The organism is Granulicella paludicola, from assembly GCF_025685545.1.
Lineage (GTDB): Bacteria > Acidobacteriota > Terriglobia > Terriglobales > Acidobacteriaceae > Granulicella > Granulicella paludicola.
On record NZ_JAGSYC010000023.1, the window covers coordinates 288358 to 346028 of the forward strand.

At 59.3% G+C, this 57671-nt stretch carries 39 protein-coding genes (2 of these 39 only partly in view); 18 read left to right on the forward strand and 21 right to left on the reverse strand.

Translation table 11 applies throughout. The annotated features are described in order from the left end of the window. On the reverse strand, positions 1-883 hold the 5' portion of the coding sequence (locus OHL14_RS08550; protein WP_263378922.1) for a TolC family protein. 602 nt of this gene lie to the left of the window's left edge; the window shows 883 of its 1485 coding nt (coding positions 1-883); the start codon lies at positions 881-883; the stop codon falls past the left edge of the window. After that, positions 880-2481: an MFS transporter gene (locus OHL14_RS08555; protein ID WP_263378923.1), complete on the reverse strand. Its 1602-nt coding sequence runs from the start codon at positions 2479-2481 to the stop codon at positions 880-882. The genes OHL14_RS08550 and OHL14_RS08555 overlap by 4 nt, the downstream gene beginning before the upstream one ends. Before the next feature lie 154 nt (positions 2482-2635). Here OHL14_RS08555 and OHL14_RS08560 point away from each other — a divergent pair, with 154 nt between their 5' ends. After that, complete coding sequence (locus tag OHL14_RS08560) at positions 2636-3505, forward strand: LysR substrate-binding domain-containing protein (RefSeq protein ID WP_263378924.1); 870 nt, start codon at positions 2636-2638, stop codon at positions 3503-3505. Between the two features lie 124 nt (positions 3506-3629). Here OHL14_RS08560 and OHL14_RS08565 read toward each other — a convergent pair whose 3' ends face one another. Both OHL14_RS08565 and OHL14_RS08570 read right to left on the reverse strand, forming a co-directional pair. Continuing rightward, the gene (locus OHL14_RS08565; protein WP_263378925.1) at positions 3630-5378 is read right to left on the reverse strand and encodes a type II secretion system protein GspD; all 1749 of its coding nucleotides are present in this window, start codon (positions 5376-5378) and stop codon (positions 3630-3632) included. Between the two features lie 52 nt (positions 5379-5430). Then, positions 5431-7755, reverse strand: coding sequence for a cohesin domain-containing protein (locus OHL14_RS08570; protein WP_263378926.1), 2325 nt, complete (start codon positions 7753-7755; stop codon positions 5431-5433). A gap of 252 nt (positions 7756-8007) precedes the next feature. Between OHL14_RS08570 and OHL14_RS08575 the strand changes: the two genes are divergently transcribed. Then, entirely contained in the window at positions 8008-9060 is a 1053-nt protein-coding gene (locus tag OHL14_RS08575; protein WP_263378927.1) for a HoxN/HupN/NixA family nickel/cobalt transporter, read from the forward strand. A gap of 159 nt (positions 9061-9219) precedes the next feature. Here OHL14_RS08575 and OHL14_RS08580 read toward each other — a convergent pair whose 3' ends face one another. Then, the gene (locus OHL14_RS08580) at positions 9220-10581 is read right to left on the reverse strand and encodes a DUF3863 domain-containing protein (RefSeq protein WP_263378928.1); all 1362 of its coding nucleotides are present in this window, start codon (positions 10579-10581) and stop codon (positions 9220-9222) included. A gap of 191 nt (positions 10582-10772) precedes the next feature. On the opposite strand from OHL14_RS08580, the gene OHL14_RS08585 reads away from it, so the two are divergent. The 3 genes from OHL14_RS08585 (at position 10773) to OHL14_RS08595 (ending at position 16012) form a co-directional block, all read left to right on the forward strand. After that, on the forward strand, positions 10773-13865 hold the full coding sequence (locus OHL14_RS08585; RefSeq protein WP_263378929.1) for a CHAT domain-containing protein: 3093 nt from the start codon (positions 10773-10775) through the stop codon (positions 13863-13865). Positions 13866-14325: 460 nt separating this feature from the next. Further along, positions 14326-15645 carry a CHASE2 domain-containing protein gene (locus OHL14_RS08590; protein WP_263378930.1) on the forward strand — a complete coding sequence of 440 codons (1320 nt, stop codon included), beginning with the start codon at positions 14326-14328 and terminating at the stop codon, positions 15643-15645. Then, positions 15620-16012, forward strand: a complete 393-nt coding sequence (locus OHL14_RS08595; protein ID WP_263378931.1) for a hypothetical protein — start codon at positions 15620-15622, stop codon at positions 16010-16012. Before OHL14_RS08590 ends, OHL14_RS08595 begins: the two co-directional genes overlap by 26 nt. A 283-nt stretch (positions 16013-16295) precedes the next feature. On the opposite strand, the gene OHL14_RS08600 is transcribed toward OHL14_RS08595, so the two are convergent. The 12 genes from OHL14_RS08600 to nadA all read right to left on the reverse strand — a co-directional run bounded on the left by OHL14_RS08600 (position 16296) and on the right by nadA (position 35614). Further along, positions 16296-17234: an aldo/keto reductase gene (locus tag OHL14_RS08600; protein ID WP_263378932.1), complete on the reverse strand. Its 939-nt coding sequence runs from the start codon at positions 17232-17234 to the stop codon at positions 16296-16298. A gap of 26 nt (positions 17235-17260) precedes the next feature. Further along, on the reverse strand, positions 17261-18622 hold the full coding sequence (gene fucP / locus OHL14_RS08605) for an L-fucose:H+ symporter permease (RefSeq protein ID WP_263378933.1): 1362 nt from the start codon (positions 18620-18622) through the stop codon (positions 17261-17263). Between the two features lie 41 nt (positions 18623-18663). Further along, the gene (locus OHL14_RS08610; RefSeq protein ID WP_263378934.1) at positions 18664-19665 is read right to left on the reverse strand and encodes a zinc-binding alcohol dehydrogenase family protein; all 1002 of its coding nucleotides are present in this window, start codon (positions 19663-19665) and stop codon (positions 18664-18666) included. 124 nt (positions 19666-19789) lie between these two features. Continuing rightward, on the reverse strand, positions 19790-20491 hold the full coding sequence (locus OHL14_RS08615; RefSeq protein ID WP_317890402.1) for an L-ribulose-5-phosphate 4-epimerase: 702 nt from the start codon (positions 20489-20491) through the stop codon (positions 19790-19792). 22 nt (positions 20492-20513) lie between these two features. Continuing rightward, on the reverse strand, positions 20514-22097 hold the full coding sequence (locus OHL14_RS08620) for a ribulokinase (protein WP_263378935.1): 1584 nt from the start codon (positions 22095-22097) through the stop codon (positions 20514-20516). 145 nt (positions 22098-22242) lie between these two features. Further along, on the reverse strand, positions 22243-23811 hold the full coding sequence (locus OHL14_RS08625; protein ID WP_263378936.1) for an efflux transporter outer membrane subunit: 1569 nt from the start codon (positions 23809-23811) through the stop codon (positions 22243-22245). A gap of 25 nt (positions 23812-23836) precedes the next feature. Then, positions 23837-26971 carry an efflux RND transporter permease subunit gene (locus OHL14_RS08630; RefSeq protein ID WP_263378937.1) on the reverse strand — a complete coding sequence of 1045 codons (3135 nt, stop codon included), beginning with the start codon at positions 26969-26971 and terminating at the stop codon, positions 23837-23839. Continuing rightward, a complete protein-coding gene (locus OHL14_RS08635; protein ID WP_263378938.1) occupies positions 26968-30309 on the reverse strand; it encodes an efflux RND transporter permease subunit in 3342 nt (1113 codons plus the stop codon). The genes OHL14_RS08630 and OHL14_RS08635 overlap by 4 nt, the downstream gene beginning before the upstream one ends. After that, complete coding sequence (locus OHL14_RS08640) at positions 30306-31580, reverse strand: efflux RND transporter periplasmic adaptor subunit (RefSeq protein ID WP_263378939.1); 1275 nt, start codon at positions 31578-31580, stop codon at positions 30306-30308. Before OHL14_RS08640 ends, OHL14_RS08635 begins: the two co-directional genes overlap by 4 nt. Positions 31581-31881: 301 nt before the next feature. Beyond that, on the reverse strand, positions 31882-32748 hold the full coding sequence (gene nadC / locus OHL14_RS08645; protein WP_263378940.1) for a carboxylating nicotinate-nucleotide diphosphorylase: 867 nt from the start codon (positions 32746-32748) through the stop codon (positions 31882-31884). Beyond that, entirely contained in the window at positions 32745-34289 is a 1545-nt protein-coding gene (nadB, locus tag OHL14_RS08650) for an L-aspartate oxidase (RefSeq protein ID WP_263378941.1), read from the reverse strand. Before nadB ends, nadC begins: the two co-directional genes overlap by 4 nt. Then, positions 34286-35614, reverse strand: coding sequence for a quinolinate synthase NadA (gene nadA, locus OHL14_RS08655; protein ID WP_263378942.1), 1329 nt, complete (start codon positions 35612-35614; stop codon positions 34286-34288). The genes nadB and nadA overlap by 4 nt, the downstream gene beginning before the upstream one ends. 244 nt (positions 35615-35858) lie before the next feature. Here nadA and OHL14_RS08660 point away from each other — a divergent pair, with 244 nt between their 5' ends. From OHL14_RS08660 to OHL14_RS08670, 3 genes are all read left to right on the forward strand, one after another. After that, complete coding sequence (locus OHL14_RS08660) at positions 35859-36176, forward strand: hypothetical protein (protein WP_263378943.1); 318 nt, start codon at positions 35859-35861, stop codon at positions 36174-36176. A 58-nt stretch (positions 36177-36234) separates the two neighbouring features. After that, entirely contained in the window at positions 36235-38994 is a 2760-nt protein-coding gene (locus OHL14_RS08665) for a TonB-dependent receptor (RefSeq protein WP_263378944.1), read from the forward strand. Positions 38995-39074: 80 nt separating this feature from the next. Further along, a complete protein-coding gene (locus OHL14_RS08670) occupies positions 39075-39614 on the forward strand; it encodes a hypothetical protein (protein ID WP_263378945.1) in 540 nt (179 codons plus the stop codon). A gap of 55 nt (positions 39615-39669) precedes the next feature. On the opposite strand, the gene OHL14_RS08675 is transcribed toward OHL14_RS08670, so the two are convergent. After that, the gene (locus OHL14_RS08675) at positions 39670-40041 is read right to left on the reverse strand and encodes a Fur family transcriptional regulator (protein ID WP_263378946.1); all 372 of its coding nucleotides are present in this window, start codon (positions 40039-40041) and stop codon (positions 39670-39672) included. A gap of 166 nt (positions 40042-40207) precedes the next feature. Here OHL14_RS08675 and larE point away from each other — a divergent pair, with 166 nt between their 5' ends. The 4 genes from larE to OHL14_RS08695 all read left to right on the forward strand — a co-directional run bounded on the left by larE (position 40208) and on the right by OHL14_RS08695 (position 44951). Continuing rightward, entirely contained in the window at positions 40208-41059 is an 852-nt protein-coding gene (larE, locus tag OHL14_RS08680) for an ATP-dependent sacrificial sulfur transferase LarE (protein WP_263378947.1), read from the forward strand. 24 nt (positions 41060-41083) lie between these two features. Continuing rightward, positions 41084-42298 (forward strand): nickel pincer cofactor biosynthesis protein LarC, encoded by a 1215-nt coding sequence (larC, locus tag OHL14_RS08685; RefSeq protein WP_263378948.1) that lies wholly within the window; start codon positions 41084-41086, stop codon positions 42296-42298. Beyond that, entirely contained in the window at positions 42295-43050 is a 756-nt protein-coding gene (gene larB, locus OHL14_RS08690) for a nickel pincer cofactor biosynthesis protein LarB (RefSeq protein ID WP_263378949.1), read from the forward strand. The genes larC and larB overlap by 4 nt, the downstream gene beginning before the upstream one ends. Positions 43051-43238: 188 nt before the next feature. Next, positions 43239-44951 carry a uroporphyrinogen-III synthase gene (locus OHL14_RS08695; RefSeq protein WP_263378950.1) on the forward strand — a complete coding sequence of 571 codons (1713 nt, stop codon included), beginning with the start codon at positions 43239-43241 and terminating at the stop codon, positions 44949-44951. Between the two features lie 94 nt (positions 44952-45045). On the opposite strand, the gene OHL14_RS08700 is transcribed toward OHL14_RS08695, so the two are convergent. Continuing rightward, the gene (locus OHL14_RS08700) at positions 45046-48273 is read right to left on the reverse strand and encodes a TonB-dependent receptor (protein ID WP_263378951.1); all 3228 of its coding nucleotides are present in this window, start codon (positions 48271-48273) and stop codon (positions 45046-45048) included. 301 nt (positions 48274-48574) lie between these two features. On the opposite strand from OHL14_RS08700, the gene OHL14_RS08705 reads away from it, so the two are divergent. Both OHL14_RS08705 and OHL14_RS08710 read left to right on the forward strand, forming a co-directional pair. Next, entirely contained in the window at positions 48575-49393 is an 819-nt protein-coding gene (locus tag OHL14_RS08705) for an ABC transporter ATP-binding protein (protein ID WP_263378952.1), read from the forward strand. A gap of 59 nt (positions 49394-49452) precedes the next feature. Then, positions 49453-51171, forward strand: coding sequence for a hypothetical protein (locus OHL14_RS08710; protein ID WP_263378953.1), 1719 nt, complete (start codon positions 49453-49455; stop codon positions 51169-51171). Here OHL14_RS08710 and pgeF read toward each other — a convergent pair. Beyond that, positions 51168-51980, reverse strand: coding sequence for a peptidoglycan editing factor PgeF (gene pgeF, locus OHL14_RS08715; protein ID WP_263378954.1), 813 nt, complete (start codon positions 51978-51980; stop codon positions 51168-51170). The genes OHL14_RS08710 and pgeF overlap by 4 nt on opposite strands. A gap of 479 nt (positions 51981-52459) precedes the next feature. Here pgeF and aroE point away from each other — a divergent pair, with 479 nt between their 5' ends. Then, positions 52460-54430, forward strand: a complete 1971-nt coding sequence (aroE, locus tag OHL14_RS08720) for a shikimate dehydrogenase (protein WP_263378955.1) — start codon at positions 52460-52462, stop codon at positions 54428-54430. Positions 54431-54488: 58 nt separating this feature from the next. On the opposite strand, the gene OHL14_RS08725 is transcribed toward aroE, so the two are convergent. After that, a complete protein-coding gene (locus tag OHL14_RS08725; RefSeq protein ID WP_263378956.1) occupies positions 54489-56462 on the reverse strand; it encodes a M3 family metallopeptidase in 1974 nt (657 codons plus the stop codon). A 158-nt stretch (positions 56463-56620) separates the two neighbouring features. Between OHL14_RS08725 and OHL14_RS08730 the strand changes: the two genes are divergently transcribed. The 3 genes in view from OHL14_RS08730 to OHL14_RS08740 are tightly spaced (at most 3 nt apart) and all read left to right on the forward strand, a layout consistent with a single transcriptional unit that may run on beyond the window. Continuing rightward, positions 56621-57091, forward strand: a complete 471-nt coding sequence (locus OHL14_RS08730) for a vitamin K epoxide reductase family protein (protein WP_263378957.1) — start codon at positions 56621-56623, stop codon at positions 57089-57091. Between the two features lie 3 nt (positions 57092-57094). Continuing rightward, the gene (locus OHL14_RS08735; protein WP_263378958.1) at positions 57095-57544 is read left to right on the forward strand and encodes a hypothetical protein; all 450 of its coding nucleotides are present in this window, start codon (positions 57095-57097) and stop codon (positions 57542-57544) included. Positions 57545-57547: 3 nt separating this feature from the next. Then, a protein-coding gene (locus tag OHL14_RS08740) for an alpha/beta hydrolase family protein (RefSeq protein WP_263378959.1) crosses the window boundary here: on the forward strand, positions 57548-57671 show its 5' portion. It continues 1112 nt past the right edge of the window; only the first 124 of its 1236 coding nucleotides appear in the window; it begins with the start codon at positions 57548-57550; the stop codon falls past the right edge of the window.

Sequence of the window (57671 nt, forward strand, 5' to 3'; positions counted from 1 at the left end):
GTGCCTCCTCAAATCCGAGGTCCGTCGTCAGCGTGAACTCCTGTTCCACCGGCAAGCCGATGATGCGGGTCAATCCAAGCTTGTCCTTCTCCAGCCGTACCTGCGCCAGAGAGAGACGCTGCTCCGCGTTCTCACGCGCCACCGTCGCTCGAATCGCGTCAATCTCCGGAGATACCTCACGCTTCACCCGATCTTGCAGCAACGCTTCCAGCGCCTGCGCCGAAGCCTGCTCCGCCTCCGCTGCCTTTACGCGTGACTGGCTCGCCAGTACCTGCAAATAAGCGCTCGTCGCTGCCAGCACCACAATGTTCTTCGCATCTGCAAGCGACGCCTCGCTCACCGCCTCCTCTGAACTCGCCGCCTTCACCTGATGCCACGCGGCTACGTCCACCACGTTCTGCCGATACGACACCGAGGCCAGTTGATAGTTGTAATTCGGAATGATGTTCGGCAGGTCCAGCTTCTGCCCGCCGATGGTGTTGACGGGAAAGTTCCGAAAGTCTTCCGTCAGTTGCGCGGACAGCTGCGGCAACAACGTAGACAGCGCTCGCATGCGCGCAGCCCGCGACTGCGCATGGTCCTGCTCACTATCGATCAGGCCGAGGTTGGCACGCAGACCTCGGCTCACCACGTCCGCCAGCGAAAGATCCAGGTTCCCCGGGACCAGCGGGCTCGAAGGTACGCTGCCCAGGTAAGGATTCTGCGCCTGAACGGCCAGCGCACTGGGGTTCGTCGTGTTGGTGCCAGGATCGAACGGACGCGGCGTGGCAATACTGTTCGAAAGCGGACTGAAGCTGCTGGAGCTTTGACCGAATGCTGGTAGCGTCAGCATCAACCCCGCAACGGCGACTGCGACTTCGTAGATGTGTTTAGAAGATTTCATACGTTGGACTCGATGGGAGACAGCGTCATCTGCGGACGTGTCTCAGTTGACGCGCTCTCTGCTGGCACAACGGCCATCGGAGCGCTCGGAAGAAGTGGGAGAAACAGGAGCATCACCGCCGCTACAGCGGCCATGACGTAGAAGACATCGGCGAAAGTAAGCACCAGGCTCTGCTTGCTGACGAGTGCTGCGACGCGTCCAGCATTGCTCGAATCGATCGTGACACCGAGCGTAGAGAGATTGCGGCTGAACAATGACTCGATCAGGCGCGAGGAATGCAGCGTGGCGCGACGGTCAATAAGTGCCACCACAAACGTCACGCCCAGGGAGGCCCCGAGTTGACGAGCGCCATAGTAGATCGCGCGCGCACTGGAGGCTTGCGCATCCTCCATCCGGATGAACGCAGCCAACGCCAGCGTCGGGACCGATATGCCTACGAACATCCCGTTCAGCAGCAGTGGCAGCCATAGCTGCCTGTCCGGCGTATCCCCTGTAATGATGTAGCCGAGCCATCCCATCGAGAGCATCTGCACAAACAGGGCAAACGCCATTACCGTCTTGCCGCCGAGTCGCCCGATCAGCCGCGCCATATGCGGCACGACCGCCAGCATCGCAATTCCGCTGATACCGCTGATCGACATCAATACACCCGTCTGGAGAGCCGAGTGCGACTCCACACGCCGCAGATACTGCGGCAACACATACAGGCTTCCCGCCAGTTGCATTCCGAGCACCGTTCCCAGCACCGTCGCCGCCATCAGTCCTCGGTCGTGCAGAAAACGTAAATTCAGCAGCGGCTTCCGATTCGCCGGCACCAGCTGCCACGCTGGAAAGAGAAGATTGCAGGCGATACCCACCACCGCAAGCACAACAATCCGATTTGAACCGAACCAGTCGTCGATCTCACCACGACTCAGCACAGCCTGAAACGCAGCCACACCCGTGAGCAGCAGACCGATTCCCAAAAGATCCGGCTTATGCTCTTCTACATCCTCGCTCCAGTGTTTCGCTGCATAACGATCGAAGACTGCCCCGGCGATCAACATGCCTGGGACCGCCCCGACAAACAGAAGCCGCCAGCTCACGAAATCAGCAAGCCAGCCCGCCGCAATCGGCGCGGCAAAGCGTCCCAGGATAAAGAAGCCGACCGCATAGATCCTGAGTCCAAGGGCACGCTCGCTTCTTGGATACTGATGGGTGATAAACACCAGCGTACGCGCCAGAAACACGCCGCCCGCAAACCCCTGAATCACACGAAAGACCAGAAACGGCCCCAGTGTCGTGCTGCCCGCACAACCCAGTGAGGCGATGGCATACAGCAGACATGCGAAGCTCAGCAGGCGACGGTTGCCCAGCAGGCTTGCCATACGGTGCGTCAGCGCCACCGATGTCGCAAATCCAGTGCTGTACAACGTCACCGCCCAGCTCGCCTCGTCCGCCGAAGAGCCAAGCGCGCCCGTGATGTCGGTCAAAATTACACTCAGGCCATTGCCAGTCCACTGCTCCATACCCGTCGCGAGTGTGAACGCAAACAACGTCGCAGCTCCAGCTATCTTCGACTGGTGACGCGGTTTCGACAGTGTCGCAAGGATGTTCACATCCCTTTAGACCATTGTTCTACTCATTGGATCCAATACTATTTGGAGTTACTTATCATCAATAAAAATGATGTTATGAGGATTTTTACACTTAATCCGTAATCTTATGTGAAGCTTCAAGCCAAAATACGCTGTTTTTGATTATGCTTGAACCATGATCGAAAACCGCCATCTGCGGTATTTTCTGGAAGTCGCAAAGACCCTCCACATTACCCGCGCCGCTGAAAACCTTCACATCGCCCAACCCGCGCTCACGCAGAACATCCAGCACCTGGAGCAGGAGCTCGGTGTACAGCTCTTGGAGCGTCAGGGGCGCCGCATCGCGCTCACCGAAGCAGGCAACGTCTTCGTGGAAGAAGCCGAGAGGAGCCTGAACGTCTTTGAAGGAGCCCAACTCGCCGCCAAACGCGCCGCGCGTGGCGAGGCAGGCGAGATCGTCATCGGCTTCCAGAGCACCGCGGGCCTTTCCGTCGTGCCAAGGATGCTGCGTCAACTCGGACAGCGTTACCCCGAAATCAAGGTACTTCTAAATGAGATGGGCTGCACCGCACAACGCAACGCCCTGCGGAAAGGCGAGATCGATGTGGCCATTCTGTATACACTGCCAGACCGCGAATTCGTGCATCACGAACTCGTGCCGGAGTCTCTGGTGATGGTCCTTCCGGAAGACCATCCGCTCGCCAGCCGCGAGTCGATCGCCCTGAAGGAGATCTCGGACGAGATCATCATCCTCCCTGCGATTGAAGTCGCCGAAGTCCTCTACCGTTCCGTACTGGCTGAATGTGCCGAGGCAGGCTTTCAGCCACGACGCATTCAGGAGGTATCAAACGCACAAACGGCACTCGGTCTGGTCTCCGCTGGCTTTGGAATCTCGATTCTTCCGGCTGCGGTCCGCTACATCTTGCGCGAAGGCGTTGTCATTCGCCCCATTCGCAACAGCCGTCTTCAGGCGCAGCTCACGCTGATGTGGTCGCCACGCAATCCTTCTCCGATCATCCCGAAGCTGCAGGATTGCCTCGGCTAACGTACAACCACTACGGCTACTTCGAGCTCGTCTGCAAGTTCCGGAAGAAGTTGTAACCGCGAGTCACTCCTCCGCACCAGACAACGATAGCCTTCCTTCAAAGAGGCCATCGCCATTGATGCCGTCACCTCGCGCCGTTGCGAACGATGTGCGGAGTAATCGTGATCAGCAGCTCATTGCGAGTCCCATCGGTATTTCGGTTGGTACTCTGAAATCCCGGGATGTCATTCAGATCAGGCACGCCATCCAATAGCTTGGTCTCATTCGAACTGACCAGCGTCGCCAGCATCGAGGTCTCCCCCGCAGCAACCGTCACCGTAGACGTGAGAGCCCGATTACTTAGGATCGGAATGCCGTCTACACCCGTCCCGGCAAGGCTCTCCAGTTTAAACTCCATGGCCATCCGCACACGGCCTTCGCTCAACACCCGTGGCGTTATCTTCAGCGTGATCCCGATATCTTCAAACTGAATCTGCGGCACCGTCGTCGTGCTGCTCGTGCCGCCTGCCGCTGCGATGGCCGCGCTGCTCACGCCGGCAGCGGCCAGCTCTGCCGCCAGCGCGCTACTGGTGGAAGCCGTCGTCAGCGCCGTAAGAATGGGATAGCGCGAACCCACACGGAACGTCGCCTCCTCCACATCGCTCGTGCGCAGCTGCAACGCCTCCAGCGTGCGAACATCCGTGGAACTCAGCAGCAGGTTCACCGTCGCTGACCCCACCGAGACTCCACCCAGCGGAACCCCACCATACGTTCCAATCGTGCCCAGCATTCCCGTGAACACGCTGCTGCCGGAGACACCCGCAGCCACCAGATACGCCACCTCCTCCAACTCATTCGTATAGGTGCTGCCGGTCAGCTTCAACGTTCCGGCAGAGATGGCCTCATTCAACAGTGTCTGGTTCGCCGTGATCAGACTCTGCGCAGTCGAAGCGACATCGACAGCGCTCGCCGTCGTCGGCGGAGCAAAACCAATGTCCCGTGCCTTCATCGTATCGATCTCATACACCGTAAGGTCCAGCAGCACATCACTGCGATCATTGATCAGATCGGCATAGGTCTGGTCGAAGAGCCGCACCGCTTTCTCTCTCCCGCGTATCACCAGCGAACCTGTATTCGAAGAAACGGACACCTGGTTCAGTTCAAACAGACTGCGCCCCAGCTCTGCGATCTCTCTCAACTCATCCGGCGTGGCACCAGGCACCGTGACGGTCTCCTCCACTAACGGCATCAGGCTCTCACGAAGCTCCTTCGTATCTTTCGCAATCAGCACACTCCTCTCTTGCACCGGCACCGCGAAGGTACCCATCAGCTTATCCAGCACACGCGTCGCCCGAACAAAGTCGACGTTGTCCACATCAAAGCTCTGCTCCGCGCCCGAACCCACGGACGGATCGAAGTCCACCTTGATACCAAAGCCGCCATAGACCGCACTCGCTAGAGACCGCGCATCGCCACGCAGACGGAAGCTCTGCAACCCCGCTATCGGCTGCAGCGACAGTGGCCCTTCCAGGCTCGGCGCCACATGCAGTGGCCTCTGCTGATCGAAGTGCTGCGCCACCATCGGATTCGCCGGGTCCAGCGCCCGTGCCTGCTCCAGCAACGCTGCCGCCCCCGCACCATCACCACTCCCCTTCGCCACTGCAGCACCAGCTATCAACCTGCGAATCCGCGTCTCACGCGCCAGCAGCAACGCTTCCTTGTACTCAACGTGCCCCGGATCAAGCCGATACGCTCGCTCGAAACGCCTTTGCGACGCCTCAAACTTCTTCTCCGAAAACAACCTCGTCCCATCGAGGTAGATGTCCTCTGCCTTCCGACTCGTTCGCGAAGAGACCGGCACAGCAACACTACTCTGAACCTGCGCACGAAGCATAAGGCACCCACACCCAGCCCACATGCAACCCGCAACGAGCATCCCGCCAAACCTACGGCTGAACACGCACCACCGCCGCGCCTTCCACAGCCTCCACGCTCGTCTGTTTGCTATCGACAGGTAGTGCTTTCACCAGCGTCACCGGCGACGATCCCGCCGCAACAGCCTTGAACGTCAACACGCAGATCGCTCCATCGCCGCTTACACCATTGGCATGGGGCGGCCGCGTCACCGAAACCGTCACCAACCCCTGTCCCTCATCGCGCTGCACCAGCGCAGCCGCCTGCCCATCCCGACTCAGCAGATCACCAGCCCCAACATCCACAAGCGACAGCACCTTCGGATCGAACTGAATCTGCAACGGCACACCATACAGATCGCGAGCATTCGCCGCATTCACCGCCACCGCAAAAGTCGACCCCACGCGCTGCTCCGCAGCCGAAGCCACAACCCCCAGCCGCAGCGGCCCCGCTGCTTCCTTCCTCATCGGCGTCTCCGCCCGCGCCTGCGATGCTAGCTGCGCCAACATCGCCGACGCCGCATTCGCTGCCGAAGTCGTCTGCACTGCAGGAACGCTCCGCACCTTCTCCTCGACCGCATCGTCATCCACACTCTTGCGGTTCGGATCGCCGCGCCTCAACTCGATCTGCTGACTCGTTCCTGTATCGACGATCCGCGTATTCGCATCTTCAATAATCGACTCGCGCACAATATGCGGAATCAACAGAAACACAATCTCATCCGTCTGCTGCACCTTGTCCTGGCTGCTGAAGAAGTATTTCAAAAACGGCAGCTCGCCCAAGCCAGGCGTGCCGCTGACACTCTTCGTATCCTGCTGCGTCAACAGTCCCGCCAGAATCGACGGCTCGCCATCCTTCAACTGAATCACTTGCTGCACCACCCGCTGCGAGATGATCGGCTCGGCTACATCGTCAATCGTGCTCGTGCCCGTCTGCGATGAAATCTCGATCTTCATCTTCAGCGACACCTGCCCATCGGCATGAACCGTCGGCGTCATATCGATATTCACGCCCACATCCACATACGTGAACTGCGTCGTCGAGGTCGCCGTCGAGGTCAACGTCGAAGTCGTCGATCCCGTCGCAACCGGAATCTTCGATCCGATCTTCAGCGTCGCCTGCTGCCCATCCGTCGCTCGCACCCGCGGATTCTGCAGCACCCGCGTATCCGAATCCGACAGCAGCGCATTCACCGTCCCGCCGCCAACCGTCACCGCGAAGTTCGTCGCATTCATATTCGCAAGTGTGTTCAGCGTAATCCCGGACGTCGTCGTAGATGTAGTTGTCGTCGTAGAACTGCTCGACACGTTCGCGTTACTCGCCTGCGGTGTCAACCCAAAGCTCGTCGGCAACGTGATGCCAAGGTTGCGCTCCAGATCGCGACTCACCTCCAACACCGCTACATCCACCACCACCTCAGACCGCGTGCGATCAAGGTCGTCGATCAGCTTCTCCGCAAGAATCAGCTCCGCTGGTGTCGCCCGCACAACAATGGCATTCTGACTCGCAACCAGATAAAGCTTCGTGCTCGGATCGAACAGATTGCGCAACGCGACCAGCACCTCGTTCGCATCATTCTGTTGCGTCACGTTCGTCAGATAAAACGTCTCAATCGCAAGATCATCCAGGTCCGTATGCTTCGCTCGACTGTTCTGCGCCACAAAGATTGTGTTCTCAGTCACCGGGCTCCAGAAGGTTCCGGACAGTTTGCCCACGATCCGCAGCGCATCGAACAGAGACACCTTCGTCAGGTCGACAGGCATGCGCTTTGAGCTGTAGTCCGCATCGAAAAGCACATTCAAACCAGCAGCCTTGCCGATGGCCTGATACACCGTCTTCGAATCCTCCACCATGTGCAGCGTGATCGGATCATTCGACATCGGCTTCAGCTCCACCGGAGCTTCCAGCGAATCCACATCGCGCCGCACGCGCCTCTGATGCGGTGTTTGTAGTGCTTTCCGCGCTACCTCTGAGGATGCGCCCACCGACGACGGCATCTGCGTTGCCAGCAACTCCTGTGCTGCAGACTGATTGCTGTTATCGATCTTCAACGCACGTGAAAACTCCGTCAGCGCGCCGCCCAGATCACCGGACTGCCGCAGTACGCGCCCGCGATCCAGATGCGTATTCGAATCCTGAAAACGCATCCGCTCATAGTGAGTCTGATAGCGGAGGTCCTTCGGCTTCAACGTATGCGCCTGCCGAAACGCCTCGAACGCAGCATCGTAATCTGCACGTGACTCCGCATCCTGGCCACGCTTGTCCCACTTGGCAGCGGTTTGCGCCCGTCCGTCGGCGGCAAATAGCAGAACAACAAACAGAGCAGAGAAAGAGATTGACAGTCGTGCGAGATACATAAAGGTTATCCACTTCAGCGCGCTCTTACCTGCAAGCACTGCTTCGATAGACGCGCAGATTTTTCTTTCGGGGCACGTCTCTATGTAACGAATTGTCACGAAGATTTCATCGCTTAATCCACCCGCAGCGAACGCCATAAAAATGCATGTTCACTTTTGCTCACTGTAACCATGACACCCGTTCATCACCGTCGTTCCGCAAGTACACTCTAGTTAGCTACTCGTTTGCATGAACGCCGCAGCTTCCCCTCCATGAGTCTTTCTCTACGCACTCTCTTCGACGATGCACCGCACGATACTCGCCGCAAGGTTGTTGCGATCTACACCTTCCTCATCGCCGCGAACATCGGTGCCTGGGTCTGGGCCGTCGTTGCCTTCCGCCACTTCCCCGTTCTTCTCGGCACTGCGTTTCTCGCGTACAGCTTCGGTCTTCGCCACGCCGTCGACGCCGACCACATCGCTGCCATCGACAACGTCACCCGCAAGCTCATGCAGGAGGGCAAACGCCCCGTCTCCGTCGGCCTCATGTTCTCGCTTGGTCACTCGACGATCGTTGTCATCGGCTCCATCGCCATCGCCGCCACCGCGCTCTCCTTGCAGCATCGCATCGACTCCGTGCGGCACATCGGCGGCATCGTCGGCACGCTCGTGTCCACACTCTTCCTCTTCGCCATCGCCTTCGTCAATCTCGTTGTGTTGCGCTCGGTCTATAACGCCTTCAAGCGCGTACGCAATGGCGAACGCTATGTCGAAGAAGACTTCGATCTCCTGCTCGGCAGCCGCGGCTTTCTCTCGCGACTCTTCCGCCCGCTCTTCAACCTCATCCGTCGCAGCTGGCACATGTATCCACTCGGCGTGCTCTTCGGTCTCGGCTTCGACACCGCCACCGAGATCGGCCTGCTCGGCATCTCCGCGGCCGAAGCCTCCAAGGGACTCTCGCTCTCAGCCGTGCTCGTCTTCCCCGTGCTCTTCGCAGCAGGCATGTCTCTCGTCGATACCACCGACAACATCTTGATGCTCGGCGCCTACGGCTGGGCCTTCGTCAAACCCATCCGCAAGCTCTACTACAACCTCACCATCACCTCGATCTCAGTCCTCGTCGCCATCCTCGTCGGTGGCATCGAGGCCCTCGGTCTGCTCGGCAGTCAGTTCCAGTTACAGGGCCTCTTCTGGACACTGATCTCCCACCTCAACGAGCACTTCGGCGTCCTCGGCTACGCCATCATCGCCATCTTCGCTCTAAGCTGGGCCGCCTCTATCTGGTTCTACAAATGGATGCGCTTTGACGACCTCCAGATCGACTAAGCCATCACGATCCGCATCGCCCCCTTTTGTCATTCCGTAGCGCATCCGCATCGCCCCCTCTTTTGTCATTCCGTAGCGCAGCGGAGGAATCTGCATTTGCTTTTGCATTTGCTTTTGCACTCGCACTCATCACAAATTCTTCTCGATGACCCCTCGCTCTCACCCCACCTGCCTCAACTCCGGATACCTCCGAAAGATGATCCGCTGATCCTCCATCGGAAGCTCGCTCAATCGCTTCGGCTGGTCCTGCGGGCGCGTCTCTTTCTCATTCAACACATTCATCAGGTCCCACTGCCGCTGCAGCCCCTGCGGCTCCTCCGCCTTCAGGTCATACCGTGTGAAGTCAATCGCCATTGGCTGCGTCTTCTTCTCCCAGTCATGCAGCAGCGCCAGCCGGAACTCCTTGTTCATGAACCATTGAATCTCCAGGTTCTTCTCGGACCCCGGCGCGCCCGTTCCCTTCGCATCGAAGCGATAGTTCAGTTTGTCGTTGTTCGGCGTCTGCCGCCGCCACTCCAGCCCAAACTCTCCTTCGGTCATCACCTTCGTATCCGGCCAACGCTCGCGCACCGCCTGCAGCCAGTACGTCAGGTCTTCGTCATGCCCTAAAGATGTCTCCCATATCCCGGTCACAAATCCGAACTGGTTCAGCGCATAGCCACTATCGAAGTGCATCGCGGTCGTATCCATCATCTCTTTGCGACCGGCCGTCGTCCCCAGGTTCTGCACCGTCTCGATCGGCCCCACCCCCATGCGACTGTTGAAGCCGCCCTTGAAACCATCGCGACGCGCCGAAAGAAAGTCGCACGTCCATCCGTCCAGGCACACGCAATCGATGAAGTCCGCCTTGCCCTGCGCCGGCTTCAGATAATGCTCGCGGCTCGGATAGTACGGATAGCAGATACCACCATCCCCATCGCCGTTATCAATATCTTTCTGGCTCCAGATCTGCCCCTGGCACACATGGATGCCCTCATCCTGCGCCAGATGCCGCTGGTTCTCCGCATCCATAAACCCAGCCACCAGACTTTGCGGCCGATACCCTCCACCCACTATCGTCGACACCTGCCCCAGCGCATCATGGATCGTCTGCCGCACATGGTCGCGCGTCTCATACATCGGCGCAAAGTAGCCGCCCGGGATAAATGTCACCTCGTCGCCATACTTGTCGTGGAAGGACGCCAGCAGCCGCCGCGCCTCTTTGTACTCCTTGCGATCATCCTTCAACGCCAGCCAGCTGATCGCCCACGTCATTTTCCCGCCGGGACATCCTTCAGCAAATGCATTCCGCCTCGACACAATCCGCTCCGGCCGGTTGTCCACCGACTCATCCAGCCCGATGTTCTTCGTCGGTGTCACCTCAATCTGGTTTACCCGCACAATCGAAACATGCGTCAGATACCGACCCCGCATCCCCACTGGTGTGGCCGCATGTATCGCCCCTGAAGCACTCATCGCCGCAGCCGCCATTGCTGCATCACTCAAAAACTGTCGCCGCGTCCACTCTCTTCGCACTCGCATTGCCTCCGCATCTCTTCGCACTCCACACTACCCCCTCTCACGCCTCGTTGAAAACCGGGTTCCCCATCTTCGCGACGGCTTCATAGTCGCTAGGGTGGGCATCGCGCATCGCGCGACCGCGGCGGTTCCTCATAGATTTTCCCGTAAATCTTCGATCACCTATGCGATAGTTACCGGGAGAACCCATCCCTATGCCCCCCTGCGCTCAGGCCCGCGCCACGTCTCCGTACGCATTCCTCCGCGCAATCCTCTGCGCCTCTGTTGCCCTCACCACCCACGCGCAAACACCCAAAGTCACTCCTGCGCAACTCGCCGCCGCTGAGCAGAGCTTCACCTACGGCGACCCCACCGCGCTGCCCACCCTGCTGCAAGCCGCCGACCAGGGCAATGCCGCCGCCAAATATGATCTCGGCCTCGCCTTCCTGAGCGGCCTCTATCCTCAACCGCCCGATCGCGTCCTCGCGCTCCAGTGGTTCGAAGCCGCCTCACACGCTGGCGAGCCCCGCGCCGCCTCCTACATCGGAGACTTCTACCTCGACCCTCGCAACGGCAAGCCCGACGCCCCCAACGCCCTCTTCTGGTACGAGAAAGCCGAGCGCGCCCACGACCTCCGCGGCACCCTCGTCCTCGCCGATCTCTATCGCACCGGCGGCCCCATCCCACGCAACCTCCCGCGCAGCGCAAACCTTCTCACCCTCGCCGCCAGCTACCCGCAGCCCTCCAGCGACACCCCCGCCGGGCGCCAGCTACTCCTCCACATGATGAGCAGCGAAACCACCCTCGGCTCCCTCTACGAGCACGGCGACGGCGTCCCCCGCAGCCTCACCCTCGCCAATCGCTGGTACGCCAGGGCAGCCACCCTCGGCTCCTCCGCAGCCGTCCTCGCGCAGACCCACCTCTATCTCCTTAAAGGCGGCACCCGGAACCTCGCCCTCGCCACCAAAACCCTCGACAAGTTCGTCGACGACCAGAACCACAACCGCATTCTCGACTCCACAGACCAGATCGGCCCCACCTACATCGCCATCGGCCAGCAATACGAAACCCGCGGCCCCACCGGCATCGACGCCGCACAGGCGCTCTTTCTCAAGGCCGCCCACTTGGCCGACACCGAAGGCGTCTTCGAACTCGCACAACGCTTCATCACCGGCCACGGCACCCCCGTCGATCTCGACCGCGCCTACACCCTCATCCATCCCTATCTCTCCGACACCTCCCCACAAGCTCGCTCGACCATCGCCGCACTCCACAACGCTTACCTCAAAGCCTCGCCACCCAATCCTCTCCGCGCACGGCAGCTGGTGCCCCACTTTCTTCCCCCGCCGCCCCGGGAAGCGGCCGAAGGAACCACCGCCGTCGTCGTCACTCCCGCCACACCCGCTCCCACCATCCTCGAGCGCTACCCCAACCTCCAGGCACCCGACTCCGTCCCCGCCCTCCAGGACTTCGCCGTCCAGGTCTCACTCAACGCCTTCCAGTTCGACACCTCCACCCAGATCCTCAACGGCGATCAGGACAGCGGCAAGCTCAAAATCGCCCTCCCCGCCGGTCTTACCTCCCTGCCCATCGACGTCGCCCTCATCGCCCCCGGCATGACCTTCACCGACGGCTCCAACACCTCCACCCTCACCCTCGACGCTTCCAACCCCAACTCCACACCCGCCGTCTTCCATGTCCGAGCCCCCGCCGCTCCCATCGCCACCCAGCTCATCGCGACCCTCACCTACCACCAGACCTTCCTCGCACAACTCGCTCGCAGCATCACCATCACCGCCGTCTCCACAGACATCGCCAGTCCCGCCCCGCAGCCTCCTATCGTCAGCCTCACACCACCCGTTCCTCCCAACGACACCTCCGCGCTCACCCGCTCCGACACCTCCCCCATCGGCCCGCACATCCAGTCGAGAACCACAACGCAGCCCGCAGCCCCCAAACCGCCCATCGTCACCCTGCTGCCCCCGCGTCCCATCGCCCCACCCACGCCTCAACCCATCGTTCCCAACCCCACCGACAAGCAATCCGATCTCACCATCATCGAAACCCTCGTCGGCGACAGCATGATGTACCAGATCATCGGCCCCGGCATCGACCCCGCCTCCCCCGTCGCTGTCCCCAACGCCGCAGCCACCGCCGCCAAGGTGCAAGCCGACTACGCCCAGCTACAGTCGCAAGCTCTCCTTCTCGCCGCAGGCACCGGAGCCGCCTGCGCCGCCGACCGTGCCTCCCACGTCGCCAGGCCAGCCGACAACGGCTCCGACACCGACGCCAGCTGCTCCGACAGTGTCTTCGCCCGCGGCCTCATCGAAGGCATCGGCACCGACCTCTACACCCACGACGCGCCCGAATCCTTCCGCACCATCTACCAGCAGATGCTCGCCGCCCACACCCGCCTGCACAGCATCACCATCGTCACCAACAACCCGCTGCTCCCCTGGGAGCTGATGTGCGTCCCCTCACCCACTGGTAAGGGTTGTAATCTGCTTGGCCTCACCACCGCCATCGTCCGCGAAAACTCCGCAGCCCCGCAACTCGCGCAACCCGCAGACATCTCCATCTCCGCCATCGACGTAGTCGCCCCCAACTACACCGGCACCCTCTCGCTCGCCGGAGCAGCCACCGAACTCAAAGCCATCAAGGCTGCGTTCCCCGCCATGCATCAGGTCGATGGCGACGCGAACTCCGTAGCCCTCATGGTCAAATCCGCCCCCCAGGGCATCATCCACTTCACCGGCCACGGCAAGCGCGTCGACGCCTCCACACCAGCCCCCATCCCCACAGCCGCAGCTAGCACGACTCCTGCGGCAACTCCAGCGTCCATGCCACCGGCTCCTGCCGTCGCATCGCCAGTCCCTCCGCCCACGCTTCTCGCCCCCAGCGTAGCCATCGCGCTCGAAGACTACGACATGACCCCCGACACCTTCATCGCCTTCCGTTCCGAAGGCAACGACTCCGCGCACCCCTTCTACTTCTTCAACGCCTGCGACCTCGGCCAGTCCGACAAGGAACTTACCTACGTCGCCGGCTGGGCACCCGACCTCATGCGCTCCGGCGCAGCAGGTTATCTCGGAGCCCTCTACGAAGTAGGCGACACCAGCGCCTCCAGCTTCGCCGCCCACTTCTACGACGGCCTCAAAGCCAACCTCGCCAGCAACACCCCCTGGACCATGGCCGATCTCGTCACCCAGGCCCGCCAGCAGACCTACGCCGAATCCAACGACCCCACCGCCCTCGCCTACGTCCTCTACGCCAAACCCTTCATGAAGCTCGTCCCCGCCGCTAAATAACCTCGACGGCGATCTTTCTTTCTTGTTCGTCATTCCCTCAGGGAATCTGCTTTTGCCTTTGCTTTTTTTCCTTGTCATTCCCTCAGGGAATCTGCCTTCGCCTTTGCTTTTTTCTTTGTCATTCCCGCAGGGAATCTGCTTTTGCCTTTGCTTTTTTCGTTTGTCATTCCCGCAGGGAATCTGCTTCTTCCCGCTGCCGTGTGCCCCCATTTCTACGCAGCCTCCTCGCGGATGAGCGGGCCACCACAACTCCGCACCCCCGTTTTTTGCTCTCGCTCTTGGATAGGTCTGGGCTTCAGCCGCCGGGATATACTTTCTGTCCTCAAGCGGCAACCCAAAAGCAACGCCCCTATCGATCCGTCAGGCATCTCTCTGAATCTGCCGCTTCCTCCTAAAACACGCCCCCACGACTCACCAACATGCTCTACTCTCTATACAAACCACTCACCTCCCGAGGCCCATGTCCTTCCCGCAGCGAGCCGCCGCCCTCTTCCGCAAAGCCACGCATCCCATCGTGCGCAAAGGCTGGATGCACTGGGCGCGCTTCGCCGTCCTCCTGCTCATCGGCTCCTACATCGGCCACATCCTCTCCGAAAGCGACCGCTTCGCCGACTGGCGTCTCTGGCTGTATCAAAAGCAGATGCGTTGGCAGCGCCGCGGCGCCGTCTATCCCAAGTACACCGCTCTCGTACTTCTGAGCGACGAGGACTACTGGAGTGAGCAATACCAGGCTCGTTCCAAACTCAAGCGCGACAAGCTCGCCGCTCTCCTGGACCGCCTCAACGCCGCAGGCGTCAACACCGTGGCCTTCGACGTCTTTATGGACTCCCCACACCAGGAGTCTCCGGACTATGACTTCCCTGACTATCGCGCAGAAGACCAGGTCTTCTTCCAGTCCCTGGGTCGCATGTGCGCCGCGGGACGTCATGTCGTTCTCGCTACCGAGTTCTTTTGGGAAGGTGACGATCGAGTCGAGGCACACTCCATCTACGACAGTCATCTTCCGTCCCTGCCTTGCGTCACCAACGGACACGTCGATCTTCCCGACGACATGCGTAAGGTGCCGGGACAGGTAGACATCAAGGGTGGCCGTACTCTTGACTCGCTCTCGCTCGCCATCACGCGCGTCACCGATCCCATCGCGTACAACAACCTCATCCAGAACGAGGACAAAGGCTACCGCTTCGCCCAGTTCCTCACTATGGAAGACTTCAGCACGCGCGACGGCCGCCAGTTTGTCTTCAGCGATGCCGATCTACAGCGCATGTCGCCCCTTCAACTCCATCAGGCGTTGGCCGACCGTATTGTCATCGTTGGCGGTCACTTTCACATAGCCGCTTTGAATGAAGGCCCCTGGGTGGACGTGGAAGACTCCCCCGGTGGCAAGGAGCCCGGCGCCATGTTGCACGCTGGCTACGTCGAAGCCATGCGTGACCCCGTCAGTACGTTTACCCCCATCTCCGACCACACGGCCGAGGTGCTTGAGTGGATGCTCGCACTCGCTCTGGCTCTGCTCGGATCTCTCGAAATCCATGTCGGCTGGAAGTGGGGAGGCTTCGTCGCCAGCTTTCTCGCCAGCGTCGTCATGACCTATGCGCTCATGCAGAATCTCGGCATCTTCCTGGACTTTTTCATTCCCATCCTGATGATCTTGCTCCATACTGTGACGGAAGCCATCCTTGACATGCGACATGAAGTGCGTCACCTGAAGCACCAGTTACACCTGCACCATAAGAACGTCCGGGAGGACCACCATGAAACTACGAGCTCTGCTTCATAGGTCGGCGGCTGTACTGGCGCTTACCCTTCTCACCCTGAACCTCTGCGGCAGCGCCCTCGCGGCTCCCCCTCAGAAGGGCACCAACACCGGCGGCGTAGGCCGTGGCGATAACGGACAACTTCTCCGCGTCACCGTCACCCTCAACGGCAAGCTCCAGCCCGGCGTCCGCGTCAAGGTGGCCGTCAGCGATGGCTCCGTCGTCGTCTCCGGCCTCACCGCCAAGAATGGCACCTACATCGCCCCGCTCGACGCCGGCGACTACACCGTCTCCGCAACCACCCCGAAGGGCACCGCAACCAGCCCGGTCACCATCGTCAAATCCACTGACCCGGCCCTGATCTCCCTGGCCCTGGCTCCCACCCACTAAGTCACTTTCCTGACCACGCAACAAGCAAAGGCCCGGCTCCCCCAGCCGGGTCTTCGCTTTCGTCCTCGTCGTTTCCTGTCAAGCCCAAAATCGCGCAAACCATTCATAAGAAAGGAAATGCAATTGCATGTTCACCCCTCTCAATCCTCTATAATTGAATTAGAAGGTAAAAAAAGAAGATCAGGTCGGCGAGGTCGGCAAGTTTGAACTTCCAGCCACCCAAGTCCAGACCTAACCGCCTCCTTTTGAATACTTTGACCTCTAAGTAGGGGGGAGGGGGTACCTACCCTCGATTCTCCGCCAGGCCCGAATCCCAGATCTGGTTATGAACCGGCGCAACAAGCCGCTGAATCTCCACCAGCAACTCAGGATCAATCGAAAACTCCAGCGCCTTCAGGTTCGCCCGCACCAGCTCGCGCGAAGCCATTCCAACCAGCGTGCTCGACACATACGAATGATCCAGACAATACCGCAACGCAACAAGCGGCGCGCTCACGCCGCGAGCCTTGCAAAGCTCCACAACCTGCCTTCCAACCGCCCGAATCTCCAGCGACGAAGGATGCCATTCAGGAACTCCGTCTTCCGTCAGCACGCCCATATGAAGCGGCGAAGCATTGATCACGCCAATTCCCCGCTCCTCAGCCACAGGCAACAACACATCGTCCATGTCGGAGATCATCAGGTTGTAGCGGCAATACGTGATCATGCAGTCCACATGAGCCCGCCGCGCAATCGCCGCCAGGTTCTTCAGCGACAACCCCGTAATTCCGATCACCCGAACCTTGCCCTGCTCCTGCAGCCTGCGCAGCGCCGGAATCGTCTCATTCACCACCTGATCCGCATCGCCGAACTCGACATCATGCGCCTGCAAGATATCAAGCCGATCGGTCTTCAACCGCTGCAGTGAATCTTCACAGCTCTTCGTCACGCTCGCCGCCGAGAAGTCGAACTCGCTCGCTCCGTAGCGACCGCACTTGGTCGCCAGCACCACCTTGTCGCGATAGCCAACAAGAGCTTCGCCCAGGCGGCTCTCGGCCAGCGTCAACCCGTAATACGGAGACACATCGAACAGCGTGATCCCGCTGTCGATCGCCTCGTGCACCGCGGCTGTCGTCTCCGCTACATCGACCTTGCCATACACGTCGCCGAGCGGGGCCGCGCCAAAGCCGATCGTCGAAACCTGTAGCTCTGTTGCCCCAAGCTGCCTGTACTCCATACTCATGCCACTCCTGCAAAGTTCAGGTTCAATTACAGCGTCTGCGGCGCAATCTCTACCGAATGACGACTCACCGTGAGGTCGGTCAACTTCGGCATCAGGAATGCGAACAGCGCAACCACCACAAAACTAACTGCTGGCAACGCGTAACCGGAAGCCACACTTCCGGTCGAACGAGAGACGAATCCCATTGCCACCGGAAAGATCGCTCCACCCAGAATCGCCACGACCAGCAGGCTGCCCGCCAACTTTGTATCGTCGCCCAGGCCCTTTACGCCGAGCGCAAAGATCGTCGGATACATCACGGACATGAACAGGCTCACCACAAGGATCGCCACCGCTCCGCTCATTCCCGGCTTCGTGACGACGAAGCCAAGCAGCGCCACGTTGATCAGCGCATAGATGCCGATCATCTTCGCCGGGCTGATAAATTTCATCAGAGGCGTTGAGATGATTCTGCCCAGCGCGAATGCCACCAGCGTCGCGGTAAGGAAGTAGCCAGCAGGGCGATCGCCGATTGTCGTGTACGCCTTGAGGTACGGAATCAGCGTGCTCCAGATGCCCACCTGCGCGCCCACATAGAAGAACTGCGCAACAACGGCGAACATCAGTCGGCCGTTGCGGAAGAGCCGACCATACGCTCCGCTCTGCGGCAGCGAAGCTGGGCCATGATCGTCCGTGGAATCGAGGCTCTGCGGAAACTTCGCCCGGCTCAGCAGCAGCGCCAGCAACAGGACAATCACGCCCAACACAACATATGTTGGGACCACGCGCAAAATCTCGCTGTGAAGATAGGCCTCGTACGTCCCCGCAACCTTCATCGCCGTGACCTGCGTCGCACTCTTCTCCACGCCAGAGAAGATGAACAGCGTTCCCACGACAACCCCCGCAATCGTTCCCGGCGGATTGAACGCCTGCGCGAAGTTTAGTCTCCGCTCTGAGGTCTCGGAGGTGCCGAACTGCGCGACCAGCGGGTTCGCCGCCGTCTCCAGGATCGAGGACCCGCTGCCCACCACGAAAAGCGCTATCAAAAACGGCAGATACTTGCCGATCACCGCAGCAGGCCAGAACATCAGCGTGCCGACGCCGAAGGTAATCAGTCCCGCAACCAGACCAGCCTTATAGCCAAAGCGACGCATCAAGAGCGCTGCCGGAGTCGCCATGATGCCATAGGCGAGGAACACCGACGTCTGCACCAACTGGGCTTGCAGAAGGCTCAGTTCGAACGACTTCCGGAACTGCTGTACCAGAATGTCGGTGAGGTTATTCGACATGCCCCACACGAAGAAGATCGTCGTTGTGAGGAAGAACGCAAGCATGTACCCGCGAGGGAAGATCGATCCGCCCTCATGCTGTTGCGAGGGGTCCTTTGAGCCGGTGCTGACCAGTTGCATTCCATCTCCGTCGTTTGTCTGGCGAGGTATAGCTGTTTGAGCTAAGCGAATTGGACCATGATCTTGGTGAACTTGTGCGGGTTCGCGCTCCAGTCGGCGAGCGTCTCAGCGGCCTGCTCGGGCGTAACAATGAGACTGACCGCATCCTCCACAGGAAAGCGCCCGGCCTCCAGCATTCGGATAACCTCGAGGAAGTCCTCAGGAAGCGCGTTGCGGCTGCCGAGGATGTCCAGTTCCTTCTGCACGAACAGCCGCGTCTCGTAGGTGACCGGCTCCTTCGCGTAGCCGATGTAGACGACGCGACCCGTGAAGGCGACCTCTTCCACCGCCGCGCGAAAGGTCGCGGGAAGGCCGATCGCCTCGATCATCACATCGGGGCCGCTGCCGGTGATCTCGACCAGCCTTGTGTGCAGGTCTTCATTCTTGCTGTGGATCAGGTCGGTCGCACCAGCCTTGCGGGCAATCTCGAGCTTGGCATCGTCCATGTCGATGGCGATAGTCCGCGCGCCGCGAAAGGCTGCAGCCGCGATTGCGCCTAAACCAATGCCGCCGCAGCCGAAGACCGCGACGGTATCGTTAGCCGTGACTCGACCGCGCGCGACGGCATGCGTGCCAACGGTCAGCGGCTCGACCAATGCCAGTTCCTTGAGTGTCAGGTTTGCGGTGTAGAGCTTTTCGCGCGGCACGCGGATGTACTCCGTCATCGCGCCATCGCGCTGCACACCCATCGTCTCGTTGAACTGACAGGCGTTGACACGACCGCGCTTGCAGCTGGGACATTGGCCGCAGCTGGTGTAGGGCGAAAGCGTCACCGCGGTGCCTGGCCGCAGATCGCCACCTTCCACCACCGTGGCAGCGACTTCATGCCCTGGCACGCGCGGAAACTGCACCATCGCGTTGCCGCCTCGAAAGGTCGTAAGGTCTGTCCCGCACATGCCCACCAGCGATACGCGCAGAAGCACGTCAGGCTGCGACTGCTGCGCCGGAGCAGGCTGGTCGATCAGCGTCGCAGCGCCGGGCGCCTGTATCTGGAAGGTCTTCATGTCTCTTAGCTCCGAGCGGATGAGGGAACGCAGAAGTTTACGCGCCGATTTCGCGGTCTTATGAACCGTAACGGCTGCTGATTGCGACTGTCAACGCAGTCCCTTGCATCGCATAGCGGCCGCGTCAGGCCTGGCCGTAGGTCGCATTCTGGCCGTGCTTGCGCAGGTAATGGCGATCAAGCAGCGCCTGCGATACGCCCGCACACTCCGCACGCAGCGTCAGAGTACGAAACGCCATCCGTGCCACTGCCTCCAGCACCACCGCGTTGTGTGCGGCATCATGTGCGTCCTTGCCCCACACGAACGGCGCGTGACCGGCAACCAGACACGCCGGAACAGCCATCGGGTCGACGGGATCCTTGCCTTTGAAGCGGGCCACTATGGCGAGTCCAGTCTCGTATACATAACGGCCTTCAATGGCCGCATCGGTCAACGGCTCGCTCACCGGAACTGGCCCATGAAAGTAATCCGCGTGTGTGGTTCCAAGCGCAGGGATCGCCATGCCCGCCTGCGCGAAGCTCGTCGCAAACTCGGAGTGCGTATGTACCACAGCGCCGATCTCCGCGAACTCGCGATATAGCAGCGTATGCGTGTCGAGGTCAGACGAGGGCCGCAGAGAGCCTTCGACGATCTTTCCCTGCAGATCGGTCACGACCATGTGCTCCGGCCTGAGGTCGTCATAGTCCACACCAGAAGGTTTGATCACGACCAGCCCCTCCTCGCGGTCCACGCCGGAGGCGTTGCCGAAGGTGTACAGCACCAGTCCTCTGCGAACCAGCTCCAGGTTGGCTTCGAGCACCTCTTCCCGCAGTGTTTTCAGTAGCATTCTGTCTCCATATCTGTTGTAGCTAATGGGTAGCGCGGACGCCGGCGGCGATGGTGCGCAGCTTAGGCAGCACATCGCCCAGCGCCACCGCCTCGCTCGTCTTCAAACCGAAGGCAAAGTAGACCTTCCTGTAGAGCGCGAAGAGTTCGTTATAAACCGCCACGGCCTCAGGGCGTGGTTCCACTGTGCGGAAAGGCAGACATAACTTCTCCTGCGCTTCTTCCACGCTCTTGAATACGCCTGCAGCGATTAATGCGAAGATGCCCGAACCAAGACTCGTCGGCACGCCATCAGGAACCAGCACCGGCTTATTGAACACATCAGCATAAACCTGATTAAGCGTCTCATTCTGCTGCGGAATGCCGCCAGCGTTAATAACGCGCTCCACCGGAACGCCGTGCTCTTCCATGCGCTCAAGAATGATGCGCGTGTGCATCGCGGTTCCTTCGATGGCCGCGAACAGCTCATCCTTTGCGGTGTGCACAAGGTTCCAGCCGAACGTCACGCCCCCCAGCTCAGGGTTTACCAACACAGTCCGATCACCGTTGTCCCAGCTCAAACGAAGGAGCGCGGTCTGTCCTGCCTTATAGTCGCCGAGGCCTTCCGATAGTTCGCGGACGGTCGTTCCCGCTCGTTTGGCGATGGCGTCGAAGATGTCGCCTACAGCGGAGAGCCCGGCTTCAATTCCTGTGCGTTCGGGATGCACGCTTCCCGGTACGACACCGCAGACGCCCGGGATCAGCTCAGTCTTCCTGCTCATCGCGATAATGCAGGTGGAGGTGCCGACGACGTTTACAACATCGCCCTCCTTGCAGCCTGCGCCGATCGCATCCCAATGGGCGTCGAAGGCACCAACGGGAATTGGAATTCCTGCATTGAGGCCAAGCTCGGTTGCCCAATGCTCGTTAAGTTTGCCTGCAACCACCTCGGAGGTGCTGTACTTGCCGATAAGCTTTGCGCGGATACCGTCGAATAGAGGATCAAGCTTGGACAGGAACTCCTGCGAGGGCAGGCCGTCCCAGCGAGGATTCCACATCCATTTATGGCCCATAGCGCAGATGCTGCGCGGAACCTGTTGCGGATCGGTGATGCCGATCAAGGTGGCAGCCACCATGTCGCAGTGCTCGAGAGCGGTGGCGAACTGGTCGCGCTTATCGGGGTTGTTGCGCAGCCAATACAACAGCTTCGCAAAGCCCCATTCATGCGAATAAACGCCGCCACACCACTCGATCGCCTCGAGACCTTCGGCGTGCGCAAGCTCCGTTATCTGCTGTGCTTCCTTGTGGGCACGATGATCGCACCACAGCATGTATTCATCGAGCGGCTGCAGCTGCGCATCGACAGGGATCACGCTCGAACCAGTTGTATCGAGCGCGAGCGCGACGACATCGCTGCCAGGAACCCCGGTCTGTGCAAGAGCCTCGCGGGTGGCCTTCGCCAGCGCCTGCATCTGATCCTGATGCGACTGCGTTGCGAAGTCAGGGTCGTGTGCCTTGCGATGCAGCGGATAGCTTGCCGAAGCCGTGCCAAGCCGACCTTTTTCACTATCCAGCAATGTGACACGAACGCTCAGCGTTCCAAAATCCACTCCGGCAACGATCGACATCAAGACCCTCTTGGCAGCGACGCGGCTGCATAAACTGAGACACTCTTACGACACTAGCTTGCAGTCCAGCAGAGCGTCAATCGGAATAAGAAACCGCTTTCAAAAGGTTTTAACAAGAAACTCGCCTAAAGGCGAGTCCTTGGAATTAGTTGACCTTTTCGACTTCTTTTTTGCCGAGCTTCTTCGACACATCCTTCGGCCCTGGCAGTTGCGATGCATCCCAACCACCACCCAGCGCCTCTATTAGCGCCACCGAGGTCGTCATGCGGCTGGTGCGCAGAGTGACCTGCGCCTGCTGGCTGCTCAGTAGCGTGAGCTGCGCCAGCATCACATCGACATAGGGATCGACGCCAGTCTCATAGCGGCCCTTCTCAAGACTGAGATACTGTTGCGCCGACTTCACCGCCTCATCCTGCTGACCGAGCTGCGTGGTCAGAATGCGCTCGCCAGCGAGGTTGTCCTCGACGTTCTGTACAGCGGTCAGCACCGTCTGGCGATAGGTCGCAACGTCCGAGTTGTAGGTCGCCGTATACTGCTGCACGGTAGCGCGACGCAGACCGGCATCGAAGATGGTCTCGTCGATCGACGGACCTACCGACCAGAAGCGGCTACCCCAGTCGAGCAACTGAGAGATGGCAGAACTTTCGAAGCCACCTTCCGCGCTGAGCGTAAGCGTGGGGAAGTACGCAGCATAGGCCACTCCGATTTCGGCGTTTGCCGCGGCCATCGTGCGCTCCGCAGCCGCAACATCGGGACGCCGCTCCAGCAGCTGCGAAGGCAGGCCAATCGGGATGACAGGCACCTTCGTATCGAAGGTCTTTGCGTCGAGGGAGAACGTGGATGGACTCGTACCGATCAGCATCGCAATCGCGTGCAAATATTGCGCGCGCGCTACGCCGAGGTTGGTCGCCGCCGCCTGCGCGGTCTGCAGCGTGTTCTTCGCTTCTACAACGGAGATGTAGTCGCCAACGCCTGCGTCATAGCTGGCCTGCGTCAAATCTAACGACTTCTGGTCGGCCTCCACAGTCTGCTTGTAAAGGTCACTCAACGCATCCTGCCCACGCAATTCAAAGTAATATGTCGCAAGGCTCGCCTGCTCCAAGAGTCGCTCGTTTTCGAGGTCGGCGGCGCTGACCTGTGCGTTGTATTGAGCATTACGAATTTCGTTGCGAACCTTGCCCCAGAGATCAGGCGCCCAGGATGCGGTTAACGGCAGCGTGAACAGCTGGCTCTGCGTGTTTCCGGTTGTGGAGGTTGTGGTTGTGGTTCCCGTTCCGCTGGTGGTGCCGACCGAGCTCCCCGAGGAGTTCCGCACGTTGGCCGAGGTAGAGGTACGCGTGTACGCGGGCGTCGTGCCGACTGTCGGATACAGACCGGCGCGGGCCTGGGCGATCAGGGTACGCGCAGCCATGTAATTCTCGAAATAGACTTTGATGTTCTGATTATCGATATTCAGTTTGTCTTCGAGCGTGTTGAGGTCGGGGTCGTTGTAGATCTCCCACCATTTGCCGCGCAGCATGGCATCCTGCGGTTGGGCGATCTTCCACTCATCGTTGGCTGCGGGAGCCTCTTTGTAGGCAACCGGAGGTGCCTGCGCTGTCGCCGGCGGCACCTTGTAGTGCGGGCCGACACGGCAGCCCGCGAGGCTGAGCGACGCTACTGCCAAAAGAACTGCTGTTTGATATCGAAGGTTCTTCATAAGGTTCGTATCCATGGTGCTAGATCCATAACGCTAAAGATCAGGAGATCGGTGCTGGTGTCGGCCCCTCTGTGTGCGGTGCGTGTGCTTCATCGCTTCCGTGCCCACGCTTGCTCTCTACCCATAGACGAATGCGGTCAAAAGTGAGATAGACGACGGGCGTCGTGTACAGCGTCAGGAGCTGGCTCACGATAAGGCCGCCAACGATGGTAATCCCCAGAGGACGGCGCAGCTCAGAGCCAGTTCCTGTGCCGAAGGCCAGTGGCAGAGCTCCAAAGAGTGCAGCAGTGGTGGTCATCAGAATTGGGCGGAAGCGGAGAACACAGGCCTTGAAGATGGATTCCTCCGGCGACAAACCCTCCTCCCGTTCTACCTGCAAAGCGAAGTCGATCATCATGATGGCATTCTTCTTCACAATACCGATAAGAAGTACGATGCCGATAATCGAGATGATGTTGAGATCCACGCCAAAGAAGAGCAAAGCGAGCATCGCTCCGACGCTCGCGGAGGGCAGCGTTGAGATAATGGTGAGTGGATGAACGAGACTCTCATACAGCACACCCAGCACGATGTAGACGGCGAGGAGCGCGGTAAGCACCAAAATCGGTTCGGAGCTCAGGGAGTCCTGATATGCCTGCAGCGTACCCGCAAACTGTCCGTGAACAGAGAGTGGCGTCCCCAGCCTTGCCTGCATCTGCGTGATTGCCAGGGTCGCGTCGCTGAGCGCATATCCGGGCGCGAGATTGAAGGAGACCGTCACCGACGGGAACAAGCCGGTGTGGTTCAAAGAGAGTGGAATGTTTCCCTTCGTTGCCTTCGACATCGTCATCAAGGGAGTGTTGCCGCTTGCAGTAGTGCTGCTCGTACCAGTTGGGTGGAAGTAGACGCTCTTGAGGCCGTCGGGTGACTGCCAGTACTGCGGCGCGAATTCGAGCACCACGTAGTACTGGTTAAGCTGCGTGTAGATTACCGAGACCTCAGATTGACCGAAGGCACTGTAAAGGCCCTCGTCGAGTCCGCTCGCTGTGAGCCCAAGCTTGGCTGCGGTGACGCGATCAAAGAACAGCCGCTCATCAAGGCCGCCGTTCTGCTGGTCGGTGTTCACATCCTGCAGGCCCGGCAACTTCTTCATCTCAGCCAGTAGCTTTGGTCCCCAGGTCTTCAAATCATCGAGGGTATCGGCCTGAATGGTGTACTGATACATCGCGTTTCCGCTTCGACCACCGATACGCAAGTCCTGCGACGCTTGCAGAAACGTCGAGGCACCGGGGAGGCGATTCAGCTTCGGACGCAGTTCGTTTATAACTTGCGGAGCTCCTTGGCGGTCTTCGAGTGGCTTCAACGTAATGAACATGCGAGCCGCATTGCCGCCATTCGTAAAGCCCATCACATGCTCGACGGCCTTATCATTCTTGATCGTGTTGACGATCTGCTTCAGCGATGTGCTCATCACTGCGAATGAGGCGTCCTGCGGCCCCTGAATTCCACCCTGAAGCGACCCGGTATCCTGCTGGGGAAAGAATCCCTTCGGGATCTTCACAATCAGGATCACGTTCAGAGCGATCGTCAGAGCCAGAGATACGAGTACCAAAACCGGATTGTCAAGCATCCATCGAAGGCTGCGACTGTAACCGGCGACATTCCAGTTGAAGAACGCCTCCATCCACTCGTAGATCTTGTTGTGCTTCTTGCCGTGCTCACTGCGAAGCACGTAGGCGCACATCATAGGTGTGGTGGTGAGCGAGATGAGCATCGACACAAGGATGGCCGTCGACAGCGTGACCGCGAACTCGCGGAAGAGGCGGCCGACGATGCCGCCCATCAAAAGGATGGGGATAAAGACCGCGATCAGCGAGATGCTGATCGAAACGACTGTAAACCCGATCTCCTTGGCTCCGAGCATGGCTGCGGCGAACGGTTCCATGCCGTCTTCAAGATGGCGGGTGATGTTCTCCATCACGACGATGGCATCATCGACGACGAACCCGGTTGATATGGTCAGCGCCATCAACGAGAGGTTGTCGAGGCTATAACCCAGCGCATACATCACCGCGAACGTCCCGATCAACGAGACGGGCACAGCGACCGCGGGGATGAGCGTTGCCCGGATGTTGCGCAGAAACACGAAGACGACAAGGATGACCAGCACGATCGAAATAATGAGCGTGCGTTCTACATCCACGACCGACGCACGGATCGTTGTCGTGCGGTCTGAAACAACCGTGATGTCGATACCGTTCGGAATCGATGCCTTGATGGAAGGCATCTCCGACTTGATGCGGTCGACGGTATCGATGATGTTTGCGCCCGGCTGACGGAAGATAATTAGCGTGACCGCCCGCTTGCCGTCCATGAAGGCAGTCTGGCGAAGATCTTGCACTGAATCTACGACCTGCGCGACATCGGAAAGACGCACAGCTGCGCCCTTGTTGTAGCCGATAATCACCGGCGCGTAATCTGCCGCGTGCGAGTTTTGATCGTTGGCAAGAATATCCGAGCTCATATTGCCGTCGGAGATCTGCCCCTTAGCCAGATCGGAGTTCTGCACGCTAAGAGTCTGCTGCAGGTTGGCCATGGTCAGCCCGTAGCCGGCCAGCTGATTTGGATTCACCTCAACACGCACAGAAGGAAGCGCGCCACCACCGGCCGTGACCTGACCGACGCCTTGAATCTGTGAAACCTTCTGCTCAACGATCGTCGAGGCCGCGTCATACATCTTCTCGGGACCGTACTTATCCGACGTGAACGCAAGAATCATGATCGGCGAGTCCGCCGGATTAACCTTGCGATAGGTCGGGTTCGAAGGCAGATTCGCTGGAAGATAGGTACGAGCAGCGTTGATGGCTGCCTGCACATCACGAGCCGCACCGTCGATGTCTCGGCTGAGGTCGAACTGGATGGTGATCGACGTGGAGCCCAAGCTGCTGGACGACGTCATCTCCGTTACGCCGGCAATATGACCGAACTGGCGCTCGAGGGGCGTCGCGACGGATGACGCCATAATCTCCGCGCTGCCGCCGGGCAGGCTGGCGTTGACTGAGATCGTCGGGAAGTCAACTTGCGGCAGCGGTGAGACGGGTAACACGCTGAAGGCGATAGCACCGGCGATGGAGATCGCAACCGTGAGCAGCGTGGTCGCCACCGGTCGGTGGATGAACGGTGCAGAGAGACTCATAGCGGCTCCGCAGGTGGAGCGTCATATCCGGAAGGCGCCTCTCCTTGAGCAGCATCGTGGCCGGCGCCATGACCCTTCTCCTCGCCATCCTTCTTAGAACTAAAGCGCTTGCCGAGGTTATCAAAGAAGATGTAGATCACCGGCGTCGTGTAAAGTGTGAGGACCTGACTGAAGAGCAAGCCGCCGACCATGGTGATGCCGAGCGGACGGCGCAGTTCTGAACCGATACCCGTGCCAAATGCTAGCGGAAGGCCGCCGAGCAGAGCAGCCATCGTCGTCATCATAATGGGCCGGAAGCGCAACAGGCAGGCCTGATAAATAGCTTCGGTCGAATCCATGCCGTGATTGCGCTCTGCGTCGAGCGCGAAGTCGACCATCATAATACCGTTCTTCTTTACGATGCCGATCAGCAGAACGAGTCCGATAATGGCAACTACGCTGAGGTCCTGGTGGAAGATCATCAGCGAGATGAACGCTCCCACTCCGGCGGAGGGCAGCGTGGAGAGAATCGTGATGGGGTGGATGAAACTCTCGTATAGCACGCCCAGAACGATGTAAACCGTTACCAGCGCAGCAAGAATCAGCAACGGCATGTTCGAGAGCGAGTTGCGGAAAGAGGCTGCAGTACCCTCAAAATCTGCCTGCATACTGGCAGGCATGTGCAGGTCGTCATGCACCTTATCTACTGCAGTAATTGCTCCGCCAAGCGCCGCGCCGGGGGCAAGGTTGAAGGACACGGTAATCGCTGGGAACTGGCCCTGATGCGTAATCGAAAGCGGCTCGGTCGTCTTCTGGAACTTTGCGATAACGTTGAGCGGAACGCCGCTGCCGACGGCAGAGCTGGTCGTCGTATTTGAGGTGGCGGTGTACGCCAGCGCGCTGGTAGGCGGGGTCAGATTGCCGGAACTGGGCGTGTACTTTACTGAACTCGTCAGCGCATTGGAGCCCGCCGAAGTAGAACCCGAGCTCGACGCCGAAGATGCCGCCGCGCCAGTCGTCCCGGCCGAAGAGTTTGCCTGAATGTAGAGCTTGTTCAAGCTGTCAGGTGTCGTCTGGAATGCGGGGTCAGCCTCCAGGATGACGTGGTACTGATTCAGCTGCGTGTACATCGTGTTGATCTGGCGCTGACCGAAGGCGTCGTAAAGCGTGTTGTCGATCGTGGTGGGCGCAATTCCCAGTCGTGATGCTGTTACGCGATCGATGTTCATATAGATCGCGTTGCCGCCAAGCTGCTGGTCCGTTGCCACATCTTCCAATTCCGGAAGCTCATTCAGCTTCTTGATGAAACGGTTCGTCCAGAGGCTGAGTTCGGCGGGATCGGGATCTTCGAGCGTGTATTGATACTGTGTGCGGCTCACGCGGTCATCGATGGTGATGTTCTGAACCGGTTGCATGAACAACTGAATGCCATCGATGTTGCGCAACCTTTTCTGTAGCCTGCGAATAACATCTGAGGCGCTCGCATCGCGCTGTTCCAGAGGCACGAGGTTGATGGAGAAGCGGCCGCTGTTGATGGTGGTATTCGTACCGTCGGCACCGATGAAGGAGGAAAGGCTGAGCACTGCAGGGTCTTTGAGTATCTCCGCCGCGAGTTGCTGCTGCTGTTTCGCCATGTCCTGGGAGCCGATGGTCTGAGCGGCCTGAGAGATGCCCTGGATCACTCCCGTATCCTGCACGGGGAAGAAGCCCTTGGGGATGATGATGTAAAGGAAGATCGTCAGCAGCAGCGTCACGAGAGCGACGATGAGAGTAATGCCCTGGTGCCGCAATACTACCTTCAACGTACGGCCGTAAAAATCGATCATGCGTTCGAAAACGCGCTCAGAGGCCTGATAGAACCGACCTTCAGTCGCCTTCGGGTCGTGCTTCAGAATGCGAGCCGCCATCATCGGTGTCAGCGTTAGCGAGACGATGGCTGAGATGACAATCGTGACCGCCAGCGTCAGCGCAAACTCGCGGAAGAGCCGGCCAACGACATCGCCCATGAACAGCAGCGGGATCAGCACAGCGATCAGCGAGACAGTCAGCGAGATGATGGTGAAGCCGATCTGCTCGGCACCCTTGAGCGCCGCCTCCATCGGAGGATCGCCCTCTTCCAGATATCGCGAGATGTTCTCGACCATCACGATAGCGTCATCTACGACGAATCCTGTCGAGATGGTGAGTGCCATCAACGAAAGGTTATCGATGCTAAATCCCATCGCATACATCGCCGCAAAGGTGCCTACAAGCGACAGCGGTACAGCCACGCTGGGAATGATCGTCGCATAGAGATTGCGCAGGAACAGGAAGATGACCAGCACAACAAGGCCGATGGTCAGCATCAGCTCGAACTCTACATCTTTAACCGAAGCCTGAATGGAGACAGTGAGATCGGTCAACACCTGCACATCGATACCTGCAGGGAGGTTGGACTTCAACTGCGGCAGAAGATTCTTTATGCTTTGGACGACAGTGATCGTATTGCCGCCAGGCTGGCGTTGCACGTTCACAATGACCGCCGGCGTAAGGTTCATCCACGCTGCCTGCGTGGAATTTTCGATGCCGTCAACGACCGTCGCTACGTCGGTCAGCATGACGGGCGCGCCGTTACGATAGGCGACTACGACCTGTTTATAGTCCGCGCTTGTGACCAGCTGGTCGTTGGCATCAATCTGGAAGTCCTGCCGTGGACCGTCGAAATTACCCTTCGCCGCGTTTACGCTGGCGTTACTTAGGGCAGTGCGCAGATCTTCCAGATTCAAGCCATAAGACGACAACTTCTGCGGGTTTGCCTGGATGCGCACAGCGGGCTTCTGGCCGCCACTGATGCTCACAAGGCCTACACCGGAGAGCTGCGAAATTTTTGGCGCAAGCCGCGTATCCACAAGGTCTTCTACCTGTGACAGTGGCATTGTCTTCGACGTAATCGCCAGCGTCATGACCGGCGCATCGGCCGGGTTGGTCTTGTTGTAGATAGGGGGGGCGGGAAGATTGGCAGGCAAGAGGTTTGAACCTGCATTGATGGCGGACTGCACCTCTTCTTCGGCTACGTCAATATCCAGGGTCAGGTTGAACTGCAACACGATGACTGAGGTCCCACCGGAGCTGGTGGAGGTCATCTGGCTGAGTCCCTGCAGTTGGCCGAACTGGCGCTCCAGCGGAGCAGTCACCGTGGTCGCTACCACGTCCGGGCTAGCGCCAGGGTAGAACGTAAGGACCTGGATCGTCGGGTAGGCCACTTCCGGCAGCGCCGAAACCGGCAACTGCTTGTAACAGACAATGCCGACCAACATGATGGCAGCCATCAACAGCGAGGTCGCTACCGGGCGCTCAATAAACGGGCGTGAAGGACTCAAGGGGCGGTGCTCCCACTAGCTGTGGAATTAGCCGAGGTAGCAGACTTGCTACCCTTGCCCGTACCAGCCATCTGAACCTTCGAACCTTCCTGCAGCTTCTCAAAGCCACTGTTCGCGAGCACATCGCCAGCCTGGATACCTGTAACGGCCGTCAGGCCACCATCATTGACGCCCTCCTGGATGTTCCGGACATGCGCCACGTTATTTTGTAGCAGGTATACGAAGGCTACCGGGCCGTTGTGCTGGATGACTGAGCTAGGGACCAGTGTCACATTCTGCTCGGTGTTCACCAGCAGACGAGCGTTCACAAATCCGTTGGGATAGAGCGCGCTGTCGCTATTCGTGAACAGCGCTCGAGCTTTCACCGTGCCTGTCGTCGTATCAATCTGGTTGTCCAGGGTGATAAGAGTACCCGTGCCAATCTTCTTCGCGTCGCTGCGGTCGAGTGCGTCGACGGTCAGCTTCGCATGGTCTTTCAAGCGCGGCTGAACCTTTGACAGGCTGTCCTCAGGGATGGAGAAGATCACCGTAATCGGTTGCATCTGCGTCACCACGGCCAGCGTAGTAGTGTTGGCCGTGACGACGTTGCCCGGATCCACTAGGCGCAGGCCTACCTTGCCCGAGATCGGGGAAACGATGTGGCAGTAACCGAGCTGAACCTTGTCATAGGCGACCGTGCCTTCGTCGATCTTGACCGTTCCCTTATCCTGGAGCACCAGCTTCTCCTGATCGTCCAGGGTCTGCTTCGGTATGGCATTCTTCGCCCATGCCGTGCGATACCGCTCAGCGTCCATCTCGGCCTGGGCCAGCAGGTTCTGGTCGCGCTCCAGGGTGCCTTCGGCTTCCATCAGGGTCGCCTGATAGGGACGAGGATCAATGTCTACCAGTGGCGTTCCCTTGCCCACGATCTGGCCTTCGGCATAATGCACCGCAATGATCGGCCCGCTTACCTGTGGCGTGATCGTAGCCGTATACACCGGAGTGACGGTGCCGATGGCGTCAACATACACACCAATGTCGCCCTCCTTTGCCGTAGCAGGGGTCAGCACGACGGTTCCACCCGCAGCGCCTTTGCGTCCACCGCCGCTTGCCCCGTCCGATGGCACGCTTTTGTGCCGCTCAATCAGGATATAAGCTGCCGCAAAGACCAAAAGGACTACGACCCAGATGATTACCTTGACGGTCTTACTTTGAGCCGGCGGATGCTCTGGCTCCAGGTAGCTATGCTCCGGGGCAGTGTGCGAGGAACCATTCGATTCGGGTGGCAACATGTCTCTCTTATTCGTGCGCTGGATTTTGGGGTGATGCAGATTGCTTCAGTGGCGACAGAGGTATGACGTTCAAGCACCCCTGAATAGTTGCAGCCTGGAGATAAGCAAACACTGCAGCTGTTTCGGTCTATCCGCTTCAGCAGTTTCTAGACAAGATGGTACACGCAATCGGAACACCGATTGTGATAATCGCCCATAAGCCTATACTCCTGATTCGCAAGGATATAATCCGCCTGAAAAAGATCGCTTTTCAATCGCGAATCCGCGCGACTCTGAGACAGCAGAGCTCTCTGGAAGACGTCTAGGCCTGAATATCCAGCCCCAAATCCAGCGACCGCACGCTGTGCGTGAGCGCTCCGACCGAGATCACATCGACACCCGTGGCGGCGACGGCGGAGACGGACGTCAGCGTGACGCCGCCGCTTGCCTCTACCAACGCCCGGCCAGCGATCAGGGCCACGCCCTCGCGAAGTTGTGCCGGAGTGAAGTTGTCCAGCATGATCGTGTCGACTCCTGCGGCCAAGACGTCGGCGATCTGGTCCATCCGGTCGACTTCTACTTCAATATGCACTGTGTGTGGCAGCTTTGCCCGCGCCGCGATCAACGCGTCCGTAAGGCTGCCGCTATAGCTGTTTTTCAGAATCGCCAGATGGTTGTCCTTCGCCATCACAGCGTCTGAGAGAGAGGTCCGATGGTTATGTCCGCCTCCACAGCGCACGGCGTATCTTTCCAGCAGCCGCAGACCGGGAGTCGTCTTGCGCGTGTCCACGATTCGCGCCTTCGTACCTTCCGCCGCAGCGACGTACTTTGCCGTCACCGTTGCGATGCCCGAGAGCCTCTGTACCAGATTCAGTGCAACTCGCTCAGCCTGCAGGACGCTCCGGGCCGGGCCATGCACAGTCGCCAGCGTCCCGCCGACTGCAAACGTCGCTCCATCCTCTATATGAAACGTTGTTTGGATCGCAGGATCAGTCCAATGCATTGCAGCCGCAAAGACATCCGCTCCAGATAGCACTCCCGGCTCGCGCGCTACCAACTGGGCGGTTACCGTGGCGTCGGCTGGAATCAGCGTCTGCGAGGTGATGTCGCCCCACGGCGCGTCCTCTTCTAGAGCCATTCGCACCACCTTTTCGATCACCGCTGCCGGAACCTTGGCAAAGTCGCTCATACCACCACCGCTACCTTCTCCGCACACACAATCGAGTGCTGCATGTCCACCCGCGTCTCAGGATAATCCGTACGGTAGTGGGCCCCGCGCGACTCCCGCCGGTCCAGCGCCACTGTTACCATCGCCTTCGCAATCGCCAGCAGGTTCGCAGTCTCCAGTTCAGCGACCTCCGTGCAAAATGGATCGCACCCTCGCCAGCTCATCAATTGCTCTGCGGCCTCGCGAAGACCCTCGTTGCTGCGCTCGATACCGACGCGGTTCCACATCAGCGTCTGCAACTCCCCGCGGTGTACCTGCCGGACACCACGTTCTGTCTCCAGCTCTAACGCAAGGATTCCGCAGCTCGACTGCGGCCAACGCCTCACATCGTCCTGCGGCAGCTGCTCGGCACAGCGCCACGCAAACACCAGGCTCTCCAGTAGCGAGTTACTCGCGAGGCGGTTCGCTCCGTGAACACCCGTACAGGCGACTTCTCCGACCGCGTACAGGCCAGCAATCGAAGTCCGGCCCCATATATCGGTCTTCACGCCGCCCATCCAATAGTGCGCTGCAGGCGTTACCGGCACCGGCGTCTTCGACCAGTCATAGCCACGCGCGCGCACCGCCGCATCGATGGTTGGAAATCGCTTCTTCAAGAACTCTTCGACTGATCCCGGCGACCCGAGATGCGTGGCATCAAGCAACACGGGCTGCCCACCCTGCTTTGCCATCTGCCGAGCGATCGAGCGAGCTACCACGTCGCGCGGGGCAAGCTCGGCATCCTTGTGCAGGGCCTGCATAAACCGCTTACCCTCCGCATCGAACAACACTGCCCCTTCACCGCGCACAGCTTCGGAGATCAAAAACGTCTCCTTCGTGGCCAGCGCGGTCGGATGAAACTGATAGAACTCGATGTCCGCGAGCTGCGCGCCCGCGCGCATCGCCAGGGCGACACCATCGCCCGTCGCCACGGCGGGATTCGTAGTGTGGCGATAAAGCTGCCCTGCCCCACCACACGCAAGAACCAGCGCATCGGCTGCAAGCGTCTCGCGACGCCCGTCTTGCAGTATCTGAAGGCCCCGCACGCGCTCATCCTTTACTACGAGATCACACGCAAACGTCTGTTCCATCACACGGACGTTCGCTGCGCGCACCGCCTTCACCAACGTCATCTCCAGGTTCAAGCCGGTGGCATCGCCGCCAGCATGAAGAACGCGGGCATGGGTATGCGCCGCCTCCAAACCGCGTGCCAGTTCCCCGTCGTGTTGGTCGAAGGCTACACCGAGCTGAATGAGATCACGTATCCGCCGCGGGCCCTCCGCACACAGCACTTCAACCGCGAGTGGATCGCACAAGCCAGCGCCTGCACTGAGCGTATCGGCGATATGCTCCGCGATGCTGTCATCCTCAAACATCACAGCAGCGATGCCACCCTGCGCCCACCGCGTATTGCTATCAGCCAGAGCTGCTTTGGTCACAAGCGTCACGGCGTTTTCACGGCTCAGTTCCAAGGCAGCAACAAGTCCCGCAATGCCACTGCCGACAATGATGATCTGCTTCATGCGATCACCAGATCTCGCGCTGGCGGAGCACTTACCTTCGACGCCGGGGGCAGCACACTGAGCATCCGTTCGAGCGCGATACGAGCTGGCACAGCCACGCTCTCCGGCACCTTGATCTGATTCAAAGTTTCACCTCGAACGAACGCCTCCAGTACCCATGCCAGATACCCTGGATGGATGCGGTACATCGTCGAGCAGGGACACACGATCGAGTCGAGGCAGAAGATCGTGTGCTGCGGATATTGATTTGCCAGCCGCTGTACCAGGTTAATTTCGGTGCCAATCGCAAACACCGTCGGCTCAGTTGCCGCTGCAATCGCCTTGGTGATGAAGTCGGTCGAACCCGCGGCGTCTGCCGCGTCGACGACCTCCATCGGGCACTCCGGATGCACGATCACGCGCACACCTGGATGCCGCTGACGTGCATGCGCGATCTGCTCCACCGAGAACCGCTTATGTACTGAGCAGAACCCATGCCATAGCAGCACGCGCGCGTCGCGCAACGTCTGCGCGTCGTTACCGCCGAGGTCTTTGTTCGGGTTCCACATCGGCATCTGCTCCATGGGAATGCCCATAGCTTTGCCCGTGTTACGTCCAAGATGTTGATCGGGAAAGAACAGGACGCGCTGTCCGCGCTCGAATGCCCATTGCAAGACAGCGCTTGCATTCGAGGATGTACAGACGATCCCACCGTGCTCCCCGCAGAAACCCTTCAAGGCTGCGGACGAGTTCATATACGTCACAGGAATAACCGGCTGTAGTCCCTGAGCGTCCGGCTCCGAGCCCAGAAGATCTTCAAGCTGCTCCCAGCAGTCCATCACCGAATCGAGATCGGCCATATCGGCCATCGAGCACCCCGCCGCGAGGTTCGGCAGAATTACCCTCTGCTCAGGCTTAGACAGCATCTCTGCCGTCTCCGCCATGAAGTGAACGCCGCAGAAGACGATCGCCTCCGCTTTCGGCCGCGTCTTCGCCGCCTGCGCCAACTGAAAGGAGTCGCCGACAAAGTCTGCGTACTTTACGACCTCATCGCGCTGATAAAAGTGGCCCAACACCACAAGCTTTTCGCCCAGAGTCGCTTTCGCCGTGTTGATACGACGATCAAGTTCTTCACGCGAGGCCTCTCTATACTCGCGCGGCAAGCCACCCTGCCTTGGAGCATCGCCCGGCAACACATCCCACATCGACGCGCCTGGCCCGTAGCCTGCAGCCTTATCGTCCAATTCCCACGGGGCATCCGCTAGCGCGGACGAACACATCTTTGCAACTACTCCTGGCTGTTCGCCGATGCGAATCAGCTGGATCGTTTCATCTACAGAGGACACGAATCTCACCTCAAATCAATAGAGCCTGCATACCACGCAATCGATTCACAGAAGCCCTGGGCCTCTTCCCTATTCGCGGGCAGTAGACCAATCCGAAACCGACCACACTTTCACGTATTAGGGTATCGCCGAAAGGTACCCAAAGCGAATCGCCGCATGACCCACGCTTTTTGAAACCCGCTCACCCACGTCTTATTGAGAACCCACTCCTATCTCAAAAGGGAAATGCTTTATATTTAAGGCAGTGTTATCACTACGATCCAAGTCGACCTCTCTCAGCCGCTGGCAGATACTGCTCAGCGTGCTCGGCATGGTCCTGGTGCTGGTCAGTGGAACGCTTTCGGTTACGCACTCTCACGGGAATGCGATCGATGACCACGGAACCTGTAGCCTCTGCGTTTCGGCCCATGCCGTCGCCCAGATCGCCTCGGCTCCGGTCGAAGTTGTCACGTTCCTGACCTATGAGCTTCTCGTACCGCCTACGCCGATCATCCGCCCCCGGACGGTTGTCTTCACGGCTTACTTCACTCGACCTCCCCCTGTTCGCGTCCACATCGTATAGATCGGTTCGATCACCCCCAGACGCAACGGCTCCAACAACCCTCACGGGAAGGCAGTGTATGTACACAACTCTTCAGCGCGCCACAAAGGTGGCGGCTTTCTTCATCGCATCTATTTTTATCCTGGCAGTTTCAGCCTCGGCTCAGTCTGCGGGTAACTCCGCGACCGTCTCTGGTACGGTCACGGACCCTTCCGGCGCGGCGGTTCCCGGCGCAGCCATCGTCATCCAGAACCCCGTCAGTGGTTACAGCCGCAGCACCAGGTCGGACGCCGCAGGCCACTACCAGTTCGCCAACATCCCGCTCAACCCCTACAGCCTTATCACTACCGTTCCGGGCTTCTCTGTTTCGCACAAGGACGTCGTGCTGAAGTCCTTTGTCCCTGTCGCCCTCGACATCACGCTCTCTGTCTCCGCATCTTCGCAGACCATTGACGTCGACGCCGGCGGCGACCTTACCGAAAGCGATCCCACCTTCCACACCGACATCGACCGCGGCAGCTTCGACAAACTCCCGCTGGAGTCTCAGTCTTCCGCGCTCAGCTCACTCGTGACACTGGCATCGCCGGGTGTCTCCGCCGACTCCAACGGTCTCTTCCACGGCCTCGGGGACCACGCCTCCAACTCCTTCTCAGTCGACGGCCAGGCCATCACTGACCAGCAAAGCAAGGTGTTTTCTAACCAGCTCCCAGCAAACGCGGTGCAATCGCTCGAAGTCATCTCTGGCGCTCCCCCGGCGGAATACGGTGGCAAGACTGCGCTCATCATCAATGTCACCACGCGCTCGGGTCTCGGCGTTAACACGCCCACTGGCTCCGTCACTGCGTCCTACGGCACCTTCGGCTCCGCCAATGGCACCTTCGACATCAGCTACGGCGGCGCGAACTGGGGCAACTTCTTCGAGATCGACGCCCTCAACACCGGCCGCTTCCTCGATCCCCCCGAGCACACCGTCTTCCACGACAAGGGCAACGAATTCAACGTCTTCGACCGCGTCGACCGCCAACTTACCCCCGCTGATTCCGTTCACCTCAACCTCAGTGTCAGCCGTTCCTGGTTTCAGACCCCCAACGATTACGACAACCTGAATGTGCAGAATGTCATCGGCCTTGGCGCTACCGCGAATCCGGTCTTCGGCAACGTCGGCAACGCCGATCAGCGCTCGCAGATCCTCACCTACGACATCGCTCCCGGATACACGCATACCTTCGGCAGCGTCTCCGTCTTCAACTTCGGCGCGTACATCCGCCGCGATGGTTACAACTACTATCCCAGCGGAGACCCCCTGGCTGACAAGTCCGCACCGAATCTACAGAACCAGTCGATTGCGCAGCAGCGCTCACTTACCAATGCTGGCATCCATACCGACATCTCGTACGTGAAGGGCCACAACAATATCAAGATCGGTGGCCTCTACTCGCAGACCTTCCTGCGCGAAAACGACACGCTCGGCATCGTCTCCACCTACTTCAATGCTCCCTGCATCGACACAACCGGAGCCGCCGTCGCTGGCTTCAGCGATCCAAGCCAATGCGCTGCGGGGGGCTATGTCTCGAACGGTCCAGCACTCGGCGGCAGCTTCAACTCCGTTCTGCTGCCGTATGACCTCACGCGTGGAGGTGTTCAATACAACTTCAAAGGCCGCACCGATGTGAAGGAGATCGGCCTCTACGCCGAAGATTCCATCAAAGCGGGAGACTGGCTCTTCAACGTTGGCATCCGTGGCGACCTCTATAACGGCCTCACCATCGCTCGTCAGGCTGAGCCGCGTGTCGGCCTCTCTTACACCATCAAGAAGACCGGCACCGTGCTGCGCGCCTCCTACGCCCGCACGCTCGAAACGCCGTTCAACGAAAACCTGGTTCTTTCGAGCGAAGGCTGCGGCAACGCGGTGCTCTCACCGCTGCTCGCGTGCAGTCCTGGCGTCTCTACTACCTTGCAGCCCGGCTTCAAGAACGAGTTTCACGCCGGCCTGCAGCAGACCTTCGGCAAGCACTTCGTCTTCTCGGGCGACTATATCTGGAAGTACACGCACAACTCCTTCGACTTCAGCGTACTCGGCAATACGCCGATCACCTTCCCGATTGATTGGCACAACTCCAAGATTCCCGGAGTCGCCGCGCGTCTCGATGTACCGCAGGTGCATGGCGTCTCGGCTTATGTCGTATTGTCCTCGGTGGCAGCTCGATTTTTCCCACCACAGGTCGCTGGAGCCGGAGCCACCGTTGCATCGGGTAATGGTCCTTACTACCCCTTCCGTATCGATCATGATGAGAAGTTCAACCAGACCACGCACCTGCAGTACACGCTGCCGATCAAGCGCGCCCCCTGGTTCGGATTCAACTGGCGCTATGACTCGGGCCTCGTCGCCGGTTCGGCGCCCTGCTACAACGTCACCGATCCCAATAGCTCCTGCGGTGGCATCAGCATCGCCGGTCAGCCGGGAATCGACCTCAGCGGTCTCACCGCCGACGAGCAGTTCCAGGCAGGCCTTACCTGCAACGGCGTCAAGGCCACGATCGCCAACGGTGGCTTCCAGCAGTGCCTTGCTTCGCAGCTGACCTCAAAGCTACTCAGCATCCCAGCTCCGGGCACCGAGGACGACGACAAGAACCCGGCTCGCATCGCACCGCGCAGCCTATTTGACGCCTCCATTGGCGACGACAACCTGTTCCTGGGCGCACGCTACAAGTGGAGCCTGCGTCTCACCGGCGTCAACCTCACCAACAAATACGCTCTCTACAACTTCCTCTCAACCTTCAGCGGCACACACTACGTAACCCCGCGCGCGCTGAACGCCGAGATCGGCTTCCACTTCTAACCAGTTCCCCTCCCCGGGACAAAGCCGCAACTGCTTGCAGTTGCGGCTTTCATCTTTCATAGCTCTCTTTGGAGATCTCTATGTTTCGACAACCGCTCGCGCCGCTCACTGTCTGCTTATTTCTTCTATCTTCCGGCTCTTCCGGCAAGGCACAGACCCATGCTGTGGACTCCGACGATCCTAGCGTGATCCTGGAGCTTGGAGCCGCCACCAGCTGGAACACGACAGGCGGCGCAGCAACCTTTGCTTCAAACCTCGCTGCTGAAACCACGCCTATCGAAAACTGGCTCGAACTCGAAGCAGGCGTGTCTCCCTTTTACACGCGAAACTCCACCGAATGGGACACCGATCTTCTCTTCAAGAAGCCTTGGACCCTGTCGCCGAAAGCGGAGTTCATGCTGGGCGTCGGTCCCGAATGGGCTTACCTCAAACAGAACGGAAGATCGTCAAACTCTATCGCGGGAGAGGTTGCAGGCGATTTCATGTTCTGGCCGAACGGAAGGCATCGCTTTGGCTGGTATCTGGAACCAGCCTACGACTTCAGCTTCGCCGCTGGTCGTCAGCAATCGATTGGCATGAGCGCCGGTCTGCTTATCGGCATCCACAGAAAACATAGATGACCCCAGAATGCCTCGCTTAGCTGCTCTGCCTATTCCTTGCTCCCTGTCCCCGGCGCTACTTACACTCAGAGCAAAGCCCATAAATGAAAAACTCGTGCCCGGTTGCCCGGAACCCGCGCGGCAGCTTCGGCTTGCTGGCGATGCCACAACCCGGCATTTCAAAAACTTTGCCGCAGGTATTACAGCGGAAGTGGTGGTGATGTCCCTTACCGGCAACCTCATACCGAGCCGCCTCGCCGGGGATCTCGACCGGCGTCAGCCAACGCTCTTCTACCAGCGAGCTGATATTGCGATAAATCGTCGCAATACTGATGCCCTCCACCTGCTCCTGGGCATAGTTCAACGTCTCTTCGGGGGATAATGGCCTGTCCTCAGTGAGGAACGCCGTTCGGATCGCTTCTTTCTGCCGGGTGTTACGAGACTGCACGGAAAAACTCCTTCAAACTGTGGGTTGGAACCCGTCGAACAGCATACGCCAGCGATAGGTATACAGCGCAAGCATTATCAGGAGGATAACGTTTTTCTATGCAGTTGCGCTTTTTGGCGATATTGGCTGGGTAAGAAGCCCCTCGTATAATCTCCACAGAGGCCCCATGCCCACCGTCGGCGACAAGCTCAAACATTTGGAGTCCACACTGACCGCTCTTGGCTCTGTGCTGGTCGCCTACTCCGGCGGTACAGACTCTGCGTTCCTTGCCCACACCGCGCATCGTGTTCTCGGGGACAGGATGCTGGCTGTCATTGCCGACTCGGCCTCGCTGCCCCGCCGTGAACTCGCCGCAGCCCTCACCTTTGCCGAAACCCACGGCATCCCCGTCGAGATCCTCCAGACCGCCGAGCTCGACGACCCCGACTACATCCGCAACGACAGCCGTCGCTGCTTCCACTGTAAGGACGAGCTCTTCACCCGGATGGAGCAGGAGCGCCAGCGCCTCGGCTTCGCGCACCTCGCCTACGGCATGAACCGCGACGATCAGGCCCCCGGCGTGGCCGACTTCCGCCCCGGGCAGCAGGCAGCCGCCGATCACAACGCCGTCGCCCCGCTCGCCACCGCGGACCTCACCAAGCCCGAAATCCGTGAACTCGCCCGAAATGCGGGCCTGACACTCGCCGACAAACCAGCAAGCGCCTGCCTATCCTCACGCCTCGCCTACGGAATCCCCGTCACCGCGCAGCGATTGCTTCAGGTTGAGCAGGCCGAAGATGCGCTGCATGCCCTCGGCTTTCCCCAGGTCCGCGTGAGGCACCATGGCGACCTGGCCCGTATCGAGATCGCCCGTGAAGACCTACCGCGCGCGCTTGCCCTAGAAACGTTGGATGCGATCACCGCAGCACTGCGGCCCCTTGGCTTCCTCTACATCACACTCGACACCCAGGGATACCGCTCCGGTTCCATGAACGACGCGCTGAGCGAGACTCTCATCGCGATCAGTCCTGCAAGCTGATTGCAGACGCGAGACAATAGCCATATGCGCATCGCCTACCTCGACTGCTTCGCAGGCATCTCCGGCGACATGTTTCTCGGCGCCTTGCTTCATGCGGGTGTTCCCCTCGAAGTGTTGCAAGAGGCCACTGCCGCGCTTGGCCTGAACGCCACGCTACGCACTGAAACCGTCGATCGCTCTGGCATCTCTGCGATCAAGGCTCACGTCTTTGAGGCCGACCAACTCGCCGAAACCCCGCACATACATCCCCACACCAGCGAAACAATCCAAGGTCGCTCTCTCACCGACATCCGAGCACGAATCAATGCCGCGCCACTCGCCGAACCCATCAAGGGTTTCGCGCTCCACACCTTCGATTTATTAGGAGAGGCAGAAGCCCGCATTCACAACGTTTCCGTCGACGACATTCACTTCCACGAGGTGGGAGCTGTCGATGCAATCGTCGATATCGTTGCCACCAGTGCAGGCATTCATCACCTGGGCATCGCAGCCTGGCATTCGTCTCCGCTGAATGTCGGAGGAGGTACAGTCGTCTGCGCACACGGCACATTCCCTGTCCCTGCACCCGCCACCGCCGATCTGCTGCGCGGTATGCCCACCTACTCTGCGCACCTCCAGAAGGAGCTCGTCACCCCCACCGGTGCAGCGCTGCTCAAAGCTCTCAACCCGAGCTTCGGTCCTCAGCCAGCCATGATCGTCGACGCCATTGGCTACGGCGCTGGCACCCGCAACCCGAAAGACCTGCCCAATGTCCTCCGCCTTACGCTGGGCTCCTCGTCAGACGCAACGTCCGATACCGTCACCGTGCTTGAAACAGCGCTCGACGATCTGTCACCCCAGTTAATCGCGCACGTTACCGACCTTGCCCTCGCAAAAGGCGCTCTCGATGTAATGCTCACTCCTGTCATCATGAAGAAGGGCCGTCCCGGCACGCTGCTAACGCTGTTATGCAAGCCCGCCGACGCGGCGCTCTTCGAGACCCTGCTCCTGACCGAAACCAGCACCCTCGGGCTTCGCGTTCGGCAGGATAACCGTGCCATCCTCGACCGCCGCCACGTCATCGTCACCACCCCTTACGGAGACATCCGCATCAAGCTCGGTCTCCGCGACGGCATCGAACTGAATGCGGCGCCCGAGTTCGAGGACTGCCGCGCCGCCGCTCTTAGCCACAACGTAGCCCTCAAGCTAGTCCAGCAAGCGGCCATTGCAGCCTACGGCCAAAGCAAGCAGATCCCATGACACGCAACGCCATTCTCCAGCTCCTCGCCGAAGTCGAACGAGGCACACTCAGCCCAGAGGCTGCGTCCGCACGCCTTGCCTCTCTGCCGTTCGAAGACCTCGGCCACACGCGCGTCGACCATCACCGCAGCCTGCGCTCCGGTCTGCCTGAAGTCATCTACGCTGCCGGAAAGACTCCTCATCAGGTCGTCGAGATCTTCACCGCGCTCGCGGCTGACGGCGTCGACGTGCTTGCCACCCGCGCCGATGCGGCCACCGCCGACGCAGTCATTGCGAACTTCCCTTCTGCAAACTACAACCATGCGGCACGCACACTGACGCTCAAGCAGAGCTCTTCACTCGAACTCCGCGGCCATATCGCGGTCCTGTGCGCAGGCACCAGCGACCTTTCCGTTGCCGAAGAAGCCGCCATCACCGCAGAGACTTTTCATACCCGCGTGACACGGCTCTACGATGTCGGCGTCGCTGGCTTGCACCGCCTGCTAGCCGTTCGCGAGCAACTGAGCAGCGCTAACGCCATCATCGTCTGCGCAGGGATGGAGGGCGCGTTGCCTTCGGTCGTCGGCGGCCTCGTCGGCGTACCCGTGATCGCTGTCCCGACTTCAGTCGGTTATGGAGCGTCTTTCGGTGGAACCAGTGCACTGCTCGGCATGTTGAACTCCTGCAGCCCCAACGTGACCGTCGTCAACATTGACAACGGCTTCGGTGCCGCCTACACCGCTGTACTCATCGCGCGCGCTGCCGCCGTCTAAGCGGAAGCATCCACGCCGCATCTGTGTCTGCATAGTCAACCAAGGCGTAGTTTTGCGGTTCGCCACTTGAAGATTAGACTGTCCTAAGCGATAACTCATCACGGCCGGGAAAGCCTCAACTGATTCCTGCGACACCAACGCTGCTGCCGCAGAAGGTCTCTCCCCGGCACTGGAAACAAAGGATTCTGATGGCGCACGCTAGCTTTGCAGGACTTCGGGTGCTCTCCCTTGAGTCCCGACGGGCAAAAGAGATCGAGAAGCTTATCCGCACCTATGGTGGCGAACCTTTCGTCGTTCCCGCCATGCGCGAGGTGTCCCTCGACTCCAACGCTCCGGTATTAGAGTTCGCCAGCCAGCTGATCGCCGGCAAGATCGATGTCGTCATCTTCCTGACAGGCGTCGGCGTGCGCGGTCTCGTGGACATCGTTACTGCCGCGGGCAATCGCGACGCCTTCCTCAAGGCTCTTGGCTCCGTTCGCATCATCTCTCGCGGCCCCAAGCCCGAAGCAGCGCTCCGCGAGATCGGCATCAAGCCCCTCGCCATTGCGCCCGAACCGAACACCTGGCGTGAACTCATCGCGCTGATGGACAAAACGTTCGGCTCAGAACTCGGAAAGCTTCGCATTGCGGTGCAGGAGTATGGTGCCTCCAACCCAGAGCTGCTCGCCGCACTTAGTGAGCGATGTAGCTCCGTTCTCAAGGTGCCTGTCTACAAATGGGAGCTGCCAGAAAACCTTCAGCCTTTGCGTGAGACAGTCCACGGCATCGCGCACGCTCAGGTCGACATCATTCTGTTCACTACAGCGGTTCAGGTCATCCACCTGATGATGGTTGCGCAGGAGATGAACTCGGTTCCCGATCTCATGCGAGGCCTGCGCCATATCGCGGTCATCTCTATTGGCCCCACAACAACTCTCGAATTGCAACACTACGGCATCCAGCCAGACTTCGAGCCTTCGCGGCCTAAACTCGGCTTCCTCGTTAACGAAGCCGCGCAATATGCCGGACAGGTGCTGGAACAAAAGCGCGAACTCGCCTCCGCCATCGGTTATGATCTGCTACCGACTGAGTTTCCACCAGAGCCACAAACCACTGAGCCTGCACCCAAACGTCCCGTGCGCCGTGTAGCCGAATCCACCCCCACAATGGCCGGTTTCACCGATGGCCTAAGCTCCTTCGAGTTCCTGCACGAGATCAGCCGCCGCATCGCCTCCGCCGATCCCCTGCACGCCGTGCTCGACCACATCGTCGGCTTTGTCACCGGCATGATCCCCTGCGACTCCTGCTTCATTTACATCCTTCAGACCGAAAAGTTCTCAGAGAAGGATGCGGATAAGGCAGGAAAAAAGCTCGCCGATAAGCTCGTCCTGCGTGCCTCCAGCAACCCGCACGCCGATATCGTCGATCAGCTTGATCTCTCCGTCGGCCAAGGTATCACCGGCTGGGTAGCCGAGCACCGCGAACCCGTGGCCATCAGCTCCAAGGCATCCGAAGATCCACGCTTCAAGCCCTTCAAAAATCTGCCCGAAGATACCTTTGAGGCTATCCTCTCCACGCCGATTCTTTGCGCCAACAAGATCGTCGGCGTCATCAACCTTCAACACCGCCTCAGCTACGAGCACAAGGCTTCAGAGGTACAGCTCCTCAGCACGATCGGATTCCTTGTTGGCGCGGAGATTGAGCGTGCCCGACTTGAGAGCGAGAATGTGCAGTTGGCAGACCGCCTCGAAACCCGCAAGACCGTCGAGCGAGCCAAAGGCATCCTGCAGCGCGACCTCGGTCTGTCGGAGTCGGAGTCTTACATGCTGATGCAGCGCGAAAGCCGCCAGCGCAGACGCTCCATGCGCGAGATCGCTGAAGCACTTCTGCTCGGCGATGAGCTGAAGAAGCTCAAGGCGTAGGTCAGCATTCCCTCTGGGAGTCGTCACAATCTCCAGCTCAAATAAGAGCGGCCTCCCGAAGGAGGCCGCTTTAGTTGTTGGCAATACGTTTGGGCTAGAAGATGATCTTCGCGCCGAACTGAGTGTTGAAGGCCTCTCCTGCACCGATGCCAGGAGCACCGTTGTAATCGCCGATCGTGTCGTAAAGCGCTGAGCTGCCGCCTACGGAGACCGAAGGAGGAGCAAAGTTGATGCGGTTGAACGCGTTGAACATCTCGGCGCGAAGCTGGAAAACGACCCGCTCCGTGATATGGGTGTTCTTGAAGACCGAAATGTCCACGTCACTAAATCCCGGCGCATAGAACTGGTTACGCCGGGTGGTGCCGTAGGTTCCAGGAGCCGGATCGGCGAAGGCGCTCACATCAATCCAATTAGTGCCTGTAAGCGACCCACTCACAGATGACACGCCTTGACCCTGATAGCCCGTGCGCGCCGGTTTGATCTGCACGGCACGGTCCGTGCCCTCGGTTGTACCGCTGATATCACCAGAGGCGTAGACGGTGAAAGGCTGGCCTCCGTGGAAGTTCATCAGAGTGTTGATCTGCCATCCCTGAGTCAGAGCACGATGACTTGCGCTTCCGGGGATCTCATAGCTGATGAAAGTGGTGGACGCATTACGCGTGTCGAAGTCCGAGTTTGAGTAGTCGCCCTTGAAGTTACGGCTATCCTGCGGCAGAGCGCCGCGGTAGGCAGAAACTTCATCCAGATTGTGCGACCAGGTGTAGACCGACGACGCGGAGAGATGGTGCCAGTTGTTGATACGAAGTGTGGCCTGCAACGAGTTGTAGTTAGACGTCCCCGCGCTCTCCACCTGATTGATGTTGTTGTACTGGGGGTAGGCTCCGAAGAACGGACGTGCTTGCTGTTGTGCCAATGCGGTTGCATAGGCACCCGGCGTGTTTTGGTTGATATCGAGCAGGCTTAGGAGATGACGTGCCGAGGAGCCGACATAGCCGAGTTGGAGAACGACATTGTTCGTGAGTGTCTGCTCGATGTTGATGTTGTAGTTCTCGTTATAGGAGGGGCGGAAGTTGGAGTCGATCGAGAAGACGCCACAGGGCGAGGTTGCCTTGCACGGATAGGAGGTTGTGGAAGGAAAAATTGCTTGCCCTTGAACGATCTGCGTCTGCGAACCACCGTTGGCCGACACCGTATACACAGGATCGGGTCCGCCAGGATTGCCCTCTACACCGTTCGGCGCGCTGTTGCCGGGGCGGTTGTCGAGGAAGGGGTTGAGGTTAGGCGTGTCCTGATAGAAACCAAAACCCGCCCGCAGCACAGTAGTCGGTGAAATGGAGTAGCTCGCACCGATACGCGGGCTAACACCCTTGTGATACGGGTTGTAGATGCTGTTGATCTGCTGACCAAGGAAAGCAAGCCCGTTCGTTGTGGTGTCCGCTGGCCGGAACACAGAGATATCGTGATAGGGCTCGTGGAATGGACCCTCGTAGTCATAACGAGCGCCATAATTGATGTTGAGCTTCGGCGTTACCTGCCAGGCGTCGCCAGCGTTGATGAACCATGTGTTGACGAAGACCTGGCGCTCCGGATCGCCGATGGCGATGGATGCAGCCGCTGTCTGCCCGGCGAGGAAGTCTGCGAGTGCACCTGCGTAACCTGCACCTCCTACGCGGGAGCCGTCAAACGTGAATGATCCTACAGAGTGACGCTTGTAGAACTCATCCAGCTGGGCTTGGCGGAATTCACCACCAAAGCGCATCTGGTGCTTTCCAACGACCCAGGAAAGCTGATCGGTGAGATGGCCTGTGATGTCATTACGTCCCTCAGGAGGCGTCTCTCCGACGACGTCAAACTTTGTACCGGTACTCCCGATCGTAATGTTCGGTGCATTCGTGTAGGGAGCACCCGTGTCAAAGCCAAGTGCCTGCACGTTGTAGTGTGTGTTGAAGTCATCGAAGACCTGGTTGAAGTAATTCACGCCGATTAGAAGTTCGTTTGAAATGGACGAAGAGATAAGGCGGTTGTATACGATCGCAATGTTGTGCACATGCAAAGGAGCCACTTCATAGTAGGAAAGCAGTTGCGACCCCACCGGAGCCACCTGGTTGCCCTGTCCGGTAAACCAGTGAGCGCTGATATTGTCCTTGGAGGTCGGATGCCAATCAACCTTGGCCAGACCGTTCCAGCTATAGCCGTACTCAGGGTCGCTGGAATGGAAGTTGTTCGCAACACCTACAGTGTCTTGTGCAAGGACGCTGGTCCCCCAAAGCGTGTTGAGCAGGTTTTGCATCACCGGGAGGACAGGAATGTTCTTTGCAGCAAGAATCGCCTTGGCCTGGTTCTGCCACCCGACTGAAGGCTCCGTCGCGGTACCCGATTCTCCGATCACAAAACGCTGGTGCTCAAATGTCAGGAAGCCAAAGAGTTTGTCCTTGATAAACGGGCCGCCCACTGAAAAGCCTGTGTTGTAATTGCGGACCTTCTGCTTCGTGGGTGAGAACGGGCTCTTTGCGCCAAACAGTTCATTGCGGTTGAAGTAGTAAACCGTGCCGTGCAGTTGATTGGTACCGGAGCGAAGGGTGAGATTGATGGTGCCGCCGGGGTTGCGACCACCCTCAGGCCCCGCCTGCGTCTGTGCTGAAAACTGGTCCACCGCATCCAGCGGCAAAATGATACCGGCAATACCAGAGACACCGCCCTGGTTCACGGCAGGAATGTTATGCCAAAGGTCGTTGTTGTCAACGCCGTCGATCTGCCAGTTCATCTGGTTCGCACGGGTACCATTCAGCGAACCATACCCACCGCCTGAATATCCGCCATAACCGGGCGTCAGCTGAATCATCTGTGTAAAGTCGCGGCCATTCAACGGCAAGTCAGCAACAATCTTAGCTGAAAGGACGGTGGTCTGCGTCACGGTCGTAGTGTCAAGCGCCAGCCCCGCAGCATCCACCTCTACAGTCTGTGCCGTGGAAGACACAGTCATCTTTACCGGCAGGGAATAAACAACACCCGCGTCAACTGGGATCTTGTCGTACTTCGCAATTGCAAATCCTGAAAACTCGACGCTGACCGAGTACGTACCCAGAGGGAGATCCTGAAAAAGGAACTCGCCTCCCGAAGAACTGACAGTCTTATGCGCAACCGCTGTGCTGACCTCCGTTGCTATAACGCTTGCGTTCGCGATGACTGCGCCCTGCGCATCGGTCACTGTGCCGTTGATAGCACCGCGGTAGGTCTGGGCATGAAGAGCGGTGAAAGTGAAGGTAAGAAGAAACACTAAGCTTGCAAAGACACGAAGGCCTCTGCCTGGCAGCTGAAACATAGAAGTCCACCTCACAAATTGTTGGGTGTTACAAGTCAAGTTCTCGCCCGCTTCATGGCGGGGAGATACACGTAGGCCCTGCCGAGATGCCGAAGCCTCTCAACGACCAGATAGATTTCCCAGGGGACTCGTGAACCGCCCAGAGGGTCGACATCAAGGTCAACCGTGCAGTTCAGAGTGAAGATCGGCGTGCGTCTGTTTCGGTTACGTTACGGTGAATGCGTAAGGATTGCAAGCAGAAAAGATGATTGAAGTGATCGAAGGACGATCCCGTCGTGCGTTTGCAGTACACTTTCCAATCATGCCTCCTGCTATCGCCGCCTCGGGCCTTACACGCGTCTTCAATGGATTCACCGCCGTCGACCATGTCGATCTCTCTGTCGAACCAGGGCAGTTCTTCGGCTTCCTCGGCCCCAACGGCGCAGGCAAGTCCACCACCATCAAGATGCTCACCGGCCTGCTCGCTCCCACCGCTGGCACGGTGCAGGTCTTGGGCCAGGACCTCTTCACCAATCCCGTCGAGGTGAAGCGCCACATCGGCGTCGTGCCCGAAGGCATGGCCCTTTTTGGCAAGCTCACCGCGACTGAGTACCTGCACTTTGTAGGCCGCATGTATGGGCTCGACAAGCCCACGACCGCACAACGAACCTCAGAGCTGCTGGAGTTCATGGGTCTCGCCAACGAGCCGAAGAAGCTCATCGCCGATTACTCGCACGGGATGGGCAAGAAACTCGCTCTGGCCGCCGCTGTCATCCACGGCCCCAAGGTGCTCTTTCTCGACGAACCCTTTGAAGGTGTGGACGCTATCGCCGCAAACACGCTGAAGACCATGCTGCAGAGCATGATCGCTCGTGGCGCCACCATATTTCTCACCTCGCACGTATTAGAGATCGTTGAACGGCTCTGCTCGCATATCGCCATCATCCACCGCGGCCATATCGTAGCCAACGGCTCGCTCGATGAACTCCGCGCAGGCGTGCAGGCGCGTCTGGCACCCGCCGCAGACGGCGCGCCCGCAGACCCCGCGAAGGTGCTCACGCTCGAACAGATCTTCCTCAATATCGTTGGCACCGAATCCGGCATGACTAACCCCGAACAGGAACTCAACTGGCTTAGCTAAGCGCCGCCGCCCTTTCATTGTCATTCCCGCAGGGAATCTGCGTTCTCAGGATCACCGCCATGACCACCGACACCAAAACTCCCCGCTGGACCGCCACCCAGACCCGCGAGCAGTTCCTCGCCATCGCCTGGCTCCGCTGGCGCATCCTCGTCAACGGCTTCCGCCGCAAGGGCGGCACTGGCGAGCTCATCGGGCGCATCTTCCTTTATCCGGTTCTCGCCGGCTTCGCTATTGGCCCCAGCATTCTCGTTGGCGGCGGCGCTGGCTATTTCACTCACATCCAGCAACTCGACCACATCTCCTGGCTTCTCTGGGGAACCTTCGCCTACTGCACGCTGCTCAACATCCAGCTCGGCCAACCGGGTTCGACCTTCGACCCCACCGAACTTATCCGCTTCCCTCTGCGCGTCCGCGACTATATCTCGATTCGCCTCTGCTTTGGCCTGCTCTCCCCCGCCAACGTCATCGGCACGCTCATGTCCGCGTCCATCGCGATCGGCATCATCGTCTCAGCGCCTGGCCTCTGGCTTTATGCCATCGTGGCGCTCGCCATCTTCGCGGCAGCAAACGTCCTGTTTTCGCGAATGATCTTTGCGTGGGTCGATCGCTGGCTAGCCACCCGCCGCGCCCGCGAGGTCTTCACGGGTCTCATCTTTGCTTTCTCCATTGCAGTGCAGTGGGCCAACTTCACCTTCAATCCCGCTTACAGCCACGGACACGCCAGCCACATCTCGCCACAGACGCTCGCGCTCGGACTCAGTATCGTTCACCACGTACAGCCGTTTCTCACCTGGCTGCCGCCGCAGCTCGTAGCCAGCGCACTCGTTGCCGCGAGTAACGCTTCCATCAGTCTTTATTCGGAGCTCACCCTCGCCTGCCTGCTCTACGCCATCGTCTTCTATATCGTCTTCGCGCTCCGCACACGCACCGAGTTCCGAGGTGAAAACCTCTCTGACGCTGCCAACTCAGTCTCCAAACCCACGAAGAAACTCGAGCCTAGATCGGCAGTCGCCACCACCTTCAGCACAAGTGCTACTCCTGCCCGAAACCCCTTCGGGCTTTCCTCACCCGTCATCGGCATCCTGGAAAAAGAGTTTCTCTACACACGTCGGCACACCGGGATCCTGTACGGCCTCGTCATGCCGATCGTCGTGGTCCTGTTCGTCGCGTTCCGATTCGCCAACCACGGCAATGTCACGTGGGTCTTTCCCGCCGTAGTCGCCTACTGCATGTTGGCTGTCAGCAACTTCAGCTACAACGCCTTTGGGCTCGAAGCCACTGGCATCCAGTTCTACTTCCTCGCGCCCGTCCGTATGCGAGATGTCCTGCTCGCGAAGAACATCTCCAGCTTCGCCACCGCGCTAATTGAAGTCGTTCTGATCTTCCTCGTCGTCAGCTTTGCCGCGGGCGTCCCACAACTCGACGTTGCCCTCGCCACGGTCCTCTGGGCGACCGCCACTCTGCTGATAACGACGCTCGTCGGTAACCGTCGTTCCATCGTGGCACCAAAGAAGGTCGCCATGGGCAAGATGGCCAGCAAACAGGTCTCACAACTTAGCGCACTCATCAGCATGGGCATTCTCAGCGGCTCGATGGTGATCGCAGCCATCCCTGCGGCTATCGCTTACTACATCCACCACACCTGGATACTGGTCCCCTTCGCGGTGCTTTACGTCGTCGCAGCTGCCTTCTTTTACGAACGCAGCCTCCGCTCCATCGACCGCTACGCTCTGATGCATCGGGAAGAGCTCTTTACCGAACTCTGCAAAGCTGTCTAATTCACCACGCCAATAAGACTCATCATCCTGCCGGTAACGCCTTGCTCCGCGCGATGGCTGAAGTATGCCCGCCGTCCTTGCGCATCCCGCGCACAAGCAGAGCACTCCGCTACAACCGTTACGTCCCGCACACCAGCAGCCATCAGTTGCCGCCGGTTGGCCTCTTGCAGATCCACATGCAGCTGCTCCTCTTCTCGAAACAGCTCCTGCGCATACGAAAACTCCTGAGAGAATCGCTCCCGCACCTCTTCACCCACAGCAAAGCAGCATTGCCGAATCGAGGGCCCAACCGCAGCCACCAGATCTTCAGGTTTCGATCCGAACTCCGCCGCCATGTGCGCCACGCCCACCTCTGTCATGCGAGCCACCGTCCCCCGCCACCCTGCATGGAACGCTCCGACAGCCCGCTGCCGCGTATCTGCTACCAACACCGGCACACAGTCAGCCGTCTGAGCCCCCAGCATCCATCCGGCTTCGGAAGTAATCAACCCGTCACTTTCCAGCACGGCCTTCCCTTCAGGCGTCGCCAAAGGCATCCCACTGCGCGTCACTACCTGCACCCCCACTCCATGCACCTGGCGCATGGTAACCAACTCAAAATCTTCATCCCCGGCCACAGCTCTCACCAGTCGCTGCCGATTCTCACCGACCGCCGCCGGATCGTCCTCTTTCGTCCAGCCAACGTTCAGCTGCCCCGGCGCGCCATACACCGCCGTCACACCGCCCCATCGACCGCTAAAGCCAGCTTGCAGCCACACGTACTTCTCCCATCCAGAAACCTTCACCACCGAAACCATCTCACGACTCATCCCAAAATCCTACGCTGCGATTCTCCACGCCATTCCGCAAACCGGTTCGGTGAGGTTAACGAGAAAGGCCCCGCTTTCGGGCGGGGCCATGAGAGGCTTAATTGGGGAGGGGGAGGGTATGAGGAAAAATTGAGGTCACCCAAAAATAGGGTGAAAATTAGGAAGGTGTTACAGATAGGACAAAGGTGGAAAAGCCTCTCGATTACTCAATTAGACTCCATTCCGGCCCTGAGGTTGCCACCTTTCCTTCATAATTTTAAAAGGAGTTGACTAACCAAGTTCCCCATTGGAATAACGGGGGCCAAACTGTTCATTTTCTTGAGTTAATCCGCAACCTTCACCTTGCGAAGGCGTCTTAAAGATCAAGGCTGATACATGTTCCTCCCAAGTTTGAGCGATTTTCGCCCGACTCGCCCCAATCCTTGCCCCATCCGCTTGCGCCCGGACGACTTCGGCGTTACGATACCCCGATTGCTTTCATGAAGACTACGACCCAACTCGCCTCTCATCTCCTTCGCTCGCGCATCGGAAAAATCTGCGTCGCCATCACGGGAAACACCCCTGACGAACTCCTTGATCGCGCCTCTGAAGTCCTAAAAGAGACTTCTTTCCTCGAGTTCCGCCTCGACTACCTCTCCAAGCCGCTCACTGCGCTGCCTCAGATCAAGGCCTTCCTCGAAGGCAATACCGCCGCGACCGTAATCGCCACCTGTCGCTGCAAGGACAATGGTGGTAACTTTGCAGGTTCCGCTACGGCCGCACTCGATATCCTGCTAAAGGCCGCCGAGGCCGGCTGCCAGCTTGTCGACATCGAGCTCGAAGCCATCGAGAAGCTCCCGAAGAATACCGTCGACAAGATTCGGGAGGCAGGGGCCGCTGTCATCGTCTCCCATCACGACTTCCAGGCCACCAAAGACCTCGACGCCATCTACAAGCGCGCCGAAGCTTTCGCGCCAGAGTTCGTCAAGGTTGTTCCCACCGCGCGGTCGCTCTCGGACAACCTGACTCTCATGCGGTTCCTCGAGAAGATGGAAGACCAGCCCGGTTCGTCCGTCGTTGGGATTTGCATGGGCGACGCAGGCATTATCTCCCGCGTCCTTGGTCTCCGCGCAGGCTCTGCCTTCACCTTCGCCGCCGCCACGGCGGGCGAAGAGACCGCCCCCGGCCAGATTACTGCACGTACCTTGCTCGAAACATACCGTGTCGATCAGGTTGATGCCGCGACCAAGGTTTACGGCGTCGCCGGTAACCCCATCCGCAGCTCGCTTTCGCCGCTGATGATGAACACGGCCTTCCGCCGCGAAACCGTCAACGCCGTCTATCTTGCTCTGCAGACCAGCAAAGCCGACGACCTCTTTAAACTTATGCGAGAGATCCCCATTCAGGGCCTCAGCGTAACGATGCCTCTGAAGCAGGATGTAATCCCCTTCCTCGAGCGTACCGATCCCCTTTCAACGAAGATCGGCGCCGTAAACACCATCCTCCGCGCGCAAGATGGCAAGTTCTACGGCTTCAACACCGACGTCCCTGGCATCATCAATCCATTGGAGCGACGTCTCAGTCTCAAGGACGCCAAGGTGCTCGTCCTCGGCGCTGGCGGTGCTGCCCGCGCTGCCGTCTTTGCCTGTCGAGACAAGGGTGCAGAAGTCCATATTCTCAACCGCACGCCCGAGACCGCCCAGAAGCTTGCTAAACAGTCCGGAGCGAAGGTCATCAAGCGCGAAGCCGTCGCCAAGACCGGCTTCGATGTCATCATCAACGCCACCCCCGTCGGCATGGCTGGCAATAAGTCTCCGCTTCCTCTCGGCCCCGAAGATCTGGTCGCTCGTTATGTCTTCGATCTCGTATACAACCCGATCGAGACACCCCTGCTCCGCATGGCTCGCCAGAAGGGTATCCACGTGATCTCCGGCGTGGAGATGTTCGTACAACAGGGAGCACGCCAGTTCGAGATCTGGACCGGGAAACCCGCACCTTCCGAAGAAATGCTGAAGGTTGTTCTTCACAATCTGCGCCAGGGTGCCGATCCTGCGGAAGCAAACGTTTCTCCGTCGCTGAAGACCTTTTCGCAACCCGCAGCTGCGGTAGAACCCGAAACTGAACCAGATGTCGCACCAGAGCCAGCGGCGAAGAAAGCCGCACCCGCGAAACCATCTGCGGTGAAAACGGTAGCTAAGGCTGAGCCAGTCAAGCTGGATCCAGTAAAGGCAGCCGCAATCAAGACCGAGCCTAAAGCTGCAGCCGTGAAGGCGGTTCCCGCCAAAGTCGCGGTCAAGGTTCCTGCCAAGTCCGCGTCAAAAGCTCCCACGAAACCAGTTCCAAAGGCACCAACAAAGTCAGCAGCGAAACCAGTAACGAAACCCGCCGCAAAGAAGGCCCTACTTCCGACCAAGGCGGCAAAAAAAGCCGTGAAAGCTGCCGCGAAGCCAAAGCCAAAAGCGAAGCGCTAGTTTCCTAGACACCACAAAGGCCTCGTCATCGACGAGGCCTTTGCCACTGCGCAGAGTTCTACACTCCTGCGGCGATCCAACTTCGAAGAGCTTCCATACTTACCTCTCGGCCAAGGAAACCCTGCACCAGGTCCTTCGCAGGCTTCGACCCACCCGGCTCCAGCACCGCGCGACGATACCGCATCGCCACGGGTCCATCGATCAGGTTCTTCTTATCGAACTCCTCAAAGAACTCCAGCGCCATCACCTTATCGTAGAGATAAGTGTAGTAGTTCGACGTGTACCCGACGAGATGCGTGAACGCCGCATACATGCGGTTGCCATCCACAAATTCATACCGCGAGAACCGATCGTACCCTTCGCGCAACAGCGTATCCAGATCCAACTCGCTCGCCACGCGGTCATGCGTCTCCAGCGAATACGTCGCGTACATCACCTGCGTCAGCGTACTCAGCGCGCGACCATGCGCACTCGCCTTCGTCATCTTCGCAACGACATCGTATGGAATAGGCTCGCCCGTCTGATAGTGCTTCGCAAAGGTCCGCAGTAGGTCGGCGTCTTCAAAGAACTCCTCCAGCATCTGGCTAGGCACTTCGACGAAGTCGCCTTCCGTCGCAACGCCGCTCTGAGCCGACCACCGCTGCCGCCCACCCAGCACCTCATGCATCAGGTGCCCGAACTCGTGGAAATACGTCACCACATCCGAGTACTGCATCAACCCTGCATCGTCGCCCTTCGGCTGCGGAAAATTGCACACCAGCGAAGCCTCCGGCAGTTGCTGCCCGATGACGCCACCCACCAGTGAGCACTCTGAGAACCACTTGCTCTTGCCCTCACGCGGGTGCATGTCGAGATAAATCTTTCCCACAATTTCTGCATCGTGAGCATTCACCACATCAAAGGCCTTCACACCGTCGCCCCACACCGTCGCGCCCTCATTCAGCACGAACTTCACCTGGAACAGCCGTCCCGCAATCGCGAGCACGCCCGCCTCCACCTGCTCATACGGAAAATACGGCCGCACGCTCTGTGAGTCGAAATCATACCGCGCCCGCCGGAACTGCTCTTCCCAGAATCGAGCATCGCTCAAGGTCAGCGGCAGCGCCGCCGCATCGCGCTCGCCGACAAACTTTGTCAGCTCTGCAAACTCAGCCTTCGCTACCTCGCGAGCCGCAACCTCCACCTCGTTCAGGAACCCGCGCATCTTCTCCGCAGACCCCATCATCTGGTCTACCGTCGCCAGATCAGCCCAGCTACGGAAGCCCAGCAACGACGCCATCTCCTCGCGCCCCTTCAGCAGGTCCAGCAGCACCTGCTTGTTCGCCGGATAGCCGCGGTCGTTATAAGCCAGATACATCTTCCGCCGCAGTCCACGGCTGGCCGCATAGCTCATCACCGGCGACATCTCCGGCGGATCGGTCGTCACCACCACCGGCTCCTTTGCCACCAGCTTCCCTTCAACCTCAGTCACACCATGCCGAACGAGGTAGTCCTCTGGCAACCCTCGCAATTCTTCCGCATCGCCGACCTCGATCTTCCGCACGTCATCCTGCACTGTGCGGCTGAAGTTCATGCTCAGCTCGGTCATTGACTCTGCCAGCGAGCGAATCTTGTCCCGCGTCGCCTCGTCCTTGTCCACACCACTCAGCCGATATCCCAGCAGCGCTCGCTCGATGTAGTACTTCGTCGCATCGTCTTCGCCAGACGGGTCAATCGCAGCCAATGCCTGATACACCTCGCGGTTCAGGCTCAACGAGGTCGACTCTGCACTGATGCTCGCAGAGCACTCCTGCGCTGCATCTCGCACCTCCGCCAGCGGATGCACCATGAACATCACGCCGCTCTGGCTTCCCGCCATCCGCAGATGCCAGCAGGCTCGGTCATAGGGCACCAGAGTGTTGTCTACCGTACGCTCGCCTTTGACCGCCAGCAGCTCCGCAATCTTCGCCCGCGACTCCGCCAGGTGCGCCTCTACCCACGCCGTAGCCTGCTCGCCCCCACTCAACTCACTCCAGATGTGCAACCTATCCAATGCCGTCTCCCTTGCGTTTGCCCACTTAGCCAAAGGCAAACATTCTCTCTACCAGCCTACAACTCACGGCGAGGTCCGTCTTTTCCTCACATGAACACCGTTGCAACTGCGCTACCCCCAGCCCATTTCCCGATGCGACCCCCTACAATAACTCGTGTATGCGTTATCTCATTGCGATCCTCGCTCTCGCCGGCCTCATCGACTCCGCCCTCGCGCTCCGCATCCATTACCAGGACCCTGCGGCCGCCCCCCCGTGCGCTGTCACCGAAAAGTTCGATTGCGGCGCAGTGAACCACTCGCGCTTCTCCGTCTTCCCGCCCACCAGCTTTGATGAAGCCCCCGGTTCGCGAAAGGTCCACATCCCGGTTGCCGCGCTCGGCATCGTCGGTTATGGACTCATCATGGTCACCGCATTCTTCAAGCGCTTCTGGCTCACCCTGCACTTTGCTGAGATTGGCTTCGCTTTCGCAGCCTTCCTTACTTACATGGAGGCCTACATCCTGGAAAAGTGGTGCATCTACTGCGTCTACTCAATGGGCATCATCACGGCGATTCTGCTCTGCACGATCGTCGCGGTCATCCTCCAGAAGAGCACGCCTACCTCCACCTACCTTGGTAGCCCTGAGTAAGCCATGGCCGAAACCTCCAGCAAGTGGACCAAGCTCATCTCCGGCGCCATCAAGTTTCTGCCTGAAGGGCAGTGGGTAGGTATCGTCATCGAGCTGCTCTCCCATCTAACCTCAGCCATGGGCGCAACAAGCGGCGATAGCAAAGAAGCCCTCAAGCATATCGAGTCCCTGCATACCGACCTTACGCAGATCTCTGCCGCCCACTCCGGCCTCGCGCAGCAGCTCACCTCACAGTCTGAAGCGTTCGCTCTCCATAGCTCCGGCGTGAACGCGAAGCTCGACGCCCTAAACACCGAGTTCAGTCAGACAAGACTCGCCACCGCCTCCGTCGAACACCGCATATCCGCGATCGAAGCAGCCCAGCGACGCAGCGGTCTCGTGCTCCGGGTGCTCTGTGCTCTCGTCGCAGTGGCCATCATTCTTCTCGTCGTCCTTCTGCTCCGCCAGCACTAGCCTATGCCTCCTCTGCGACAACGCATCCCCGGCGCTCGACGCCTCGGCACCAGCCGCCTCGCGGAGCGCCTCCGAGCACGCCGCGAAGCCATCGCCGAGCGCCCTCGCATTGTCACCGCCAGCCTCC

Coding starts and splice junctions, on each gene's coding strand:
- OHL14_RS08670 (WP_263378945.1), top strand. CDS start 39,075: ATGTTTCGACAACCGCTCGCGCCGCTCACTGTCTGCTTATTTCTTCTA.
- larB (WP_263378949.1), top strand. CDS start 42,295: ATGACACGCAACGCCATTCTCCAGCTCCTCGCCGAAGTCGAACGAGGC.
- OHL14_RS08570 (WP_263378926.1), bottom strand. CDS start 7,755: ATGTATCTCGCACGACTGTCAATCTCTTTCTCTGCTCTGTTTGTTGTT.
- OHL14_RS08735 (WP_263378958.1), top strand. CDS start 57,095: ATGGCCGAAACCTCCAGCAAGTGGACCAAGCTCATCTCCGGCGCCATC.
- nadB (WP_263378941.1), bottom strand. CDS start 34,289: ATGAAGCAGATCATCATTGTCGGCAGTGGCATTGCGGGACTTGTTGCT.
- OHL14_RS08580 (WP_263378928.1), bottom strand. CDS start 10,581: ATGCGAGTGCGAAGAGAGTGGACGCGGCGACAGTTTTTGAGTGATGCA.
- OHL14_RS08630 (WP_263378937.1), bottom strand. CDS start 26,971: ATGAGTCTCTCTGCACCGTTCATCCACCGACCGGTGGCGACCACGCTG.
- OHL14_RS08560 (WP_263378924.1), top strand. CDS start 2,636: ATGATCGAAAACCGCCATCTGCGGTATTTTCTGGAAGTCGCAAAGACC.
- OHL14_RS08615 (WP_317890402.1), bottom strand. CDS start 20,491: ATGCTACTGAAAACACTGCGGGAAGAGGTGCTCGAAGCCAACCTGGAG.
- nadC (WP_263378940.1), bottom strand. CDS start 32,748: ATGAGCGACTTTGCCAAGGTTCCGGCAGCGGTGATCGAAAAGGTGGTG.
- pgeF (WP_263378954.1), bottom strand. CDS start 51,980: ATGAGTCGTGAGATGGTTTCGGTGGTGAAGGTTTCTGGATGGGAGAAG.
- OHL14_RS08695 (WP_263378950.1), top strand. CDS start 43,239: ATGGCGCACGCTAGCTTTGCAGGACTTCGGGTGCTCTCCCTTGAGTCC.
- OHL14_RS08610 (WP_263378934.1), bottom strand. CDS start 19,665: ATGAAGACCTTCCAGATACAGGCGCCCGGCGCTGCGACGCTGATCGAC.
- OHL14_RS08595 (WP_263378931.1), top strand. CDS start 15,620: ATGAAACTACGAGCTCTGCTTCATAGGTCGGCGGCTGTACTGGCGCTT.
- OHL14_RS08585 (WP_263378929.1), top strand. CDS start 10,773: ATGCCCCCCTGCGCTCAGGCCCGCGCCACGTCTCCGTACGCATTCCTC.
- aroE (WP_263378955.1), top strand. CDS start 52,460: ATGAAGACTACGACCCAACTCGCCTCTCATCTCCTTCGCTCGCGCATC.
- fucP (WP_263378933.1), bottom strand. CDS start 18,622: ATGCAACTGGTCAGCACCGGCTCAAAGGACCCCTCGCAACAGCATGAG.
- OHL14_RS08600 (WP_263378932.1), bottom strand. CDS start 17,234: ATGAGTATGGAGTACAGGCAGCTTGGGGCAACAGAGCTACAGGTTTCG.
- larC (WP_263378948.1), top strand. CDS start 41,084: ATGCGCATCGCCTACCTCGACTGCTTCGCAGGCATCTCCGGCGACATG.
- OHL14_RS08625 (WP_263378936.1), bottom strand. CDS start 23,811: ATGGATACGAACCTTATGAAGAACCTTCGATATCAAACAGCAGTTCTT.
- OHL14_RS08620 (WP_263378935.1), bottom strand. CDS start 22,097: ATGTCGATCGTTGCCGGAGTGGATTTTGGAACGCTGAGCGTTCGTGTC.
- OHL14_RS08705 (WP_263378952.1), top strand. CDS start 48,575: ATGCCTCCTGCTATCGCCGCCTCGGGCCTTACACGCGTCTTCAATGGA.
- OHL14_RS08640 (WP_263378939.1), bottom strand. CDS start 31,580: ATGTTGCCACCCGAATCGAATGGTTCCTCGCACACTGCCCCGGAGCAT.
- OHL14_RS08730 (WP_263378957.1), top strand. CDS start 56,621: ATGCGTTATCTCATTGCGATCCTCGCTCTCGCCGGCCTCATCGACTCC.
- OHL14_RS08710 (WP_263378953.1), top strand. CDS start 49,453: ATGACCACCGACACCAAAACTCCCCGCTGGACCGCCACCCAGACCCGC.
- OHL14_RS08565 (WP_263378925.1), bottom strand. CDS start 5,378: ATGCTTCGTGCGCAGGTTCAGAGTAGTGTTGCTGTGCCGGTCTCTTCG.
- OHL14_RS08665 (WP_263378944.1), top strand. CDS start 36,235: ATGTACACAACTCTTCAGCGCGCCACAAAGGTGGCGGCTTTCTTCATC.
- larE (WP_263378947.1), top strand. CDS start 40,208: ATGCCCACCGTCGGCGACAAGCTCAAACATTTGGAGTCCACACTGACC.
- OHL14_RS08700 (WP_263378951.1), bottom strand. CDS start 48,273: ATGTTTCAGCTGCCAGGCAGAGGCCTTCGTGTCTTTGCAAGCTTAGTG.
- OHL14_RS08575 (WP_263378927.1), top strand. CDS start 8,008: ATGAGTCTTTCTCTACGCACTCTCTTCGACGATGCACCGCACGATACT.
- OHL14_RS08590 (WP_263378930.1), top strand. CDS start 14,326: ATGTCCTTCCCGCAGCGAGCCGCCGCCCTCTTCCGCAAAGCCACGCAT.